Consider the following 56027-nt stretch of genomic DNA (forward strand, 5'->3'; position numbering starts at 1 on the left):
CCCCTAAAATAAAGGGTAATTTGGGTCGCATTTACTTGTGCTGCCACAATTTTCACATGAAGATTTCATTACTGTCAGCGGAGTGAATCAGGCTCCCGTCAGATATGGATCGCGAACGGAGCAATGGGCACGGCAACACTGTCACGACGGGGATTCTCCCCGACTGTGCAGGAATAAGGTTTCGGACTTTAAGAATGCGAAAACTACTGAAAAGCACTCTTTCCATTGCGGCGGCTCTTGTGGTCGGTCTTGGCGCGCTTGGTGGCGCCGCCTTGTTCCTCACCACGTCCATGCCGACCAGCAGCATTGCTGCGGAAAAGACTGTCAGTGGCAAGGTCATGTATCGTGAGCGCATCGCCCTGCCCCCCGAGGCCAAGCTGACCGTGCAGCTTGCGGATATCTCGCTTGCCGATGCGCCGTCCACAACCATTGCCGAAACCCGCATTGAATCCGCGCAAGGATCGCCGATCCCCTTCGCGATCAATTTCGACACCGATCAGATTCAATCCGGCCACACCTACGCCTTGCAGGCCCGCATCACGGCTGGCGATACGCTCTGGTTCGTCAATGACCAGAATTACACCATCGACCCAGCCAATCCCGGCGCTCCGGTAGAAATGCGCGTCGTCATGGTTCGCAAGAGCGCCGACGAAGCCGTGTCCATCGGTATTGAAGGCAAGGACTGGCTGGCAGAAGACATTCAGGGCGGCGGCGTGATCGACAATGCCCAGACCACACTGACCGTCACCTCCGATGGATCCGTCAGCGGTTCGGGCGGCTGCAATCGTTATTTCAGCAAAGCCACGGTGACGGGCGAGAATATTTCCTTTGCCGAGGTCGGATCGACCTACATGCAGTGTCCACCCGCACTCATGAACCAGGAACGCAAGTTCCTCGACACATTGACCAGAACGCGGTCCTACAAGATTGATACGGTAGGCAAGCTCGTCCTTCTCGATCAGGAAGGCAAAGAGATCGCGACACTGGCGCAAAATCTCTGATCTGATTTGAGAAAAGATACAAAAAAGCCGGGCGCGAGCCCGGCTTTTTTCATGCATGCGGATCGGATTAGCCGACGATTTCGGTGCCCGAGAACCAGTAAGCGATTTCTTCGGCAGCGGTTTCCGGAGCGTCGGAACCGTGAACCGAGTTTTCGCCGATCGACAGGGCGAATTCCTTGCGGATCGTGCCAGCGTCTGCGTTTGCAGGGTTGGTGGCGCCCATGACTTCGCGGTTCTTGGCGATTGCGTTTTCACCTTCGAGAACCTGAACGATCGTCGGGCCCGAAGACATGAATTCAGTCAGTTCGCCGAAGAAAGGACGATCCTTGTGAACAGCGTAGAAGCCCTGTGCTTCACGCAGGCTCATCCAGACGCGCTTCGAAGCGACAACACGCAGACCAGCTTCTTCAAGCTTGGCGGTGATTGCGCCGGTCAGGTTGCGGCGGGTCGCGTCGGGCTTGATCATGGAGAAGGTACGTTCGATTGCCATTATGACACCTTGTTTGCTGGGAAATTTTAGAAAAGTGAGGCTCTATACCGTTGATAGGCCTGATTGCCAAGAGCTAGCGAGCATCGCCACCCGTTTACCGGCTTGAGACGGCAGAAATTTGAAGGCATAGATAACGCCATTCTGATTCAGGCTGTCAGATAGCGGGGGATTGCATGGAACAGCATTTTCAAATGTTTGCGTGGTACAATCGCTGGGCGAACGAGCTGCTTTATGCCGCCGCTGCCGATCTGAGCGACGAGGAATACCGGCTCGATCTCGGCCTGTTCTTCGGCTCGGTCCATCGCACGCTCAACCATCTCCTGGTTACCGACCGCATCTGGATGAAGCGTTTTACCGGCGAAGGCGACCATCCAAAGCAACTCGACGCCATCATCACCGACAATTTCATCACGCTGCGCGATCTACGCCATGCCGAGGATGAGCGCATCTGCCGCTATACCGAAGGGTTAAACGCCGACAAGCTCGCAGGGCGCTTTACCTACACGACCGTTTCGGACATGCGCACGATGAGCCAGCGACTGGCGCCTTCGCTTGCACATCTGTTCAATCACCAGACCCACCATCGCGGCCAGATCCATGCGGCCCTGACGCGGCTCGGCACCAGCGCCCCATCGCTTGATCTCTCGCAATTCCAGCGCACGGAAGGCGGCCGCCGCTTCGCCTGAACAATGTTGATACTTGCGGAAACGCCCGGAGCCGTGCAAAAGCCTGTCCATGCTTATTCTCGATGACATTTCCGTCCGCATCGCCGGACGCCTTCTGATCGATCATGCCAGCGTGACGCTGCCTGCCGGGTCGAAGACCGGTTTCGTCGGTCGCAACGGCACCGGAAAGTCCACCCTGTTCCGGGTGATCACCGGTGATCTCGCGCCGGAAACCGGCAGCGTATCAGTGCCGAAGAACACCCGCATCGGTCAGGTGGCACAGGAAGCCCCCGGCACCGAGGAAGCGCTGATCGAAATCGTGATGAAGGCGGACAAGGAGCGCACCGCGCTTCTCGACGAAGCCGAAACGGCCACCGACCCGCATCGCATTGCGGAAATTCACACGCGGCTTGCTGATATCGACGCCCATTCAGCCGAAGCGCGCGCAGGCGCGATCCTGTCAGGTCTCGGCTTCAACGCGGAAGCGCAACGGCGCCCGGCGTCGGCCTTCTCCGGCGGCTGGCGCATGCGCGTGGCGCTGGCTGCGGTGCTGTTTGCCGAACCGGACCTGCTGCTGCTCGACGAACCGACCAACTATCTCGATCTTGAAGGCGTGCTGTGGCTGGTCGACTATGTGAAGCGTTATCCGCACACAGTCATCATCATCAGCCATGATCGCGATCTTTTGAATTCGGCCACGACCTCGATTATGCATCTCGACCAGAAGAAAATCAGCTTCTGGCGCGGCAATTACGATCAGTTCGAGCGGCAGCGGCATGAAATGCTGGAATTGCAGCAAAAGGCCCATGCCAAGCAGGAAGCGCACCGCAAGCACATGGAATCCTTTGTCGAGCGGTTCCGCGCCAAGGCAACCAAGGCCAAGCAGGCGCAGTCCCGCCTCAAGGCGTTGCAGAGGTTGAAACCGATCGACCTTTATGTCGAGAGCCATGTGCAGCCGTTCAGCTTTCCCGACGCGGAAAAGAAGGCCGCCTCGCCCATCATCGCGCTGGACCACGCCGATGTCGGCTATGTGCCGGGCAAGCCGGTGCTGCGCAATGTGACGCTGCGCATCGACAATGATGACCGCATCGCGCTGCTGGGATCAAACGGCAATGGTAAGTCCACACTGGCCAAGCTGATCGCGGGCCGGTTGAAGCCCGAAAACGGCACGCTGACCATTTCGCCCAATCTGAAGGTGGCCTTTTTCGCACAGCATCAGCTGGACGATCTGGTGCCGGAAGACAACGCCATCGAGCATGTGCGCAAGCTGATGCCGACCGAGCCCGAAGCAAAGGTTCGCTCTCGTGTGGCGCGAATGGGGCTTTCGACGGAAAAGATGCTGACACCCGCCAAGGATCTTTCCGGCGGCGAGAAGGCGCGTCTTCTGATGGGGCTTGCGACCTTCCACGGTCCAAACCTTTTGATCCTCGACGAACCGACCAACCATCTCGACATCGACAGTCGCGAAGAGCTGGTCCACGCACTCAACGCCTTCAACGGTGCTGTCATCCTGATCGCGCATGACCGCCATCTGATCGAAGCCACGATGGAACGGCTTTGGTTGGTGCGCGAGGGCGGCGTGAAAGCGTTTGAAGGCGACCTCGATGAATATCGCCAGATCGTTCTGGCCGACGCCAAGGGCGAACCGGCTTCCGAACGGGACGAAGGGCCGAAGGTCAACAAGGCGGAGCAGCGCAAGCTTGCCGCGCAAAAGCGTGAAGCCATGGCCCCCTTGCAGAAAAAGATCAAGGAAACCGAGAGCTTGATGCAGAAACTGCAGAAACAGATTCAAGCTTTCGCCGCTCAGCTGGAAGACCCGGCGCTCTACGAGAAAGAGCCACAAAAGGCCATTCGCATCAACAAGGATATGAGCGATGCGAAATCCGCGCTCGCGAGCGCGGAAGAAAAATGGCTGGAGCTTTCATCGGAATATGAAGAGGCGATGGCGGATTAATCCGCCCTTGCTCATGCAATGAATCCAAGAGCGAACACAAGCCCCAGCAGCACCCATCCGACGATGCGCGCCCAGACCGGCAACGGTCTTGGCCCGAAGCGGACTGCCAGAACCGCGAAAATGACGGTCAGGATCGGAAATCCGAAATAGACCGCGACGTATCCGCTCGATCCTTCAAAAGACGAGCCGAAAACGCCAAGCCGCTCAAGCGGAAACAAGGCGATAAATGCCACCACAGCCGACAAAAGAAGCAGAAGCAAGCGGTCTGAAACGGTGCGGACAAGCTGCATGGGATCAGCTCTGTCGGCGCAGACGGGTGCGCATCAGGCCATAGACGCCCAGCACGCCCAAAACCAGACCGATGGTGGTAAAGGTTTCGTCCGGTGTTTCCGCTCCACGGCGCAGAACCAGATCGGCCTTCGATATTTGCAGGCCGTCCGTATTACCCTGAACAAGACGAAACGCATATTGGCCGGGGATGACCGGATCAATATCGCCCGCACTCTGGCGCAGCGGCGTCCCGTCCTGCGGGCGGTCCGTATTGACGGAGCTGCTGTTCGAAACGAAATCAAGCCCCTGCGACAGAACCGGCTGGCCGTCGCGGCTGACGGCAAGCGTCAGCGCAGACCGACGTTCCGCCGGGACATAGCCCGGCAAAGGCGTGGCATCGATGAAGACGCGCACCGGCGCATCACCCGCTTCAAGGCGCACTTGCTGTACCTTGAAGCCGCTCTGCCGGTTTTCCAGCATCGTCCAGCGTCCGATCTCGCTGCCGGTGAAATGGCGCATATACCACGGGTAGCCGAAGCCAAGCCCGACGCCTGCCACGATCATCGCAACAAAAACCGGACGCATCAGGCTTTCCGCTCCCAGCGGCGATCCGGCGTCTGCTGCCAGTAAGTCAAATCGTGGTTCTCCGCCTTGAAGGCTTTCCATTGTGCGCGCGCAATATCGAGCTGGTCCTGATCGTGACCGTCAAACATCACCACAAGCCGTTCGTAATTGCCGACCTGCTCCAGCCCGGCGCCTTCCACCAGAAAGCGGACAGTTGCGCCATTGGCATTGTTTTCGGTCGTCGTCAGCAGGACAGGCTGCAGCTCCGGGTTCGGTTCCGCATCGGTGCCGTGGGCAACGAAGGACGTGTCGGAGAAGGTCCACAGCAGATTGTCCAGCGCATCCCGCCTTTCCTCGCTGACGGTCTGCACCGTCACGCGCCAGCCGCGCCCAAGCGATCGCTCGACGAGGCCCGGCAGAGCTTCGTCGAGGGTCGATTCTGTCAGATGGTAGAACAGGATTTCTGCCATGCATGTCCCAGAAATGTCTGCGAAGCGGGGCAGAGAAAATGATTCACATTCCCGCCCCATCTTCTTGTTTCCAAATGAGTTTAGCTTTCGAAATGATCGCGGACAAGGCGGTCGAGCAGACGCACGCCGTAGCCGGAAGCCCAGGTCTGGCTATATTCATTTGCCGGTGATCCCATTGCCGTGCCAGCCACGTCGAGATGCGCCCACGGCGTTTCACCGACAAAGCGCTTCAGGAACTGAGCAGCGGTGATCGAGCCGCCATAACGACCGGCGCTGTTCTTCATATCGGCGAATTTCGAATCGATCATCTTGTCATATTCGGCGCCGAGCGGCAGACGCCACAGCTTCTCGCCCGTCGCCTGACCGGCATCGTAAAGCTGGTCAGCGAGTTCATCGTCATTCGAGAACAGACCTGCATGATACTGACCGAGCGCCACCATGACCGCGCCGGTCAGCGTGGCCAGATTGATGATGAAACGCGGCTTGAAGCGATCATTGGTGTAGTGCAGCGCATCCGCCAGCACCAGACGGCCTTCCGCATCGGTGTTGATAACCTCGATGGTCTGGCCAGACATGGTGGTGACGATGTCACCTGGACGCTGCGCATTGCCGTCAGGCATGTTTTCCACAAGGCCGATCACACCAATCGCATTGACCTTGGCCTTGCGTCCGGCCAGCGCGCGCATCAGGCCCGTTACGGCTGCCGCGCCACCCATATCGCCCTTCATGTCTTCCATGCCGCCAGCGGGCTTGATCGAAATGCCGCCCGTGTCGAACACGACGCCCTTGCCGACAAAGGCGACCGGCTTTTCCTTGCCCTTCGCGCCCTGCCACTCCATGACGACGAGACGCGGCGGGCGCACCGATCCTTGCGCAACCCCGAGAAGCGCGCCCATGCCAAGCTTCTTCATTTCCTTTTCACCGAGAATCTCGATCTTCACACCGAGCTTCTCAAGCTTTTCCGCTTCTTCGGCAAACTCCACCGGGCCGAGTACATTGGCTGGCTCGTTGACGAGATTGCGCGCCTGGATGACGCCATCGGAAACGGCTTCAGCCACTTCAAAGGCCTTCTTCGCGCTGTGCGTATCGGCAACGTTGATGGTGATCTTCGCGGCGTGTTTCGGCTCGGCGTTTTCCTCGTTCTTGCGCGTCTTGTAACGGTCGAACTTATAGGACCGCAGAATCATGCCAAGCGCCACATCGGCAGCTTCGTCGCCCGCAATCGTCGTTTCCGGCAGAGCCAGCGTGACGGTCGCGCGTTCGGACTTGCCGATTCGCGAAAATGCCGCACCGCCGATCTTCAGCCAGTCATCATTGCCAAGCTTGCCCGGCTCGCCAACGCCGACGAGAATAATCTTGTCGATGCCGCCAGCCGTCGTTTCGATTGCTTCAGCAGTCTTGCCCAATGCGCCGGTGAAATCCGAGATTTCAAGGATGCGCGCAATCTTTTCCGCCCCACCGACAGCCTGCGCCGCCTCTTCAGCGAAGCCTCCGCCTTTAGCAACCAGAACGATGGCTGCGCCTTTTTCGGGTGCTTCAAACGCGCTGAAAGAAATCGAAGGACGTTTAGACATGATAACTCCAAACCGATGGCCGATGAACAAATGACACGATTGTGTCGCGACTTTTCATCACTCATGTGAGACGAATATGGCGAAACAGCAAGGGTGCAAGCCCTTCCTTATCAGTTTTGCGTTAACTTGGGTGAAGCGCCATCACATGCAATCGATATTCTGGTCACACCCTCGGCATTCCAACAGCTGTTGCGCAGAAACATGTTGCTTCGGACATTTCAATCCTTTTAACAGACAACAGCTAGCGCCAGCGCTTCGCTTTTAGTAATCTGTTAACTGCGTTTATTCGGGCAATCTTAGCCAAGCGGCATTAGATTAAGTTCATTATTGCGAGTGCCGTTCCAAAATGGTGAATGGGCTCCTTCAACGGAACCGGGATGTAAACTCCACCTATGCGATTGATAGAGTTGTACATCCTGCGCCGCGTGGCGATCATGTTCCTCGCGGTGCTGGGCGCGGCGGTGGGCATTACGTGGACGGTGCAGGTGCTTCAGCGCATCGACTTTCTGACGACCAGCGGACAGACTTTTCAGACGATCATTCAGTTCAGTTCGCTGCTGATCCCGTCCGCCATCCCGCTGGTGATGCCTTTTGCACTAATCATCGCCATCACGCAGACACTTTCGACGATGAACCAGGACTCCGAACTTGTCGTCATCAATGCATCGGGCGCGCCGCGCAGTGCTGTCATGCGCCCGATTCTGATGCTTGCGGCGGTGATTTCCATCGTTTCGTTTCTCGTCGCCAATTATGTCGATCCTTATGCGCGCATGAACATGCGCGCGATGATCGCCAATGCCAGCGCCGACCTCGTCAATCTGATCGTGCAGGAAGGCAGCTTCCGCAAGCTGGCTGACAATCTCTATATTCAGGTGGCCGAGCGCCGTTCCGATGGTAGCATTGGCGGATTGTTCATCGCGGATTCCCGCGATCCGTCGCTCGATCTCATCTATTACGCAGCCGACGGTGGCATCGCCACGACGGAGACCGGCGCCAACATGCTGCTCATGCAGAATGGCGAAGTGCAGCGCCGCAGTGTGTCCGATGGCACGGTTTCGATCATCAAATTCGATTCCTATGCTTTCGACCTCAGCCAGTTTGCCTCTGCCGGCGACGATTATGTGATTTATGCCAAGGACCGTCCGCTATCCTATCTGCTCAATCCGGACCCGAACGATCCGATCCTGCAAACGCGCCCGCTGCGTTATAAGGCGGAACTGCATCGCCGTTTGACGCAATGGCTCTATCCGGTGGTCTTTGCGATGATCGCACTGGCTTTCGCGGGCGATTCCCGCTCGCATCGGGAAGCACGGGTGTCCGCATCGTTTTCGGCCATCAGCACCGCCCTTCTCGTCTATTGGGCCGGATATTTCGCCTCGGATCGCGCCGACAAGGACGCGTCCTATATTGTCGTGATGTATTTCGTGCCGATTGCCGTCATGCTCTTCACCGGCTTTGCGCTGGCGACCGGGCGCAGCATCGGGCTGCCCAACAAGTGGAACGACAGGTTGCTCGACAGCTTCGACCGTCTCCGGAAGTTTGTTTCCGATCTTTATGATCGCGTGACGGGCCGCTTCCGCGGCAATGCGGGAGGTCAGGCATGATCGGTTGGACGCTCGGTCGATACTTCTTCACGCGCTACGTGCAGATCACCTTCTATTTTCTGCTCGGCATTTTCGCGCTTTCGATGCTTCTCGACTTCACCGAGAATGCCAGCAAACTCTCCAATCTGCCTGACTATACGGTGTGGGCGGCGCTTGGCCTTTCCGCCATGCGCGTGCCGTTCATCATGCAGCAGATGATTCCATTCGTGGCGCTGTTTTCCGCAATGGCGACGCTGATTTCGCTTAACCGCAAATATGAGCTGGTCGTCGCGCGTTCGGTTGGTGTCTCGGCCTGGCAATTTCTGCTGCCCGCCTGCTTCGGCGCGCTGCTATTCGGCGTCGCGACGATTCTGGTGCTCAATCCGCTGGCGGCCTATGGCTTCTCCAAGGCTGAGGAAATTGCGGCGACATGGAAAAACGGCAAAGTGACCGATGTTTCCGCGCTGCGCGATCCATGGCTTCGCCAGAAGACCGACGAAGGCGAAACCATCATCGGCGCGAAGAGCATTCTGGATCAGGGCGCGAGGCTGGCCGACGCGACGTTCATCCAGTTCGACAGCCAGAAGAACATCAGCGTGCGTTACGACGCCCGCGTGGCCCAGCTGATGGATGGTCATTGGCAGCTTACCGACGTGACGCGATTCGCGCGCGGCGAAGAGCCCAAGAAAATGGACAGTTTTGCGATCCCCACACAGCTGCGACCCGAATATGTCGAAGAGAAGCTCGCTTCTCCCGATACGATTCCCTTCACCCAACTACGACGCAAGATCGAAGTCGCGCGTTCATTCGGCTATTCAGCAAACGCATTTGACATGCAATACCAGTCACTTCTGGCCTTGCCTGCGCTTCTGATGGCGATGACGCTCATTGCTGCAACAGTGTCCCTGAAATTTGTGCGTTTCGGCCAGTCCGGCGCGATGATTCTGGGTGGCGTTGTCGCTGGCTTCATGCTTTATGTCGTTTCGGTACTGGTCAAAGCATTCGGCAATGCGGGATTCGTCCCGCCGTTTGTAGCTGCCTGGGTTCCTGTGATTATTGCGACATTCTTTGGTGTCTCCTTTTTGTTGCATAAGGAGGATGGTTAGTGGGTTTGAGTAACACCCGCATGGTATTGCCCCAGCTGCTCACGCGCTTCTCGCGCGGGACCGCCTTGGCGTGCGTCCTTGCTTTGCCTTTCATATCTGTCGCAGTCATGCCCTCGCCCGCTTCGGCGCAGGACGCATTGGGAGCCAATTATCAGAGCGATCCGAATGCACGGATGCTTCTGCAGGCGGATGAGCTTGTCTATGATCGCGATGTGAACACCGTCACCGCTCAGGGTCGGGTCAAGATCGAGTATGACGGCAACCGCCTTGTCGCCGATAAGGTGACCTATAACCAGCAGACCCGACGCATGACGGCGACCGGGAATGTGGAAGTTGTCGAACGCGACGGCAACAAGATCTATTCCGATCACATGGATGTCACCGACAGTTTCCGCGACGGCTTCGTCAATGGCCTGCGCGTCGAGACGACGGATAATACGCGTTTTGCCGCCGAAAGTGCTGAACGCAGCAACGGCGAAATCACGACATTCAATAACGGCGTCTACACGGCTTGCGAAGCGTGTAAGAAAGACCCCGACAGGCCTGTTCTGTGGCAAATCAAGGCCCGCAAGATCATCTGGAACAGCACCACGAAGACCGTGCGTTTCGAGCGCGGCAAGTTCGAGTTCCTCGGTATTCCGCTGGCCTGGTTCCCGGCGTTTGAAATGGCTGACCCAACGGTCAAGCGCAAGAGCGGCTTCCTGTTCCCGGGCTTTGCCTATAAGGACGATCTCGGTTTCGGCATCAAGAACTCCTATTTCTGGGCTCTTGCACCGAACTACGACGTGACGCTTTCGTCGACCTATTACACGAAGCAGGGCTTTCTCAACGAAGCCGAGTGGCGTCATCGCCTTGAAAACGGCACCTATAACCTGCGTATCGCAGGCATGCATCAGGCTAAGCCGGGCGAATTTGATGATTTGACCGTTGATCGCGATGTAGATAATCGCGGCATGGTGTCCTCTAAGGGCGATTTCGAGATTAATTCGCGCTGGCGTTACGGCTGGGACGTTATGGCCCAGAGCGACCGTAATTTCAGCCGCACCTATAATATCGAAGGATATAATGGCGGAACGCAGGTTTCGAAGATTTACCTGACCGGTATCAACAACCGTAATTACTTCGATCTCAATTTCTATCGTTTCAATGTGCAGGAATCACTTCTGCCGGGCGATCCAAGCGAAATGCATTCGAAGCAGCCTTGGGTTCTGCCAAGTCTGGACTATTCCTATACGCTGCCTGAGCCTGTTTATGGCGGCGAGTTGAACATCAACACGAATCTGCAAGCGCTTTATCGTGACAATGCAAATTTCGCGGTGCCTGAAGTTGGAAAGCGATTTTACCCTCGCGTTCCAGGTTTTAGTGGCACAAGCGCCCGCCTGACCAGTGAAGCGGAATGGAAGCGTACCTACATCACGCCTTCCGGTCTGGTGATCACGCCATTGCTTGCATTGCGTGCCGACGCAATCGGAGCCAACACCAATTTCGACACGACCCTGGCTGGATACACGGACGCCGTCGTACGCTCGGAAGCCCTGCGCGCGATGGCGACTGCGGGCCTCGAATTGCGCTGGCCTATCCTGTTCTCGACGACCAGTTCAACGCATATTCTTGAACCGATTGCGCAGATCTATGTGCGCAACAATGAGCGTTACGCCGGTGAATTGCCGAACGAAGATGCACAGAGCTTTGTCTTCGACGCGACGAACCTGTTCTCGCGCGACAAGTTCTCTGGTTATGACCGCGTTGAAGGCGGCACGCGCGCCAATCTCGGCTTCCGCTACTCCGGCAGCTTCAACAACAGCGATTGGGCGCTCTACGCCTTGGCGGGGCAGTCGTTCCAGCTGGGCGGCCTGAATTCCTATGCAACGAGCGACTTCGTGAATGTCGGTGCGGATTCGGGTCTCGACAGTGCGCGTTCGGACTATGTTGCGATGATCGGCACGTCCAATTCGACCGGTCTGGCGCTGGCTGCACGCGGTCGCTTCGATAAGGACAGCCTGTCGGTACGTCGCGGCGAACTTGAAGTGCAGCAGAGCTGGCAAAAGCTGACGCTGACGGCGCAATATGCTTATATCACGCCTCAGCCAGCCTATGGCTATAATGATTTGCGTCAGGAAGTGAGCGGCACCGCTTCGGCCAAGGTCAATGCGAACTGGCGTGTTTTCGGCTCGGGCACTTACGATCTCGTGTCGAATACCCTCGTCCGTGCATCGTCCGGCCTTGCCTATGATGACGAATGCTTCACTTACATGATGGCATATACGCAGACGCGTAATCCCGGCGAGGACAAGGCTTCGCACGGCATCGGCTTCAACATCTCATTGCGCACGCTCGGCGATATCGGCAGTGGCAACCAGACATTCTAAGATCTATGATCGGAAACATATTCTTATGTTTCCGATCATATCTGCTCAAAGCCGTTCCCAACAAAAAACGGCTTATGTGAAATTTGCGATTTCACTCAGTAAACAATCCCTAATCGTCTTGTAAAATGCGCGAGGGTCATTGTTTCGCCGCACTGGCTCCTCTATACAGACAGCAATATAGTTGGTTTCCGATACTCTTGCGGCTCGATGACAAGCATATCCGGAACCGAATGAGCACATCCGGTGAAGGGTTTCGTTCACCGACCGTAAGGAAATCGGGAAACAAGATGATGTTTGCAAGACCTCTTTTCGCCTCCCTGTTAAGCGCGGCTGTCTGTCTGACGGCGCTCGGCACGGTTGCGCTTCCCACCTCGGCTTTTGCCGCTGGGGAAGCTGAGGTCAAGGTTGTCGTTTCCGGCAATGCGATCACCAATGGCGATATTCAGCGCCGGGCAGCTTTTTTGAAGCTGCAGCGCAAGGGCGGCAATACCGCCCAGCTCGCCCGTCAGGAACTGACTGACGAAATGCTGAAGCGCATCGAGATGAAGAGCCGCGGCATCAACGTTTCCGATCAGGAAGTCGATCAGGCCTATGCGGGCTTTGCCACGCGCAACAAGATGACGCTTGCGCAGTTGAATCAAGTGCTCAATCAGGCAGGTGTTACGCCGGACCATTTCAAGAAATACATCATGGTCCAGATGGGCTGGGGACGCCTTGTCAGCGCTCGTTTTCGTGCCACAGGCATGGTTAGCGAACAGGATGCCGTTCAGCGCATGCTGAAGGACGGCGGCAAGAAGCCTGTTGCGACCGAATATCATCTGCAGCAGGTCATCTTCGTCGTACCGACCTCTAAGCGGTCGCCCGCCCTTCTCGCCAAGCGCCGTCAGGAAGCCAATGCGCTTCGTTCGCGCTTCCAGAGCTGCGACGCGACGCGCCAGCAGGCAAAAGGCATTATCGATGTGACTGTCCGCGATCTTGGGCGCATTATCGAACAGCAGCTGCCGGGTGAATGGTCGAAGGATGTGAAGGCCGCTGGCGTGGGCCGCACGACACCGCCGCATGACACGGAAAAGGGCGTCGAATTCCTCGCCGTCTGCGCCACGCGCCAGCTTTCCGACGACCGCGTCGCACAGCTCGTTTTCTCCATGGAGGGCGCGGACACGCCAGAAGGTCAGGAAAAGAAGGCGGACGCGCTTGCCACCAAATATCTGGATGAGCTGCGCAAGAAAGCCACCATCGTTAATCGCTAACATTCCGGCGACAGCACAGCTGTCGTTCAGGATAAGGCAATGATATGAGCTGGCACGGTATTTTCCGGTTGCCAGCTTTTATTTTTGGAATCAGAAGCATGTGCGCACAGTCTGTTCTTCCGCTCGCGGTTACTGTCGGCGACCCATCCGGTGTCGGCCCGGATATCGCGCTGGCCGTCTGGCTGAGACGAGATGAATTGTCCCTGCCCCCTTTTGTGCTGCTGGCCGATCCCGCACAGCTCGAAGCACGCGCGCGGCTTCTCAATCTCGACGTACAGATAGAGGCGGTCGCAGACGCTGCCGCATCACGCGAGGTTTTTGCACGCGCATTGCCCGTCTTGCCGCTCGTGAACGAACACAGTGAAAGCCCGGGCAAACCACTGACTGACAATGCCGCAGGCACTGTTGAAGCGATTGAGCGCGCAGTCGCGCTTACGCTCGCTGGCGAAACGTCCGCCGTCGTCACCTGCCCGATTGCCAAGAAACCGCTTTATGAGGCTGGGTTCCCGCATCCGGGACACACCGAATTTCTGGCAGAGCTTGCAAGCCGTCACGCTGGCGCAACTATCACCCCGGTGATGATGCTCGCCGGACCGCAATTGCGCGCAGTGCCCGTGACCATTCACATCCCGCTTGTGGAAGTGCCGCGCCAGCTCACGACCGAGAATATTCTCGAAGTGTCGCGCATCACGGCGCATGAACTGCGCGAGCGGTTCGGGATTGCCAAGCCGCGACTGGCGCTTTCCGGCCTCAACCCGCATGCGGGCGAAGGCGGTGCCATGGGCAAGGAAGACGAAACAATCATTCGCCCCGCAGTGGAACAGTTGCAGCTGGAGGGCATCGACGTGCGCGGTCCCCTGCCCGCCGATACGATGTTCCACCCCCAAGCGCGCGCGGCATATGATGCCGCCATCTGCATGTATCACGATCAGGCGCTTATACCGGCCAAGGCGCTCGCCTTTGACGAAACCGTCAATGTGACGCTCGGTCTGCCCTTCATCCGCACCTCGCCAGATCATGGCACAGCTTTCGATATTGCAGGTCAGGGCATTGCGCGACCAGACAGTCTGGTTGCAGCGATCCGGCTTGCGCATGAGCTGGCAGAAAATACAACAGGTTCCAAGGCATGAGCATCGACAATCTGCCACCCCTTCGCGAAGTCATCGAACGGCATGACCTGATGCCGAAGAAGTCGCTCGGGCAGAATTTTCTGTTCGATCTCAATCTGACGTCCAAGATTGCCCGTCAGGCGGGCGATCTGAAGGACCAGCCGGTTATCGAGGTTGGCCCCGGCCCCGGCGGATTGACCCGCGCCCTTCTGGCGCAGGGCGCCTATGTCACCGCGATCGAGCGCGACGAACGCTGCCTTGAGGCGCTGGCGGAAATAGAGGCCCATTACCCGGGCCGCTTGCGGATCATCTCCGGCGATGCGCTGGAGCAGGATTTCAAGACACTGTTTCCCGATGGTCCCAAGCCGCGCATCGCGGCCAATCTGCCCTATAATGTCGGCACGCAGCTGCTTTTGAACTGGCTTCTGGTCGAGCCGTGGCCGCCGTTCTATTCCTCCATGACACTGATGTTCCAGCGCGAAGTGGCAGAACGCATCGTGGCAACACCCGACAGCGATCATTATGGACGCCTCGGTGTGCTGGCAGGCTGGCGGACAAAATCCAGGATCGCGTTCGACGTGCCACCGCAGGCCTTTACACCGCCGCCCAAAGTCATGTCGTCCGTGGTGCACATCGTTCCGCTCGAAAATCCGCTGCCCTGTAATGCGGCGGCACTCGGTCAGGTGACGCAGGCCGCTTTCGGACAAAGGCGCAAGATGCTGCGCCAAAGCCTGAAACCCATTGGCGGTGCGGCCCTTCTGGAAAAGACCGGCATTGACGGCACCCGCCGCGCCGAAACGCTCAGCGTCGAAGAATTCGTCGCTCTCGCGAATGCCTATCGCCCATGACGTGATTTAATGGTGGCCGCCAGCCACCCGGCCCGCCTTTTGACCATTGGCCGGTCGGTCATGCGGTTCGGTCTTGTCCTTGGCGTCTGAGCCGTCTTTCAGAATCGGCAGCGTCATTTCATCGACGATCTGACCGACGTGATCGATTTCCTCGCGGAAACTCGACAACGACGAACCGGAGAGCTTTTCACCAGCATTGAGGCGCGCGGTCAGCGGGTCGACATATTGATCGCCGACTTTCAGCTCATAATAAAGATGCGGACCCGTGGAATAGCCGGTCGAGCCGACATAGGCGATGACTTCGCCCTGCTTGACATGCTGGCCGACGCGCAGTCCTTCCTTGGCCGATGAAAGATGCGCATAGGTGGTGCTGTAACCGCCCTGATGGCGGATACGCACATATTTGCCATAACCCTTCTGATATGAAATCAGTTCCACGACGCCGTCGCCCGCAGCCACGATCGGCGAACCGATCGGTGCGTCGTAATCGACACCGTTATGATGCTTGCGGACGTGCAGAACCGGGTGGATACGCCAGCCGAAACCATCGTTCAGTCGCCCGTTCGGCAAAGGTTTGTGCATCAGATATTTGGTCATCGAGGAGCCATCCTCGTTGAAGTAATCCGTGGCGCCGCCCTTGCCTTCGTGCCGGTAGAGGCGCTTGCTTTTACCGTTGGTGGTGAATTCCACGAACACCAGTTCCGGGTCGGTTTCTGCGCTTTTCCTGAAAAGAAGGTCGATCAGATCCGGCGCATTGACGCCCTTCTCCAGCACGACACCGTTCTGTTCCGCAAGCTTCTCGACTTCGCGCACGATTTCTCGTGGAGCGCCCGCCTGAACCAGCCTCGTTTCTATCGAACCATTGCTGTTTCCCGCCGGAGCCGGTGGATGAGAGGCGCTCAGCATGGCATCGCGGGACAAACGCGCAAAAAGCCGCTCATTACCGGTCGAATGAAAGACACCATCATCCGCCCGGCCATAGACGGCCTTGTTGGCATTGCCGTGGTTGAAGCGGGCCAGCGAAACATGGGCGGCGGCATCGCTGCCGTCTTTTTTGTCGACCAGCAGTTCCAGATTGTCGCCCGGAAGCAATTCGGTGCGGGCCAGCGCTTCTTCCAATCTCTGACTGTCTTCGGCGGCGATCCCCGCGGCCTGCAAAAGCGCCTCTATTCGTTCCCGCGATTGCGGCGCAACGATGATTTCATGCACATCCGCCTTCTCATGGGCGGCGGGCTTGGCAAGGCTGACATTGACAGGAACGCCACGCTCCAATTCGGACAGCGGTTGCGCCGGTTCGCAACACTTGGCCGCTATTGTTGTTCCATCCATCGTATCGTCAATGGCGGGCCGCCTGGCGTCGCGGCCTTTCACATCCAGCACCACATGCTGATAGGTATAAAGCCGCGCATCGCCATCCTCGACGCCTTCCGCAATATCGATGCGGCGCGACACGCGATGGCTTAAATCATTATTCACGGCGGGCACGAGCCGCGCATCTTTGGCTGCGGCGCGATGTCGGCGAACCAAGCTTGTCGGGCTGGCAAAAGCCGGCTGTGCGGCACGACCGTGGCGCACAAGCCCGCCGGTCGCGAGTATCATCGCGCCACCGGCAATGACCGTGACGGAGGCCAGCGCCAGACAGAAGCGCATATGCGTATGCAAGGAAAAGCGAACCCAGCGCACCGGCCCAAGGCTACGATGTGATAACGGTTCCGCCTTCATATTTGTGCCAGCAGGTGCAAAGACGGACCCCAATGGGTTCACCGTCGCAACTGCAAGCTTGCGATGGAAGTATCCTGCCCTCGGGGCCATACCGACAATACTCTAGGTTCTCTGCAAATATCGGCGGAACTGATGCTGATAGAGCGGCCAAATTAAGACCTCCGGTAGAGGTTATCCACCGGAGGTAAATCACAAATTATTTATGATTGCTGGTCAGTCCCGCGCGCGGTTGCGGCGGTGCTGGGACAGTGTCGACCAGGAGTAGAGCGCAAGCCCCGCCCAGATCAGCACGAAAGCGCCAAGCTGCACGGTCGAAAACGGCTCGTGGAAGATGAAAATCGCGAAGAAAAACAACATGGTGGGCGTCATATACTGCATCAGCCCAAGCGTGGTGTAGCGCAGAAGTTTTGCACCGCCCGCATAAAGAATAAGCGGGATGGCGGTGAACGGACCGGCGAGCAGGAGGAGACCGACATTCGAAACCGGACCGGCGAAGAAATGGTCCTGACCGGTCGAGCCGAGCCATGCCACATAGGCGAGCGCCGGAATACACAGGATCAGCACTTCAAGCGTGAAGCCCTGCAATGGCTGCATCGGCAGTGATTTCCGGAAGAAGCCATAGAGACCGAAGGACACCGGCAAAGCGAGCGACACCCAAGGCAAGCCGCCGGCATTGAACGTGAGCAGCAGGACAGCTGCCGCGGCAAGGCCGACAGCCACATATTGCACCTTGCTCAACCGTTCACCGAGAAACAGGCCGCCCAGCACCACATTGAACAGTGGATTAATGTAATAACCAAGTGCAGCGCCCATGACCTGGTCATGCGCGACCGCCCAAACATAAATGGTCCAGTTTGCGGTGATAAGCGCTGCGGTCAGCGCCGCCATTGCAAGCATACGCGGCTGGCGAACAGCGTTGAGAATATCCTTGAATTGCCCAAGCGCGACCAGCAGCAGCAAAGCAACCGGCACCGACCAGATGACGCGGTGAGACACCACTTCCATAGCCGGAATATGGGCTACCATTTTCAGATAAAACGGCAATGCGCCCCAAAGCGCATAGGCGCCGAACGCCATGAGAAAACCTCTGGCCCCATCCGAAAGACGGGTATCGGACAGGGTCTCATCGGTCATTGTCTCTCTCCACTCGAAAGCAAATCCGCTTTTGAATAAATCGCATAGCAGATGACTTGTTCAGCCACTGCTATGCGCTTCTCAATACATAAAATCCATTCAATTAAACTGATTGAAGCATCAATCCTGGTGAATGATGGCGGTTATTCCGCAGCCGCAAGCCCGGCCATGGCGCGGTTTTTCATAAGTTTAAAATTCACGGAATCCATCAGCGCCTGAAATGAGGCATCGATGATATTGTCCGAAACGCCAACCGTGCGCCAGCGGGCGCCTGTGGCGTCGCCCGACTCGATCAGGACGCGCGTGATCGCCGCCGTACCGCCATTCAGGATACGCACCTTGAAGTCCACGAGTTCGAGATCTTCGATTTCCGCCTGATAGCGACCGAGATCCTTGCGCAGTGCAATGTCGAGTGCATTGACCGGGCCGTGGCCTTCGGCGACAGACATGCGCACTTCGCCATCGACCTCCACCTTGACCACCGCTTCCGACACGGTCTTCAGCATGCCATTGGCATCGAAACGGCGCTCGACGAGACAACGGAACGACTCGACCTTGAAGAATTCCGGCTGCGGATTGAGCATATTGCGCGCCAGAAGTTCGAAACTTGCATCCGCGCCCTCATAGGCATAGCCTTCCGCCTCGCGCTCCTTGACCAGAGTGATCAGCGTGTCGAGGCGGACATCGTCTTTCGCAACGCGGATGCCGCGACGCTCCAGCTCGGCGATGAAATTCGACTTGCCGCCCTGATCCGAAACCATGACGCGACGGCTGTTGCCAACCGTTTCCGGGGGAACATGTTCGTAGGTCTGCGGTTCCTTGAGCAAGGCCGAAGCATGGATGCCCGCTTTCGTCGCGAAAGCTGATGTGCCGGTATAAGGCGCCTGCTCGGTCGGCGGACGGTTCAAAATATCGTCAAACGCACGCGAAATACGGGTGATCGCCTTCAGTGAAGCCGGTTTGATGCCGAGTTCAAACCGCTCCGACCAGTATGGCTTGAGCAGCAGCGTCGGGATCAGCGAAACCAGATTTGCATTGCCGCAGCGCTCGCCAATACCGTTCAGCGTGCCTTGCACATGCCGCACACCGGCATCGATGGCGGCAAGCGAAACGGCAACGGCCTGTTCCGTGTCGTTATGGGCGTGGATGCCGAGGCTTTCACCGGGCACCACGGCCTTCACCGCATTGACGATTTCGGCAATTTCATGCGGCTGCGTACCGCCATTGGTGTCGCAGAGCACAACCCAGCGTGCGCCCGCCGTATAAGCCGCCCTGGCGCATTCCAGCGCATAGTCCGGATTAGCCTTGTAGCCGTCAAAGAAGTGCTCGCAATCGACCAGCGCCTCACGGCCCGCCATACGCGCAGCCGTCACCGATGCCGTGATCGATTCCAGATTTTCCTCATTGGTGCAGCCAAGCGCCAGCCGCACATGATAGTCCCAGCTTTTGGCAACGAAACAAACAGCATCGGCGGAAGCCTGCAGTAGGCTCGACAGTCCCGGATCGTTCGACGCGGAAACACCAGCACGTTTGGTCATGCCGAAGGCGGTAAATTTCGACCGCGACGTCTGACGGCGCTTGAAAAAAGCCGTATCGGTCGGATTGGCGCCCGGATAGCCGCCCTCGACATAATCGACGCCCAGTTCCTCAAGCAGCGCGACAATCGACTTCTTGTCCTCGACAGAAAAATCAATGCCGGGGGTTTGCTGCCCGTCGCGCAAGGTCGTGTCGTAGATGTAGATGCGTTCGCGTGCCATAAATGCCTGCCTGTCGGTGGGTCTCTATTGGTTCAACGTTACCGTTGCGGCCAATTATCTGTGTCGTAGTCTGGATGCTGATAGGAAATCATCGTCCTGACAAATTCGATGCTCTCCGGATCGCGTTCGGTTGCATAGCCGGGAAGGTTTGCAAGTCCGCTCACATAAGGAAGCTGCTTTTCGATGCCCCATTGCACGGTCGGCTCCACTTCCTCCGGCGCATCGAACGCACCGATGGCGAGCGCGATGCCATCCGGCGCTTCATAGGTGAGCGGGGTTCCGCATTCCGGGCAGAACCCGCGTTGCACATGATTGGAAGAGCGAAAACGCTTCGGCTCGTTGCGTGTCCATTCCAGTTTTGCCTGCTCGACGGAAACCAGCGGCGCATAGAAATTGCCGAAAGCCTTCTGGCACATGCGGCAATGACAGATGGAGGCCGGACCCAAAGCGCCGTCGACGCGGAAACGCACCGCGCCGCATTGGCAGCCGCCGGTATAAATCGGCTTGTTATCGAGCGTCATGTTGTCCTCCCCAATCAAAAACGCTGTCAGCCTACCACATCCCACGTCGTCATGCGCTCGCCCGTGGCAGGATCCTTGCCATCCTTGAGCTGCACGCCTTCCGCGAGAAGCGCATCGCGGATGCGATCAGCTTCCGTGAAGTTCTTCTCCTTGATGAAGCGCAGGCGTTCCGCAATGCGCGCCTCAATGGCATCCGTATCGACGTTCGCCTTGGCGAACACCGGCACATCCTCCGCCGTCACGAAGTAAGGATCGAGCAGGCCCATCAGCGCCATGCCCTCGCCTAATGTCGCAATATCCTTGTTCTTGAACGCCTTGCGCAATGCGGTGATCGCGACCCAGCTGTTCAGATCGTCGGACAGGGCTTCCGTCACTTCACCGATTGCGGTGAGCTTCTCTGGCGCCGCAAACTTTACATCACGCAGCAGACCATACCAGCGGCGCAGTTCGTCGGCTGATTCAGCCAGACGCTGTGCCGTCCAGTTGATCGGTTCGCGATAATGGGTTTGCAGCATCGACAGGCGCGCAGCCAGACCCACCCAACGGTCCCGGATTGCGTTGTCGTCCCACGCACCCAGTTGCGGCAGGCCGCCATTCAGTACGTCACGAATGGTGATGAAATTGCCGAGCGATTTCGACATTTTCTGCCCTTCGACCTGCAGGAAGCCGTTATGCATCCAGATATTGGCCATCCGCTCGGTGCCGAATGCGCAGCAGGACTGCGCGATTTCGTTCTCGTGGTGCGGGAAGACCAGATCGATGCCGCCGCCATGAATATCAAAGCGGTTCTTGTCCGGATCGTCGCATTTCAGTCCCCCGCCGAACGGCTCCAGAAGTTTGGCCATCGACATGGCCGAGCATTCGATATGCCAGCCCGGACGGCCGAGCGTCTCGATACCTGCGGGCGATGGCCAGCCCGGTTCGCCTTCCTTTGAAGGCTTCCACAGCACGAAATCCATCTCGTCACGCTTGTAGGAGGCAACGTCCACACGCGCACCCGCCAGCATTTCGTCGAGCGAGCGGCGAGCCAGCGCGCCATAGCGTGGTCCGCCGAACGTCTTGACGCGCTCGTTCATGGCGGAGGGCGAAAACAGCACGTGATCTTCGGCCACATAAGCGACGCCGATGGCGACCAGACGGTCAATCATCGCGCGCATTTCGTCCATATGCTCGGTCGCGCGCGGCTGAACACTCGGCGCCAGATTGCCGAGCGCCGTCACATCGGCCTGAAACTGCGCATTGGTGCTTTCCGTCACACGCCGGATGGCCTCGTTGAAAGGCAGCTTCGGATAATCGCGTGCGGCGCGCGCATTGATCTTGTCGTCAACGTCGGTGATGTTGCGCGCATAGGTAACGTGTTCGGCACCGTAAACCTGACGTAAAAGCCGGAAAAGAATGTCGAAGACGATGACCGGGCGCGCATTGCCGATATGGGCAAAATCATAAACGGTGGGTCCGCAGACATACATGCGCACATTGTCGGCATCGATGGGGGAAAAATCCTCCTTCGTGCGGGTCAGCGTATTGTAAAGACGCAATTGCGGCGCATCAGCCATGGAACCATTCCCCAAAAAAACCAGCAAATCCAAGTGAATTCAATGCACAACGGATCGCAGCCATCTGGCCGGGGCGTTATCATCCTGTTTTATGGAAGGGAGACGAAAACGGCCGGGCCAGCAGGCTGCTAGCCAATAATGATCGCACAAATACAAATGTTCGTGGTCGGCGTTTTCATGGCAGCACTTATCCCTGTCCGGCGAACGACAGTCAAGCGCTTTTGCTGGGGGGTGATTATTTTGCCAGGAATTGAGAGCGCCAAAATGTTGCATTTCTGCAACCTCGATAATCCTTGACGGACGTTAACCGGATTACCGCAAAACCGGCCCCAAACAGCCTTCATTCGGTCTCAATCCATCACAAAATAGTGAGTGTAAATTACTTAGGCGTAACCGGAGATCGGTTGGTTTTAGAAGCATTCGGGACCGAACGCTTCGGGGAAAGGAAGTAAAAATGTCTAAGAGTGAACTGCAACCGCGTCAGGACCGTCTGGTCGACAAGTATCGTGAAATTGGCCCCGCCGCGCTCGTCGCCGCCTTGATGACGGCAGCAAAGCGCAGCAGTGCAGGCCGCAACGACAATCGTCGTCATTCTATACTGGCCACAAAAAAATTCGCCAAGTAAGCGGTAACGACCACTATTAAGTCGCGCAAAGCGGTCAGAACATCGAAAGCTGACCGCCGGAACTGTCTTCGGGTTCCGCTTTGGCCTTGCGCTTTTGCGGTGTTTTCTGCGCTTCCATCGTTTCTTCGATACGCATCTGCAGATCCGGCGTGGCGTTGCTCACCTTGTTGACCTTGTCCGAGACGGGTATCACCTCGAAAAAATCCTCCTGCACCGGGCGCATGATGTCCGCCACTTCCCGCGGCAAATAATGCTTGCAGTCGACCCAGCGTGCAAAATCTTCGGGCTGCACCACCACCGGCATGCGTTCATGGATAGGACGCAGGAGTGCATTGGCGCTTGTCGTCAAAATGCCGCCCGTATCGATCTGCGACCCGTCGGCACCGCTCCAAGTTTCGATCAGTGCACCGAAGGCGACCATGCCGCCATTGCGTGGGCGTACCCAATAGGCTTGCGCCTTGTTCTTCCCCTCGCGACGCCATTCATAAAAGCCGGAAGCCGGAACAAGCGCGCGACGGTGATTCAGCGCGGCGCGAAACGAGTTCTTTTCGGCAGCTGTTTCCGAGCGGATATTGAATACCAACGACCAGTCATTCGGGTCTTTCACCCATGATGGCACAAAACCCCAGCGCACCAGCGTGCCCACCCGATCCGGGCGGTTACTGCCTACCGGAGGCATGTTGCCGACAAAACTGGAAAGAGACGGCGTTTCGCCCGCCACTATGGTCAGGATCGGCTGGGTCGGGGCGATATTATAGCGAGGAGGAAATTCCTCTGAGATCATGGCAGCCAGAAAGATCTCGAGTTCTTCCCGACTTGCCGTCAATGAAAAGCGTCCGCACATGGTGGCCATGTTCAGGTTTTTGTGCTGGTGGTCAAGACCGGTTTGCGATTGCCAAAACGCCGCAAGCCGATCATAGCTATTCCATGCCCACGATCCCCGTCATTCCCGTTCCGCTTCATATTCATGGCGTTTCGCTGATCTGTCGTCGCGACGGCCGCTTTCTGCTGGTCGAACGCGGCAAGGAGCCATGGAAAGGCTGGCTGGCTTTTCCAGGAGGAAGCATCGAAGCGGGCGAGACGCCGGAACAGGCCGCCATTCGCGAGTTGAAGGAAGAAACTGCGCTCGATGTCAGCGCGCTTTCCCACGTCATCACCGTCGATCTGGCGCAGGAAGGCAAGGCCTATGAGAAAAGCTATTTCCTGTCGGTCTTTCGTGCGCTGGATATTTCAGGGCGCGAACAGGCCGGCGATGACGCTGCCGCGATCCATTGGCTAACGTTGGAAGAAATGGCCCATGCCCGCGTGACTGACAGCACGCTCGACGTCGCCCGCTCCGTTGCGGAAAGCGAAGATGGCTTGGGATATTGATCGGCCTCGTTTCATCCTGTTTGACAATCTGCCTTGAAGCAGCCCCTATTTCACGCAACAAGTGCATTTCATGTGAGAGGGTTTCCGATTGAAAGGCATGAAACTGTTCCGGTTCGCATTGTTGATGTGGGCAGGCGCAGCCGGTCCGGCTTTTGCGCAGGATGCGCCCTATGAGGGCAAGATGTTGCGGCTTGCCGAGGTTCTGGGCTCGCTGCACTATCTGCGTAACGTGTGCGGAGAAGCAGGCAGCGAATGGCGCGACCGCATGGACGCGATCATCGCCGCCGAGAAGCCGTCGGAGGGCGAAAGGGTGAGGATCGTTTCGAGCTTCAACCACGGATATCGCGTCTTCAGCGACAATTATACCAGCTGCACCCCTTCCGCGCTTGCGGCGATAGACCGCTATATGAAGGAAGGCGAAGGCTTGTCGAACGAGATCATCTCGCGCTATGGAAATTAACCAATCATACACTCTTATGCGGATTGCGGAGAATAGTCTCGTTCAAATCCGGTATAATCTGTTAACACTGTCTTAAGAAGGCAGGCAGGCCGCAAATGGATTGCGCTCCCGGAACACGGTGAGACATCCGCAAAACGGCAGAAAGGCGAAAGCCAGGATGAAGTCTATGGAACATGCACCGACCGATCTGGACGAGATGATCGCACGCGAGAAGAAACTCGTGGCAATCGAATATCAGAACGAAGCCTGGGCGGACGGTATTTCCGAAGGCATTGAGCCTGAAATCCTTGCAGAAGCTGCATTTACAACCGCGCTGACGGAACTGATCCGTGAGGCTGGCGACGATTGTGCGCTCGAACTGATCGAAAAGATGCGCGAACAGATCGAAGCTGGCGCTTTCCTGCCAGCACGCATCCTGCAATAGCTAAGCCATAACGTCGCCGGTCGAGGGGCAAGAACCGGCCGTTCCCACCAGTCGTCCTCCGACAACGCCGATGCATCCTGCAATCTGGAATTCCGTCCGACCGCTCGCGCTCATCGCGGGCATGATGCTCGTCTCACTGCCCGCCTTAGCGGCAGCGGATCAATTGGCGTTTGTGGATCGTTCTGAATTCCTGACACTGCCAGCCTATCGCACCGCACCGGACGAACATCCGGCTTCGTCGCCGATACCGCTTCCCAATGCGCTGCCGCATCGGGTGCCCTCTGCAACACCGCAGAACGTGCCCGCCAGCCCTGCCCAACCGGTTGCCAAACCGATGCCGGAAGTGTTGCGCGATTTCGACAAACTGCCGCAGCCTGTCCGGCAAATGCGCGAGAAAATGCTCGCCGCCGCACAATCCGGCGATATCGAGCTGTTGCGCCCGCTGTTGGGCGAAGCCCACAACAGCACACAGTTTTCGCTGGAAGACCACGAAGAAGACGTCATCGAATTTCTGAAATCGCTGGCTGGAGATGCGGAAGGCCGCGAAATCCTCGCCATCATCGCCGACCTGCTTGGCACAGGTTATGTGCATGTGAATGCCGGAACGGATGATGAGGTTTATGTCTGGCCCTATTTCTACGCCATGCCGCTTGACAGGCTGACACCGTCGCAGACCGTCGAGCTTTTCCAGATCGTCACCGCCAGCGATTTCGAAGACATGAAAAAGGCAGGCGGCTATATTTTCTACAGCATCGGCATTGCGCCCGATGGAAGCTGGCGCTTTTTCACCGCCGGGGAATAATCACCCCACTGCCCCACGCGCGCGGCTTGGCGACTGGTCATAGATGCGCTGCCAGGCACGGCGAAACTGCCGCGCCGAGGCGAAGCCAGATTTTTCAGCCACATTCTCGATATCGAGACCTGAATTAAGCAGCATTTCGCGGGCCAGACCAACTTTCAGCCGGTTGACGTAATCCGTCACGCTCATGCCAGCATGTTCATTGAACAGCCGCGAGAGATTGCGCGGGCTCGCGCCACTCACATCGGCAAGCTTTTCGACGGGCCATGCTCCGGTGGGGTCCGCTGCGATGGCGTCCTGCGCACGGTGCACGACGGGGTTCATGTGGTTACGCCCTTCAAGCCAGGGCGAAAGCTGCGGATCGCCGCCGCTGCGCCGGAGGTAAACAACCAGATAGCGCGCCACCGACAAGGCGACTGCGTGGCTGGTCAAATCGGCCACGATTTGCAGCATCAGGTCGATCCCGGCGGTAATACCAGCACTGGTCAGCCGTTCGCCATCTTCCACGAAAAGCCGGTTTTGCAGCACTTTTGCGGTGGGTGCTGACTTTTCCAGTTCTGTAATGGCCAGATGGTGCGTCGTGCAGACATAGCCATCGAGCAGGCCTGCCCGCGCCGCCAGCAAGGCGCCGGAGCAGATCGTGACCAGCCGGACACCGGGGCAGACGACACGCTTCAGCCAGCCGATAATTTCATTCTCAAAGACGGCGTCTTCATCGCGGCTGGCGACGGGCCCGCCAAGCGGCATATCCGTGGAACCGGACACGATCACCAGCGAACCCTGCGGCACGCTATCCGGCAACGGTTCGACGCCAGTTACTGCCAGACCGATGGAACTGTGAACAATGCCGAGCGGCCCGACATAATGCACGGCAAATTCGACCTTGTCCTGATCGAGATTCGCCTTGCGCAATACTTCGAGCGGTCCTGCCACGTCCAGCAAAAGCAGACGTGGCGGAACGATGACATAGACGGGAATGATTTGCCTGCCGTCTGTCGGTTGCGTCATGCGGCCTTCCGTTCCTGCTGGCCAGCCAGCGCTTCTTCCACCGTGGCGATACGGGCGAAGCGATTGGCCAGTACGAGTTCAGTGCGCGCACGAATCTCGGCAGCGCTCCATTCACGGCCCGTTGCGTCAGTCATCGGGAAGGTCAGCGTCGCCTCGCCGACGAAATCGACCGTATAGCCCAGATCGGACGCCTGACGTGTGGTGGTTTCGCAGCACTGTTCCGTGCGAATGCCGGAAACGATCACCCGGCGAATACCGTTTGCTACCAGCCATACATCGAGACCGGTGCCGACCAGCGCACTGTGACGACGCTTACGGAACACCGCATCCGGCGTGAAGGAGAGCGGCGCGAGCGTGCGGACATGGCCCGATGCTTCGGCAAAATTGCCGCTCTCTTCCGTGTGGAAAATCTGCACAACCGGAATACCCGCCTGCTTTGCGCCATCAATCAGCTTTTGCTGGCGCTCGACATAGGCGGCCACATCGGCCTCACGATAATAAGGCTGGTGCCGGAAGGATTCCTGCGCATCGACGACAAGCAGAACGGTATCTTGAGCGGACATTTTTGTTCTCCTACAGTGTGAATATAGGAGAGAATTTACGCCGTATAGACTGGAGCGAAAGATAGATACCGGACAAAGATGGGACAAATCACGCCATTCGTTCGAACGGCGTGAAAACCCATTATCCGCGCGGCAGAGCCTCGATGAATTCAACCGGCTCGCCCTGATGCGGGTTCACGATTTCTGCGTCCCACATCACCTTGATGCCGCGAACGATTGTCCCGACCGGCCAGCCGGTGACGGTCTTGCCGTGGTAAGGCGTCCAGCCAGCTTTTGAGCCTGCTTGTTCATGCGTGATGGTTTCGCGGCGCTTCATGTCCACAATGGTCAGATCGGCATCATAGCCGACAGCGATGCGGCCCTTGCGCGACATGCCGAAAATACGGTTCGGGCCGTGGCTCGACAGATCAACGAAGCGCTCCAGCGACAGTTTGCCCGCATTCACATGGTCGAGCATTATTGGCACCAGCGTCTGCACGCCGGTCATGCCGGATGGCGAGGCCGGGTAAGGTTTCTGTTTTTCTTCCAGCGTATGCGGGGCATGGTCGGAGCCCAGCACATCGACGATACCCTGATCGATACCCTTCCAGATGCCGTCGCGGTGGCGCTTGTCACGCACTGGCGGGTTCATCTGGATGAGATTGCCCAGCGTCTTATAGTCGTCGGCGGAAAGCGTCAGGTGATGCGGGGTTGCTTCGCAGGTCGCAACATCCTTATGCGCTTGCAGAAAATCGATTTCTTCAGCCGTGGAAATATGCAGCACATGAATGCGCGCGCCGGTTTCATGCGCAATGCGCACAAGACGTTCCGTGCATTGCAGCGCAGCAATTTCATCGCGCCAAACCGGATGGCTGGATGGATCACCCTGCACGCGCAGACCTTCGCGCTGCTTGAGGCGGAATTCGTCTTCCGAATGGAAGGCAGCGCGGCGGCGTGTATTTTTCAGGATGGAGCGAACACCGTCATCGTCTTCAACCAGCAGATCGCCGGTCGAGGAACCCATGAATACCTTGATACCAGCGGCGCCCGGAAGGCGCTCCAGTTCGGCAACGTCCTTCGCATTGTCGCGTGTGCCGCCGACCCAAAAGGCGAAATCGCAATGCATGCGGTGGCGTCCGCGACGAATTTTGTCTTCCAGCGTTTCGACGGTCGTGGTCAGCGGCTTGGTGTTCGGCATTTCAAAGACAGCCGTAACCCCGCCCAGCACGGCGGCGCGGGAACCGGTTTCCAGATCCTCCTTATGCTCCAGCCCCGGCTCGCGGAAATGAACCTGGCTGTCCACGACGCCCGGCAGGATATGCAGGCCGGTGCAGTCGATCACTTCGCCTGCCGACGCCTGCCCCAGAGAGCCTATAGCGGCAATACGCCCGTTGCGAATACCGATATCGCGCTGCCCGGTGCCGTCATGATTGACGAGGGTTGCGCCTTTCAGAATCGTGTCGAACGTCTCGGCCATTGTGCTCTCCTACGCTGCTGATGGGACTTGCGAGCCTTTCCAATGGGGATTACGTAACGAAGGCGCGAAACGCAAGGAAGAAGCGATGACAACGGCAGCCGAAACGATCAATCTTTCCAACAGAGCACTGGTCCACATCACCGGCGAAGACGCGGAAAAGTTTTTGCAGGCCGTGATCACGACCAATCTGGACAAGCTCGGCCCAGACGAAGCCAAGCCGGGTGCGCTGCTAACACCGCAGGGGAAAATCCTGTTCGATTTCCTTGTCTCGCGTATTGAAAACGGCCTGCGCTTCGACATGCCCGCAAGCATTGCAGCTGATTTCTGCAAGCGCATGACATTCTATCGCCTGCGCGCCAAAGCGGAAATTACACAATTGCCGGAATCACTTGTCAGCGTTTCCTGGCAAACTGATTCCGCTCCTTCACAAGATGATTCAACAAAACGCGATTCCCGCTTTCCGGCTGAGTTGAACGTGCTTCGCACCTATGGTCAGGCCGGTGAAAATGCCGACGCATCGGCTTGGACGAAGCTGCGCGCCGAATATGGCATCGCAGAAGGCGAAGCCGATTTTGCCTATAGCGATGTATTTCCGCATGACGTCAATTTCGACCAGATCGGCGGCGTCACCTTCCCGAAGGGATGCTTCATCGGACAGGAAGTCGTCTCGCGTATGCAGCATCGCGGCACGCCGCGACGCCGGGTTCTGGTCGCCAAGTCGGAAGGCAATCTGCCGCCCCTCGGCACACCTATTACGGCAGACGGACGTGAAGTCGGCAATCTCGGCAGTTCTGCAAATGGCGTCGGCATCGCGCTGGTGCGCATCGACCGCGTCAAGGATGCGATGGATTCTGGCACGCCCCTTCTCGCTGGCGAAACACCGCTTGAACTGAGCCTCCCACCCCATGTTCGGTTCGGCTTCCCGGAAGCCGAAGCAGGCAACGCCTGATGGCGGCTGCGGATCAATCATCCGGCAAGGCTCGTGCCTGGCAACGCATGTTGTCGGGCCGCAGGCTGGACCTGCTCGACCCCTCGCCGCTCGATGTGGAAATCGAAGACATCGCGCATGGCCTCGCCCGCGTGGCGCGCTGGAACGGGCAGACTGTCGGCGAACATGCGTTTTCCGTCGCCCAGCACTCCCTGCTGGTGGAAAAGATATTCAATCGCCTCGTGCCCGATGCAAGCGTCGAATGGCAAATCCTGACGCTGCTGCATGATGCGCCGGAATATGTCATCGGCGACATGATCTCGCCGTTCAAGGCGGTGATGGGCGGCAATTACAAGCTGATTGAAACACGGCTGCAAACCGCCATTCACCACCGCTTTTCCCTGCCTGCAACATTGTCCGCAAAGCTAAAACCGCTGGTAAAACGCGCCGATCAGATTGCCGCGTTTTTCGAAGCCACGCGACTGGCCGGTTTCAGCGAAGGGGAAGCCATCAAATATTTCGGTCGCCCGCGCGGCTTCGATCCAGCCAATCTGGACCTGACCCCACGCCCGACGCAAAGCGTGCAGAGCGATTTTCTGGCGCGCTTCGCCTTGCTGGAAGAAAAGCGCAAGAGCGGCTCATGACGCTGATCGCCGTCAGCCCCCTCTCCCAACTGGCTCAACAGCTTGAGCATCACCGGCCAAGCCATGTCGTAACGCTGACCAGCGGGGATGTTCCGGCATTGCCGGAAAGCGATGCTATGCGGCGTCTGGTGCTGACATTCAACGACATTACCGAACCGCGTGAAGGCATGGTCGCGCCAGACACGAGCCACGTGCAAGCCTTGCTCGGCTTTGTGCGCGCATGGCCCAAAAACGCGCCGCTGCTCATCCATTGCTATGCGGGCATTTCCCGTTCAACCGCAGCCGCCTATATCGCGGCCCTAGCGCTCAATCCGCAAAGCGACGAAGCAGGGCTGGCAAACGAATTGCGGAAGCGGTCGCCTTCCGCCACGCCGAATATCCGCCTGATCGAGATTGCAGATGAGATTCTGGGACGTAATGGTCGGATGGCTGCTGCGATCCAATCGATCGGTCGCGGTGCGGAAGCCTTTGAAGGTCAAGTTTTCAGCCTGCCTGTCCGCGTTTGAGCGCATTTAAAAAGCCGCCGCGGGAATCGGGCGGCGTCTGCGCACGCGGTTCCCAGACATGGCGCAGGAAGAAATAACCCGTCATCTTGAAGGCCTGGTCGATGTCGTCAAACGACGATGCACGCACTGCCGTGTCATTGACGAAAGCAGGCAGGGCCAAAAGCTTGTCGGCCCAAGGCGCGCCAGCCTCGCGACAAACGGCACGGCCGGATTTCGGCGAGACATAGATCAGCTCTTCACGGCGGCCCGTGGCGGCGCATTCCTTGAGATCTAGGCCGAAGCCCAGCTCTTCCAGCATCATGACTTCGAACCGCAGCAGCAATTCGCCGGACGCGAGCGGATCGTCAAAATGCTCGATGATCAGCCGCAGCGTTTCATAAAGGCCGCGATGGGCGTCGCGTTCCGGCAAGAGCCGCAAATGCGAGGCCGCAAGCTGGATGCCATAAAGCGCGACAGGCGTTTCAATGAGCCGGGCTGCGGCAAAGCCCAGCGGCTCAATAGTGAAACTGCCCATATGCTCGTCCAGCCGCGCCCACCATCCGATATCGACATGGTTGCCGGGCTGGAGCAGCGGCTGCATGCGGCGAGATCGCCCGCCGCGCACCATGCCGAGATGTCGGCCATGTTCACGGGTCATCACTTCGACAATGGCGCTGGTTTCACCATGACGACGTGTGCCGAGAATTATGCCTTCATCATGCCATTCCATAGAGGTCAGTTTTAATTGTCAGGTTGGGAAATCAAGTCCCATTTCGCGATAGCGCTCGGGATCATTGCCCCAGTTTTCGCGCACTTTCACAAACAGGAACAGGTGAACCGTCTGTTCGAGAATTTCCGAGATTTCCTTGCGCGCCGACTGGCCAATCGCCTTCACCGTCTCGCCCTTGTGACCAAGCACGATCTTCTTCTGGCTTTCGCGCTCGACATAGATGACCTGCTCGATACGAACCGAGCCATCCTTGCGCTCTTCCCAGCGTTCCGTTTCCACGGTCGATGCATAGGGGAGTTCTTCATGCAGGCGTAGGTAAAGCTTCTCGCGGGTGATTTCGGCTGCGAGCTGGCGCATCGGCATGTCGGAAATCTGGTCTTCCGGATAATACCACGGGCCGTTCGGCACGTTTTCAGCCAGATATTTCGCCAGATCCTTGCAGCCAGAGCCATTCAGTGCCGAGATCATGAATGTCTGGTCGAAGGTCACGAGTTCATTGGCCTTCTGTGCCAGCGTCAGCAGAACCGGGGGATCGACGCGGTCCACCTTGTTCAGCACCAGCACCTTCTTCTGGCGCACATTCTTCAGGCTTTCCAAAAGCGCTTCGGCATTCTCATTGAGACCGCCCTGCGCGTCCAGCAGAACCAGGATGATATCCGCATCCTTCGCACCGCCCCAGGCGGTGGTAACCATGGCGCGGTCGAGCCTGCGCTTCGGGCGGAATATGCCGGGGGTGTCGACCAAAACGATCTGAGCCGGACCCTCGATGAAGATGCCGCGCACCAGTGCGCGTGTTGTCTGCACCTTGTGCGTGACAATCGATACTTTCGTGCCCACAAGCTGGTTGACCAGTGTGGATTTCCCCGCATTTGGCGCCCCGATCAGCGCAACAAAGCCCGAGCGGGTCTGCCCGGTTTCCGTTTCGCTTTCTGTCGGTGTCGTCCGATTATTCATTGTCCATCCTTCCAGACGATATTTTTATAGAGCGTGATCCCCTTGGCACGCCCGCCTCCCGTGCGACCTGTCGTCATTACAACGAAATTTGTCGCAATCGATCGATTATAACCGATCTCGATTGAAAAAACGTGAGTTCTTGCGTCATATAGTTTCGTCGCGCTTCCACACGCCTTGGCGGTAGAGCATGGCCTCTGCAGCACTCTGTTCGGCGATGCGCTTGGAGCGCCCCTCACCGTTTTCCGGCGCAAAGCCTTTCACCTGAACTTCGACCACGAAAAGCGGGTCATGGTCCGGGCCGCTGCGGCTCAGGACCGAATAGGACGGGTGCACATTGCCCTGCTGATGCGCCCATTCCTGCAATTCCGTCTTGGCATCGCGGCGCCCTGCGCCGGTCTCCAGCGACCGTTTCTTCCAATAACGCTTAATGAAGGAGCGCGCGGCTTCAAGGCCGCCGTCGAGATAGATCGTCGCGATCAGCGCTTCCACGACATCGGCGCGCACATTCATGAGGCGCTTGTCGTTCAGCGATTTGATATCGGAGCCGGTGTGAATGAAATTGGCGAGACCGATTTCGTCGGCAATCGCCGCACAGGTTTCGGCATTGACGAGCGCGTTGAGGCGCACCGACAATTCGCCTTCGGAAGCCTCGGGAAATGCCTCGAACAGCATTTCTGCGACAGCGAGCCCCAGCACACGGTCGCCGAGAAATTCCAGCCGCTCATAATTCGCCCGCGATGGGGCCTGTACACTTGAATGCGTGAGCGCACGTTCCAGCCGTTTCAAATTAAGAAAACGGTGTCCTGTGCGCTCTTCCAGAATGGATGCTGCCTGCCCTGCGGAAACCATCTCAGTTTCCGGTGACGGCCGTGTGGGGCGCAGCATTCACAGAACTGAACAGACGGCTGAAACGCACATCGGTCGGCCATTTCCAGATTTCCAGCGGGCTGGCTTTGTCCGCGATGGAGAAGAAAATAATATTGGCGCGACCGACGAGGTTCTCGAACGGCACATAGCCGACGCCGAAACGGCTATCGAGCGAGTTGTCGCGATTGTCGCCCATCATGAAGTAATGACCGGCTGGCACTTCGAAGACGCGGGTATCGTCGCCGATGGAATTGGGTGCAAGATCAAGCGTGTCGTAGGTCACGCCATCCGGTAACGTCTCACGATAGACCTCGACCGGACGGTTTTCTTCCGTCACATCGGGATTGTCGATGGTGCCGATGCGGTCGCGCTTGACCGGCTGGTCGTTGATATAAAGCACACCACCGCGCATCTGCACGCGGTCACCCGGCAGGCCGATCACACGCTTGATGTAATCAACGGACGTGTCGCTCGGCAGCTTGAAAACCACCACGTCGCCGCGCTTCGGTTCCGCGCTCCAGATACGTCCCGAAAAAAGGTCGAGACCAAAAGGCAGCGAAAAGCGCGAATAGCCATAGGCATATTTCGACACGAACAGATAATCGCCTTCCAGAAGCGTCGGGCGCATCGAGCCCGATGGAATGCTGAATGGCTGGAAAAGAATGGTGCGGATCACCAGCGCCAGCAGCAGCGCCTGCACGATAACGCTGATGGTTTCGCCGAGGCCGCCGGACTTCTTGGTTTCACTCTTGCTGGACACGCTCATTGTCTCTCCGCTTGCGATAACGCGATCTAATAACCGCTAAGATTGCGTGAGGCAATCCGCGCACTGCTTTCTCGCACGATTATGAGCAGGAGTTTACCTGTCACAATCCCAACAAGTTTCGTGTGGGCTACCAAAACCGCTCAAGCCGGTTCCGGCAACGCCTCGATGATCACGAAAGCCTGCGCGAGAGGAAAATCATCGGTAATTGTCAGATGTATGGCAGCGCGTGTTCCCGGCGGCAGGAGTTTCTGCAACTGGGTGGCAGCTCCGCCCGTCAGATGCATGGTGGGCTTGCCGGAGGGCAGGTTCACCACCCCCATGTCGCGCCAGAACACACCGCGCGCAATGCCGGTGCCGAGCGCCTTGGCGCAAGCTTCCTTGGCGGCGAAGCGCTTGGCATAGGATGCAGCCCGCTGCTGGCGTCCATCCGATTTCTTCTGTTCGATTTCGGTATAAACCCGATTGCGGAAGCGGTCGCCGTGCCGCTCAAGCGCTTTTTCGATACGCCGGATATCGATAAGGTCACTGCCTATTCCGACGATCATGTTTGCTGCAGCCCCCGTTCGCCGTGCAGCCTGTGCTTTTCAGCCAGTCGCTCCACACGACGACGGCGAAAGCCCGAGACAGCATAGCGTGTCACAAAATAGACAAGCACGGCGCAGGCTGCGCCCAGAATTGTCGAACCGAACAGCATCGGCTTCAGAAGCGGCGTCCAGATTTCATCGAAATGCATCGTTTCGAGAGCACGGCCAAAATGCACAGGCGGCGCTGCATCTACACTGCCATTCATGATGAAGCGGCCCAGTTCGAACGTGCTGCCCCAGATGAAGGGTAAAGTCAGCGGATTGGCCAGCGTGGTGCCGATGGCGGCAGCTGCAATATTTCCTGCCAGAAAATAGGCAAGCACAATCGCAATGATCAGATGAAAGCCGAAGAACGGGGTGAATGCCGAGAAGACACCCACAGCCAATCCTGCCGCCACCGCATGCGGCGACGCGGTGATGCGCAGAATCCTCTTGCCCCCGTACTTGAAAGAACGGGAAAAGGAGCGACGCGGCCAGAGCATAAGTCTCAGGCGCTCGCGTCGGGTCAGCGGATTTCGGCGTTGGAACAACATGGGCTCTTAATACTGCTCTCCTCGAGCGGAAACAATTGCTTTTATTAGATCATCCTATCGATCATGCATCGCGGTATTCTGTCGGCGCCAGCTCTGGTTTCGGCTGGTAATGACGAGGGGATACGCCCAGCATGCGGCGAAACATTGTCGTAAAGGCCGAAACACTGTCATAGCCGAGATCGAGCGCCACGCTGGTTACGGCTTCTCCTTCCGAAAGCCGGGGAACGGCGGCGAAGAGACAGGCCTGCTGACGCCACACCGAAAGGCTCACCCCTGTCTCGCGCTGGAAATGCCGGGTAAAGGAGCGCCTGCTCATGGCAAGCCTGTCCGCCCAGTCATCGATTGTGACGCGCGAAGATGGGTTCTTGACAAAGTCGCGACAGAGCTTTTGCAAGCGCGGGTCGTTCGGAATGGGCAGTCCAAGCGACCTTTGCGGCAGCGTATGCAGATCACGCAGGATCAGTTCGATAACCAGCGCGTCGCGGCTGCCCGCTTCCGGTATGCTGTCGATCATGGTCGCATCGATGATGAGACAGCGCATCAGATCGGTCAGCCCCACGACATGCAGATAGTCGGGCACGCCGGATACGGCATCGGTGCTGATATAGATCGAGCGCATATAGACATCGCCGACGATCTCGACCGAATGCTCGATGCCAGCCGGTATCCACATGGCATGATCGCCGGGGATCATCCAGCGACCGGCATTGGTTGTAACCAGAACGACGCCCTGCGAAGCACACAACAGCTGCGCACGCGAATGGCTGTGGAGCGGTACGAAATAGCCGTCGGGATATTTCGTCGGAAGCGCCACTACCGGCCCGGTCATGGTCTCCAGCATCGCCACGCGGTCTTCGTGGAATCTTTGCAGTTCCTCGCTCTCGGGTAAGAAAAGACGTGATGGCGATGGCGGCTTCATCTCAAATTCGTTCTTAAACAGCTTAGCTTGGCCCACTCTGACAAGTAATGGACCAAATCACGAAAGCGGGCGGCGAGCAATATGCTTATGAAGAGAGAACTGGAGAGTACGCTTGACGAAATCTCCTTTCGGAATGGCATCCAAACGCTCCTTTTCTTTCCAATATGCGGGAAGGTTGGAACGAAAGACGGATACTTCTTATAAAATGCGTTTGATCTGATTGAATTGGGTCGGCGCTCTGCACGTTTATTTTAACGCACATCTTATCCGAAAACCGCTGATGCTTTTCGGGATGTGTTCGAGGAGTCGCATTATGAGCATGAGTGCTGCGCAGCAGCCGTCCAACAGCGGTGCGGACAATACGGTCCTCACCATCATATTGGCCACAAGCATGGGCCACTTTCTGAACGACATGATGCAGTCGCTCCTTCCGGCCATCTATCCGATGCTGAAGGACAATTACAGCCTGTCCTTCTGGCAGATTGGTCTTCTCACCTTCACTTTCCAGATGACGGCATCCATTTTGCAGCCGCTCGTCGGCATCTATACCGACCGCAAGCCGATGCCTTATTCGCTGTCTTTCGGCATGGGTTGCACACTTGTCGGCCTCGTGCTGCTGGCGACCGCGCATCATTATTCGGTACTGCTGATGGGCGCTGCCTGCGTCGGCTTCGGCTCGTCCGTTTTCCATCCGGAAGCATCGCGGGTTGCACGACTGGCCTCGGGCGGCAAGCACGGTTTCGCACAATCGCTGTTTCAGGTGGGCGGTAACTTCGGTTCGTCAATCGGCCCGCTGCTTGCGGCATTCGTCGTGCTGCCCTTCGGCCAGATCAGCGTTTCGTGGTTCTCGATCGCAGCTTTGGCGGGCATGTTGCTGCTCTGGTATGTCGGCAACTGGTACAATCGCTATCGTTTGGCCAATGCCCGCAGGGCTCAGCCTGACAAGACGCTGCCGCTGCCGCGTAACCGCGTAATCGCCACGGTGGCCGTGCTCGCGCTGCTGATCTTCACCAAATATATCTACATGGCGAGCCTGACGAGCTACTACACCTTCTACACGATCCACCATTTCGGCGTGTCGGTGCAGACCTCGCAGATCCTGCTGTTCCTCTTCCTCGGCGCTGTGGCCGCGGGAACGATATTTGGTGGCCCGATCGGTGATCGCATCGGAACGCGCAAAGTGATCTGGGTGTCGATCCTCGGCGTTTTGCCCTTCACTCTGGCTTTGCCTTACGCAAATCTTGAGATGACGGCTGTGCTGACCGTGATCATCGGCTTCATCCTGGCCTCGGCCTTCCCTGCCATCGTGGTCTTTGCGCAGGAACTGCTTCCGGGACGTGTAGGCATGGTGTCCGGTCTGTTCTTCGGCTTTGCCTTCGGCATGGCTGGCATCGCAGCCGCAGTTCTTGGCATCGTCGCCGACCGCAAGGGCATCGAGTTCGTCTATACGATCTGCTCGTACCTGCCATTGCTCGGCCTTCTGACTGTCTTCCTGCCAAAGCTGGAAAAGAACCGCAAAGCGAAAGCCTGAGCCCGAACTTGAAAAGCGCTCCCCCGAAGAGGGGGAGCGCCGCACGTCCCCCAACGGCGGCGCTCCCATGCCACTGACCTTTTGACGGCCCGGTACAGCGGCATCTCCAGAACGGTTCCTCGGAACCGCTCGATCAAATGCAGATCACACGGCGAAGCTGAAGCCTTGCACCGTTTCCCTGCGAAATTCGTCAAAGGCCGCCGCGACGAGGCGGATCAGCGGCTTGCCGTCTTCAGTAGCGCGGATGAGGCTACCCTTCACTTCGACCAGACCATCGGCGACCAGCGGGCGCAGCAAGGCGAGTTCATCAGAGAACTCCATACCCGGCGCCACATCATCGAGATCGACCTCAAAATTGCACATCAGCGCGGTGATAATTGCCGAACGCAGCCGGTCGCTTTCGCGCATGGTATAGCCGCGCACCGTGGCAAGTTCGCCCGCATCGACGGTCTTGCGATACTGCCCGATATCGGGAATGTTCTGCGCATAGCCGCCCGGAAATTGCGAGATGGAGGACGGCCCAAAACCGATCAGGGTCTGGCTTCGATCCGTGGTATAGCCCTGGAAATTGCGATGCAGCAGCCCCTTGCGGGAAGCAACGGCCAGCGCATCGTTCGGCAAGGCATAGTGATCTATACCCACCGGCTCGTAGCCGAGAGCGGAAAAACAGTCAGCCACCACTCGCGACTGCGCAAAGCGCGCTTCAGCGTCGGGCAGTTGGCTCGCATCGATCAGTCGCTGGTTGGCGCGGCGCTGCGGCAGATGTGCATAACCATAGCAGGCAACGCGGTCCGGACGTAGCGCGGCAACCGTCTCGCAGGTGCGGCGCAGACTGTCCACCGTCTGCATCGGTAGACCATAGATGAGATCGAAATTGATTTTCTCGATGCCCTCACCGCGCAAAAGCCATGTGGCTTCCGACACGGTTTCCATCATCTGCACCCGGCCAATGGCCTTTTGCACACGAATATCGATATCCTGGACGCCAAGGCTGGCGCGGTTGACGCCCATGAAAGCCAGCGTCCTGACGAGGTCCGGCGTGACAGAGCGCGGATCAAGCTCAATGGCATGCTCCATCGTCGGCGCAAATTCGAACACAGAGCGCAGCGCTGTGATAATTTCCAGAAACTGGGAAGAATTCAGGATCGAAGGCGTTCCGCCGCCCCAGTGCAGATGGGTGACGCGCGGACGGCCGGTCAGCACATGGCCCACCGTTTCGATTTCGTTCAATAGCGAATGATAGAAACTCTCGACGACATCGTCGCGTATGGCGACCTTGGCGTGGCAGCCACAATAATAGCAGAGCTGCTTGCAATAAGGCACATGGATGTAGAGTGAGGTGCCCTCGCCCGGGCCAATCTGGCGAAGCCAGCGATGCGCAGTCTCGGATGCGAAGGGAACGAAATCGGCAGCCGTCGGAAAGGACGTATAGCGCGGAACAGCAAGTGCAGCGTAACGCTTTATCGCTTCTTCATGCATGGCGCACCCACCTCGCGCGGCGCGCGGACTGGCGAAGTTCGGCCAGTGCGAATGGAGACGCCGATGCCTGAACCGGAATTGCAACCTGCAGGACTGGACGGCATGATGCGGCACGGTATACCGCATGAATGACAGCCAATGTTGCAGTGACCAGCCACAAGAGCACCCGTCTTTCTCCCCATTTACCGCGCGGCCGTCCCTTTTGTAGCCGCATCAATCTTTATGGTAAGAATTACAGGGCAAAGCGGCACCCCGCATTGATTTGAATCAACGGGTGACGATGAATGAGCAGAGTATTGGGAGCTGGAGAATTTTCAGCAGAAGTGCTGCACGCCTATACGGTGAAATCAGCGCACCGGACTGATCTCAGGCCCAGCTTCGATCAGGCAGAATATACGCTAAAACAAAGAATTAGAGCGATTACAACAGATCGACTTTAGACAGTTTTAAAGTGCGTCGAAATCCATGCCCGCAACAGCTGCAAGCGAACGGCGCGACAGAATTTCGACCGTATTGGCGTCGATGAGCTGGATCAGGCCCTGGCTCTTCAGCTTGGTGAAGCTTCGGCTCACCGTTTCGATGGTAAGCCCCAGATAATCCGCGATATCCGTACGGTTCATCGACAGATGCACCGGATTGGAGCGTTCACCGCGCTTTTCGGCGCGGGAGGACAGAACCAGCAGGAAGCTCGCAAGTTTTTCCACCGGCGCAAGACGACCGAGCACGAGCTGGTTGTCGCGCGCGGTGCGCAGTGCAGCCCGCGTCATCTGGTGCAGCCTTTCCTTGAGCTTTGGAAAGCGCTCCATCAGATTTTCCATTTCCTTCGTGGAGAAGGCACACAGGACCGAAGGCACCACTGCTTCCGCCGACTGCGAATAGACATCATCGTCGGCAAGACCGAGATAATCGCCGGGAAACAGGAAGCCCGCAATCTGGCGGCGCCCATCCGGTAGAGAGGTATAGATGCGCAACATACCGGACGTCAGGCTGAAGACCCGCCCCTTCAGCTCACCCTCCTCGACCAGCATCTCGTTCGCATCCAGCCTTTTGGACGTCATGATCGCTTCCAGCGCACCAAGATCGCCGTCGTCGAGCGCAGCACAAACCGCCATACGGCGCACATCGCAGTCGACACAGATGCCGCACGGCGCGCGAAAAGGCGATTTCGGATCGAAAACTAAAGGTGCTACAGCCACGATGGATTCCTGTCGGCGAGAACTGATCGGACTCTTCTATCAACCATCTAGATTACGTAAATAAAAGGCCCCACGTAAAGGGGAATCTCACCGCAGAGCTTTAATAGCGCTGCGGCATCAACACTTATATTATATCTAGCCAGAAAGTCTTTTAATATACAACGTTTCTAAAGAACTTCCCGGCAAGAAATAACCATCAAATATTGCGGCTGCCCGGCTTGATGGCCGGGATCGCCGCCAGTTCTGGCGGCAGATTATCGGCGGGGTAAGCTGGCACTTCATATTCCGCAAGCGCGATCAGCTTGGTGCCAACATCAGCCTTGCCCGCCGACCGGTCAACGATGCAGGCCGCAGCAACAACCTCGATGCCCAGCTCCTTCATGCAGTCGATGGTTTCGCGGATCGACAGGCCGGTCGTCACGATATCTTCCACGATCACGACGCGCGCGCCCTTGGGCACATCGAAGCGGCGCAGGCGGAAAACGCCGTTTTCGCGCTCGACCCAGACCGACGGCACCCCCAGATGACGCGAGGTTTCATAAGACGGGATAAGGCCACCAATGGCCGGGCCGACCACATAGTCGATGGGACCGAGATTGGCCGCCTTGATCTTTTCTGCCAGCGCCTTGCACAGTTTTTCCGTCTTGTCGGCATGCATGAACACACGCGCCTTCTGAAGGAAAATAGGGCTGCGAAGGCCGGAAGTGAGAATGAAATGGCCTTCGAGGATCGCTCCCGCTTCGCGGAAGACGGCAAGCACGCCTTCGGTGTTCATTTTGGTCCTATCCGTTCACGCGCTTGGCGCCGCTGACGCTCGCGCTTTCTTTCAATTGGGAAATGATGCGGTTGAGGTGCTTCAAATCCCACACCTCGACGTCGATGATCATTTCGGTAAAGTCCGGTGCGGTGCGCACCATGGAGAGATTGTGAATATTGGCGTCGTTGGCCGCAACAATCTGGGCGATTTCCGCCAATGAGCCCGGCGAATTGATCGCCGAGACGCTGACGCGGGCCGGAAAGCGCTCATGCATCGTCTCATCGATATCCCAACGCACATCGATCCAGCGTTCCGGCTGATCGTCATAGGCGGTCAGCGCCGGTGACTGGATCGGATAGATCGTGATACCGGCGCCAGGCTGGAGAATGCCGACAATACGGTCACCCGGCACCGCACCTTCCGGCGCAAAGCGCACCGGCAGATCGGAATTGGTGCCACGGATTGGCAGAGCACGCTTGCCCGGCTTCGGCGCGCTTTCCTGATCCTTGCCCTTATCGGCCTCGGAGCCTTCGCTGCCTTCGGGAACCTTGAAGATCATCCCGGCGGCGTTTTGAATGTTGAACCAGCCTTTTTCGCCGGTCTTGGCGGGATTGTTCTGCGTTGTGACACGCGTATCCTGATAGTCTGGATAAACGGCCTTCACCACATCGGTGGACGGCAACTCTCCGCGTCCGACGGCGGCCAGCACGTCTTCCACATCCTTGCGCGCCAGACGCGGCAGGCCCGGCTTCAGGATATCCTTGCTGAATGGTTTTCCGGCGCGCTCGAAAGCGCGTTCCAGAATACGCATACCGAGGCCGGAATATTGCTTGCGCACGGCGGAGCGGGTCGCGCGGCGGATCGCAGCGCGCGCCTTGCCGGTCGCCACAAGCGATTCCCAGGCCGCAGGCGGAACCTGCGCCTTGGAGCGAATGATATCCACTTCGTCGCCATTCTTCAGCTCGGTCATCAGCGGCATGATGCGGCCATTGACCTTGGCACCGACGCAGCTGTCACCAATATCGGTGTGCACGGCATAGGCGAAATCGATCGGCGTCGCACCGCGTGGCAGTGCAATCAGGCGGCCCTTCGGCGTGAAACAAAAAACCTGATCCTGAAACAGTTCCAGCTTGGTATGTTCCAGAAACTCTTCAGGATTGTCGCCTTCGGAAAGCTGCTCGATGGTCTGGCGCAGCCAGGCATAAGCGTTGGTTTCCGTCGAGATCGCGTGCGGATTGTTGGCACTGCCGCGATCCTTATAGATCGAATGCGCCGCCACGCCGAACTCGGCGATTTCATCCATCGCACGGGTGCGGATTTGCAGTTCGATACGCTGGCGTGACGGACCGATAATGGTGGTGTGCAGCGAACGATAGTCGTTCTGCTTCGGCGTTGAGATATAATCCTTGAACCGCCCCGGCACCATCGACCACGTCGTATGGATCAGCCCCAGCGCCCGATAGCAATCCTGTACCGTATCGACCATGACACGGAAGCCGAAAATGTCGGAAAGCTGCTCGAAGGACAGACCCTTGGTTTCCATCTTGCGGAACACCGACCACGCCTTTTTCTGGCGGCTCTTGACGCTGGCCTTGATGCCGTTCTTCTCGAAAATCTCGGACAGGTCCTTTTCGATCTTCTGCAGAAGACCGCGGTTCTTTTCCAGAAGTTCAGCCAGACGGTCCGTAACCGCGCGCCATGCATCGGGATTGATATAGCGGAAAGCCAGCTCTTCCAGCTCTTCGCGCATGTCCTGCATACCCATGCGGCCAGCGAGTGGCGCATAGATATCCATGGTTTCTTCGGCAATGCGCAGGCGCTTGTCCTCGCGCATGACGCCGAGCGTGCGCATATTGTGCAGACGGTCGGCAAGCTTGACCAGAAGCACGCGCACATCTTCGGCAATGGCCAGAAGCAGCTTGCGCAGGTTTTCCGCCTGCACGGCCTTCTTGGAAACCAGATCGAGCTTCTTGAGCTTGGTCAGTCCTTCGACGAGCTTGCCGATTTCCGGTCCGAACAGCTGGTCGATTTCCTGACGGGTCGCGGTGGTGTCTTCGATGGTGTCGTGCAGAAGCGCGATGGCGATCGTCGCCTCATCAAGATGCATGTCCGTGAGGATGGCCGCGACTTCGAGAGGATGGGAGAAATAAGGGTCGCCGGAAGCACGTTTCTGACTGCCATGTTTCTGCATGGCATAGACATATGCCTTGTTGAGAAGCGCCTCGTTTACATCCGGCTTGTATCGCTGCACACGCTCCACAAGCTCATACTGGCGCATCATCTACGACAACTCCCTCAAACCAACGCCGGGCGGTTCGCGGCCACGCCGCAAAACAATGACACCCAACCGAGCACAACTTCGCAAATTATCGAGTGTTTTGCGAGCTTTAGCACCGACTTTCTGCCAACAGGATTAATTTCAGACAGAAATCAATTTCCTGCAAGCCGCCGCGGCGATCATTTTATGTTCACGCGCGTAAAAATACGCGCCGCGGCCTGATGAGCCGCAGCGCGTGTATAAAAAGGCAACCCGATAGCGGATTAGAAGTCGTCGTTCTTTTCCGGAGCGACCAGACCTTCGATACCGGCCAGAAGCTCTTCTTCCGACATGCGGTCGAAAGACACGATGTCTTCCTCGGCAGCATCGGCAATGCCTTCAGCCAGTTCGTCGGACGACGAGGTGATCTGGGCAGGAGCAGCAGCTTCCGGCTCATCCACTTCCACATGCTTCTGCAGCGAGTGGATCAGGTCTTCCTTCAGATCGTCCGGCGAAAGCGTTTCGTCGGCGATTTCGCGCAACGCAACGACGGGGTTCTTATCATTGTCGCGGTCGACAGTGATCGAAGCGCCCTGGGAAATCTGGCGGGCGCGATGACCGGCGAGCAGAACCAGCTCGAATCGGTTCTCGACTTTGTCTACGCAGTCCTCAACAGTGACGCGGGCCATACACGGTCCCTTTCATTTTCGAACTTTAAACGGATTTTTTCAGCACATAACGCCTGTCGGGCGAAATTACAAGCCAAAGCGGGATTACAGGCGTTAAATAGCCTCAATCCGTTCATATACCCTCGATTTTTAACGATATACCGCATAATATCTCATCGCATTTCAAAATGGAACAATATTAAGCAGACCAAAATTCGTTCCCATATCGAAATTGCTACATTAGGTAAATTAGCTCACTAAAATAACAACCTATGGTTGCTTGTTTTTCTATAATATGTCCTTAGAAACGCTATAAACGCTATTGGTAGAAATATTTCGCCAGCCGACGTTTGTGAAACAAATCTGAATACGCGGTCGACGGTCCACACTCCCGTTAGGCTGTAGAGTGGATATATTGCACGATGTTCGATTCTCGTGAAAAAATTGCGCTTTTTATTGACGGCGCCAATTTATACGCAGCATCCAAGACCCTGGGCTTTGACATCGATTACCGCAAACTTCTGAAGGCGTTTCAGAAGCGCGGTTATTTGCTGCGCGCTTATTATTATACGGCGCTTGTTGAAGATCAGGAATATTCCTCGATCCGCCCACTGATCGACTGGCTGGATTATAACGGTTACAAGGTCGTCACCAAGGCCGCCAAGGAATTCACCGATTCGACCGGTCGCCGCAAGGTCAAGGGCAATATGGACATCGAACTCACCGTCGATGCCATGCAGCTGACCGACACGGTTGATCATTTCGTCATCTTCTCCGGCGACGGCGATTTCCGTTCGCTCGCAGAAGCCCTGCAGCGCAAGGGCCGCAAGGTTTCCGTCGTTTCGACGCTGACGACCCAGCCCGCGATGATCTCCGATGAACTGCGCCGTCAGGCCGATCATTTCATCGATCTTGTTTCACTGAAAGCTGAAATCGGTCGCGATCCTTCGGAGCGCGCGCCACGCCGCCAGGACGACGATCTCGAAGAGAATTATTGATATCGGTCAGGGTTCGATCCATGCACCAGCATGAATTTTGAGTCCTCCCGACGAATAATCCACTTTTCTACCTGAATCAAAAAGAGCGCCTGACGGCGCTCTTTTTCTTTGGAATGCGATCAGCCCCGGTCGCGGAGCAAGCGGGCCTTTTCGCGGCCCCAGTCGCGCTTCTTTTCCGTCTCGCGCTTGTCATGATTCTTTTTACCGCGCGCCACGGCCAGTTCCAGCTTCGCGCGTCCGCGATCGTTGAAATAGAGCTTCAACGGAACGACCGTCATACCGTCACGCGATACGGAGTTGAACAGGCGCGATGCTTCGCGGCTGCTCACCAGAAGTTTCCGCAAACGGCGCGGCTCGTGGTTGAAGCGATTGCCCTGCGTATATTCCGGAATATAAGAGTTGATCAGCCAGAACTCGCCATTCTCGAAGCTGGCATAGCTTTCAGCGATATTCGATTGATTGGCGCGCAGGGACTTCACCTCGGTGCCGGTCAAAACCAGACCAGCCTCGAGCGTGTCCAAAATCTCGAAATTGAAGCGCGCCTTGCGGTTTTCCGCGATGATCTTGCGTGCAGGGGAATTCTTCGGCTTGTTCATAACTGCACTATATAATGTGTTGCATTTAAAATGAAAACGCTCCCGCGACGGCGGGAGCGTAAAAATCAGCAGCTTGCAATTCTTTTAACGAGCAGCCACGCTAATGCCTGCTCAGTTGATGAGACCTGCATGCTTCATGGCGTGATCGATCTTCTCCGCCGTCGAAGCTTCGACCTGCACCATCGGCGAGCGCAGGCTGTTTTCGACGCGTCCAAGACGCGACAACGCATATTTCGGGCCAGACGGGTTCGGCTCGATGAACAGCGCCTTGTGCAGCGGCATCAGACGGTCCTGCAGTTCCAGCGCCTTGGCGAAATCGCCAGCCTGGCAGGCATCCTGAAACTCGGCGCATAGACGCGGCGCGATGTTCGACGTCACCGAAATGCACCCTACCCCGCCATGGGCGTTGAAGCCGAGCGCGGTCGCATCCTCGCCCGAAAGCTGGATGAAATCCTTGCCGCAGGTGCCACGCTGTTCTGAAACGCGCTCGATCTTGCCGGTCGCGTCCTTCACACCGATGATGTTCTTGTGATCGCGCACCAGAGCGCCCATCGTTTCCGGCGTCATGTCGATGACCGAACGGCCCGGAATATTGTAGATGATGAGCGGAATGGAGATCGAACGCGCAACCTGCGAGAAGTGTTCGTAAAGTCCACGCTGGGTCGGCTTATTGTAATAAGGGGTCACCACCAGCACGGCGTCGGCGCCAGCCTTTTCGGCATGCTGCGCGAGTTCAATCGCCTCCACAGTATTGTTCGAACCGGCACCTGCAATAACCGGCACGCGACCGGCGGCCACTTCGATGCAGACCTCGATGACGCGCTTGTGCTCGTCATGGGAAAGCGTCGGCGTTTCGCCGGTGGTGCCAACGGGAACGAGACCTTTGGTGCCCTCTTTTATCTGCCAGTCAACGAATGCACGAAAAGCTTTTTCATCGAACGCTCCTTCACGATCGAATGGCGTGACAAGCGCGGTAATTGAGCCCTTCAGCATCAGTAACTCCTGAAAAAGATAGACAGAACCTCAAACCGCAGGGGCGCTCGACCTCATATGCGGTTTGCGGAGGCGTTGAACAATAGTCTTGCAGCACGAATGGAGCAAGCACATTGCAAGCGGAAAACAGGGGTATTACGGCAGATTTGCGACGAAAATTCCGGCTTTATTCCAATGTTATCTTCGCTCATCCCGACAGCCCGTAAAGCCCGGTATTCCGCATGGCCGTTTCGCCGCCGTTTGCACTATCTTATAAAGCTTTTATTAATCATAGTTTCATTCCTTGGGGCCTATCCTTGACGACAAAATATGCGGGCGAAATGAAAGGCTAACAAAAGCCGAATTTTGCTAACATATTTTGCAGCAACCAAGTCCCGGCTGGCCGGATTTTTGTTTCAGAGTGCGGATGTCCAAAGAAGTCGTAGCGATCAGTATCAGACGAAAAGCCCTGCTTGCAGGATGCCTTATTGCGGTTGCCGTGCAGCCGTCGGCGTCGTTTGCGCAGTCGTCACTGCCGACCCAAGTGCCGACCCCGCTCGTGCGCCCGTTTGCGCCTGCCGCAGCACCGTCTCCGGCGTCGCCGATGAATCTCGTGACGCCAACGCCGCGTCCCACACCGCCCGATCCGGTTATCACCTCGTCATTCAGCCGCGTGGAAAACCCGGCGGCCATTGGCGGCACGCTGAAAAGCGGGCTTGATGCGCTTTATTCGAAAGATGTTGCAAGTGCGGTTGCCTTTCGCAACGGCATGCCACGCGGTTCGCTCGACCGGCAGATTCTGACCTGGGCCATTGCGACCTCGGGCGTCGAAGGCGTCACCAGCAGCGAAATCGCCGCTGCGACTGCCGAACTGCCCGGCTGGCCCGGCATTTCCACGCTTCAGCGCAATTCTGAACGCGCTCTATTCAAGGAAAACCCGCCTGCGGGAACCGTCATGGCGGCATTTGGCAGCCGTCGCCCGGTGACTACCGACGGCATGATCGTGCTCGCTCGCGCCTATGTCGGTATCGGCAATCCCGGCAAAGCCCGCGAACTCCTGTCTCCCTGGTGGGCAACGCAGCGCCTCTCGTCTGAAGACGAGCAGAAAGTGCTGAAGGAATTCAACGGCATCCTGACACGGGAAGACCATCAGCGGCGTTTTCTGCGCGCGATCTATAATGACCGTATGGCATCGGCAAAACTGCTTGCCGGTCCCGCGCAGGCCCAGTCGCTGTATAATGCTTTTGCAGCCGTCTCGCAGAAATCGCCCACCGCAGCGGCGACGATTGCCGCCGTGGACCGTTCATGGCAGGCGAATGCGGCCTATCAGTTTTTGAAGATTCGCTATCTGCGTCGCACTGAGCGCTATGATGACGCGACCGAGTTGATGCTGAAAGCGCCGCGTCAGGCAGCCATGCTGGTCGATCCGGACGCATGGTGGACCGAACGACGTATTCTGTCGCGCGAGTTGCTCGATCTCGGCAAGCCGCAACTGGCCTATAAGGTAGTCGCGGCCCATGCAGCCGAATCGCCAGCGGTTGCCGCCGAAGCGGAATTTCATGCTGGCTGGTATGCGCTCCGCGCGCTCAAGCAACCCAAGACTGCCGCACCGCATTTCGCCAGAATTGCCGAAATCTCCGCCCGTCCAATTTCCGCGTCCCGCGCCTATTATTGGCTCGGACGCGCTGCGGATGCGGGAAGCGGCGGCAATGCCCGTGATTTTTATCGTCGCTCGGCCCATTTCGGCACGACATTCTATGGCCAGCTTTCCGCAGCCAAGCTGGATGAAAAGGCGCCGGAACTGATCTATCCGAAGCCGACCGAGACGGATCGCGCGCGCTTTGCCAACCGCCATGCGGTGCAAGCCATCAAACGTCTCGAACAAATCGGTTATGCCACCAAGGCGACATCCATCTATACGCAGCTTTCGCAGGAACTCGACAGTGTCGGCGAACTGGCTTTGCTGGCCGTCATGGCAGAGCGCAACGAGAACCATTATCTGGCACTGCGTGTCGGCAAAACCGCAGCCCTGCGCGGGCTGGATGTGGGTGCGCTTTCGCATCCGCTCGGCGCCATTCCGGCCAGCGCCAATATCAGCGGCTCGGGCAAGGCGCTTGCCTATGCCATCGCGCGTCAGGAAAGCGAGTTCAATGTCGGCGCAGTTTCGAAGGCCGGTGCACGCGGACTGTTGCAGCTGATGCCTGCGACCGCCAAGAGCGTCGCAACACGCAACGGCATGGCCTTCTCCGCACCGCGCCTCACGAGCGACGCAGGCTATAACGCCACGCTCGGCGCACATTTCCTGGGTGAACAGCTCGACCGTTTCAACGGTTCCTATGTGCTGACTTTCGCCGGATATAATGCCGGACCGCGCCGCGCATCGGAATGGGTCGAGAAATATGGCGATCCGCGCGGCCAGTCGATTGAAGAGGTCGTGGACTGGATCGAGCGCATTCCCTATTCGGAAACGCGCAATTATGTGCAGCGCGTGATGGAAAATTACGAGGTCTATAAAGCGCGCCTGACCGGTTCCGCCGATATTGAAACCGATCTGGTTTACGGGCGCCGCTAGAGCGGTTCCGATTATGCGTCGGATTTTTTCGTAGGCTTTGCTTTCGGCTTGGCTGGAGCCTTCCTGGCTCTGGCTGGCCGTTTGGCCGCTGGCTTGATCGTGGTCTCCACAAGCCTTTCTGCCTGGCCGATCCAGTTTTCGCGCACGATTCGGCGCGGGAAACCGATGTGACGTTCGACCCATGCAGCTTCCCCATCCGACCAGTTTGCGATCTGGTCATAATGATAGACGCCAAGCCCATTCAGCATCGATTGAATAGCCTTGCCTATTCCGCTGATCGCGGTCAGTTCGTCTGCTTTGCCTTCGCGCGGCGCATCCAGCAGTTCCGGGCGGCCCGGATCTTCCGGCTCACTCTGTTCTTCCGGTTGGACCGGCTGCACCGGCAGCGGCCCGCCAACGACTTCGGCATCCGGCACAGGCGCTTTCTTCGGCGCGCTCGCCTTTACGGGCTTCTTGTCTTTCGTGAGCGGCGCGGTCACCGCCTCTTTCACAGGCGCGGGCTGAACCGGCTCCGGCTTCTCATCCACGGCTGGAGCCGAAAGCGCAGCCGCGACGATTGTGCGTTCCTCGTCGGTCATGGCCTTGTTCTTGCGTCGGAACAATCTGCCCAGAACGCATCCGACGATAAACGCCACTGCAACAAGGATCGCCAGTTGAATGATCAGCAACGGCATATCGGTTTCCCTCGTATTCTGTACTACGCGCCCTAACCTCTCGATTCGGCGCATTTTATTCTCCAGGCTCGCTTTGAAGCCCGCACAGCTCGCAATGGCGGCTCTATTTACGACCGCTCAGCCATCCGACAACGATCCCGATCAATACCGCCGCGAGAAGAACGGGCCAGAATGTTTCAGCAAGATAAAGCATCAAAACCTGCACTGGGTTTCATAGGTCAATTCCAATCCGTCAGTCATAATAAGAAAGCAAAAATTGAAACAGCGAAACTGTCATTTTCGAACAGGAAAGTCGCTGGATTAACCTACCGCAACGGAAGCTTTAATCCGCAGAATCACGGCTCAACCAAATCTGATGCCGCCAGTTTCAAATCGAATGGCAGCGGCTTGGACAAAATATCCGCCATCGACCGATATTGCTCAGCACTGGCCGCCTTCCCTTTTATCGAAAGCGATCCGTCCGTGATCGTTATCTCGCCACCGGCAAGTCCTTTGGTCAGAGAGAGCGCAAACAGGATGCCATCCGCAAATTGCGGCCAGCTGCCGCGCGCCAGCGCCATTTCATCGTCGAGCGTCAGGCCCGGTGCAGCCGCTTCCGCAGCCTCCATGATGCGGTCGCGCAAGGCGTTTTCAGGGATAGAGCCGGTGAAAACCAAACCGTCATTGCTCTTCTCTATCTTAAAAACATAAGGCGACGCGGCCGGCAGAACCGATGTGAGGTCGGTGATGTCGTTTACTCCCCACACAGCGCTCAATGCAGCACGTGCAGCATCTTGCGCTGCCGGGTCGGGCGCGATGCCCTTCAGGGTGACATCGCGGCCTTCAATATCAAAACCCGTCCAGACATAGGGCGCCAGCGCTTCGGAGGTGCGGCTGGAAATATCGGTCTGAACACGATCCACGCCGAACCACAGCGCCAGCGCCGTCAGTGTTGCGGTCCACGTTAGCCCCGGCCAGAACCAGCTTTTCATGTCGCCTCACCTTCCGTGTCTGTGATCCGCTTCGTCCGAGCGGCGCATTTCAATAGCTCGTTCGTACAAAGACAGGACATTCCACAAATGCAAGAGCCGTTCGAATCAGAGAACAACAAAAAACCCGGCAGCTGAGCTGCCGGGTTTCCTGTAACCAATCCGTAAAGGATTAGAACGAACGCTGGAAGCGGATGGTGCCGCCGATTGCGTCCTTTTCGGTGATGCCACCGTCATAGGCGCGCCAGTCGTTGCTGAAGCGGGTGTAGTTGATTTCTGGCGTAATGGTGAAGCCAGGAACCAGCTCGTAAGCAACGTTAGCAGCAATTGCGGTCTTGCCCCAATCGTCATGCGCGCCCTGAAGGTTGAAGACAGCCTTGTCGGTTGCCTTGAACTTCAGACCACCCCAGACAGCCCAATCGCCGCCCCACTGGCCGTACATCTGGTCCGGAGATTCTTCCGAAGCGTATGCACCCTGCAACCAGAGCGAGAAACGGTCGGTGATGTTGACGTCGCCGCGAACCTTGGCAGCCCACTCTTCGATGACCGAGTCGTAAGCTACGACGCCAGCGATCGAACCCCAGCCGCCAGCATACTTCAGGCCGCCAACAACGTGTGGCATGTAGCCGTCGATCGAATAGTCGTGGAAGCCATTCGAGAAACCGCCATCATCGTCGCCACCCTGTTCGAGAGCGATCACAGCCGAGAAGCCGTTGCCACCAGTGAAGGTGTACGAGATCTTGCCCGTGCGGTATGCGCCAGCCGAGACCACGTCATCATTGATGATGTCGCCGAGGTAGCCGGTGAAGGTGTGGAATTCCGACTCATCGATACCGACCTTCAGGCCGCCGAGTTCGATATAAGCGAACTGCAGCGTTACGTCAGAGCTGGTGCCGCCGAAAGCTTCCTCGCCGATTGGTGCCGTACCGCCGTAGTAACCGTCACGACGCGAGTTGCTCGACGAGTAGTTGAAACGGGTTTCGGTGAACGTCTTCAGGGTGCCGAGTTCGGTTTCCGAAGCGGTCGAGGTGCGGAGCGCGAAACGAGCCGACTTATCCCAACCTTCACGGTCCTGACCGGAATAAACGTTGTCGCCGCCCTTTACGTCGTAACGGACGTAACCATGGATGCGCAGGCAGGTTTCGGTGCCCGGGATGTAGAAGTAGCCAGCGCCGTATGCGTCGCAAACGCGAACATATTCAACGGCTTCGGGCTCTGGCGCGACGATTGCGTCGGCAGCCTGAGCGCCGGAAGCTGCAACCAGAGCTGCAGCGGAGCCGAGAAGAAGGCTCTTGATGTTCATTTCTGACCTCCAGTCAAAGTTAAAAACGGGTCTGGGCATTTTGATTTGGCTGAAGGACAACCTGTCCCCATCCCCTTGTGAAAAAGTCGCCCCGAAGCGCTCCTTCTTCTGGATGTGAAGATACTCGCCCGTTCCCTCGTTTCAACTGCGAATACGGCTTACCCGCCCCAGCAAGCCCTCTATGCAGAATGGTTGTTGCAGAAAAGACACGAAATTGTCAGCTTTGGTGGCCCTTCTTTAGAGTTTATTAACATTCCTAACCACGAATTAACCGATCTTAACGATTGAAAACGTACATTTTTTTAAGTTAAGCGCCAAAACAGCGTCGAGATTCTACCATTTGCCACCTGGGAACAGAAAGTGTCCTGCGGATGTCCGTAACTTGGTGATTCCTCTTGTGAGAGGCCGAATCTCTAATGTTCTGAATGGCATGATTGTGCGACGGACCAATGAAGAGCGCAAAGCCGAAACGCCGCAAATCAAGCCTGCACCATGGTTGCCTTATATATAATGCGTGTAATTCGCAGGAAATTTTACCAGCTGTTGCGTAAATCGCTTGAAATGCCTCGGCGTACCGGCTATCTCGCCCTTACCGGAGAGGTGGCCGAGTGGTCGAAGGCGCTCCCCTGCTAAGGGAGTAGACCTCATAAGGGTCTCGTGGGTTCGAATCCCATCCTCTCCGCCACTAGCTGCAGTCAGCTTTCCAACTCCTTCCCCAAAATCATCGATAGTATCGGCTCTTTGAGCCGTTTCTCGACGCATGTTCAGGCCGTGCGATGCGAGCGTTTTTTGACACCTTGAATCTCGAAAATACGTAACATACTGATTTATAGGTATTTTCTGGTTTCCCTCCGATTCTTGACTGGAGGTCAGAAATGAACATCAAGAGCCTTCTTCTCGGCTCCGCTGCAGCTCTGGTTGCAGCTTCCGGCGCTCAGGCTGCCGACGCAATCGTCGCGCCAGAGCCCGAAGCCGTTGAATATGTTCGCGTTTGCGACGCATACGGCGCTGGCTACTTCTACATCCCAGGCACCGAAACCTGCCTGCGCATCCATGGTTACGTCCGTTACGACGTAAAGGGCGGCGACAACGTCTACACCGGCGAAGACCGCAAGGGCTGGGACAAGGGCGCTCGTTTCGCGCTCCGCACCTCGACCGCTTCGGAAACCGAATACGGCACGCTGAAGACCTACACCGAAACCCGCTTCAACTACGGTGCAGCCAATTCCCGTCATGACGGTTATTACGGCGGCTACCAGTTTGACGAAGACACCGTCTGGGGTGGCGTTGGTTCCGACGTTGCTCTGCAGTTCGCTTACATCGAACTCGGCGGCCTGAAGGTCGGTATTGATGAGTCTGAATTCCAGACCTTCACCGGCTACCTCGGCGATGTCATCAACGATGACGTAGTCGCAGTTGGCGGCTATCGCACGGGCAAGATCTCGTACACCTTCACCGGCGGCAACGGCTTCTCGGCTGTGATCGCTCTTGAACAAGGTGACGACGGCTTCACCATCGACGGCTACATGCCGCACGTTGTTGGCGGCCTGAAGTATGCTGGCGGCTGGGGTTCGATCGCTGGCGTCGTAGCTTACGACTCGGTCATCGAAGAGTGGGCTGCCAAGGTTCGCGGCGACGTCAACATCACCGACCGTTTCTCGGTTTGGTTGCAGGGCGCGTACTCGTCGGAAGAATCTCCGCTGCAGATGTACGGCATGTGGGGCGGCGATTGGGCTGTCTGGGGTGGCCTGAAGTTCAAGGCAACCGACAAGGCTGTCATCAACATTCAGGGCGCGCATGACGACTGGGGCAAGACCGCAGTTACGGCCAACGTTGCTTACGAACTGGTTCCTGGCTTCACCATCACGCCAGAAGTTTCCTACACCAAGTTCGGCGGCGAATACCGTAATGTCGTTGACGAAGACAACGCTTTCGGCGGCATGGTCCGTTTCCAGCGTTCGTTCTAATCAGATCGAGCTTGAAACCAAAGGCGCCAGCGGGAAACCGCTGGCGTCTGCAATCGTAGAATCGTTGTTCACAGAGTTGTGAAACCACCCGCCTCGAAATGGGGATTTCGGCCGGTGGCGATGAGGGGAATTACCGAGAAACAGAAAGATGGGGACAAACGGGGGGCCTTAAACAAGGATCGCACCATGTCTCTGCATAAAATTAGCCTACTTATCTTGTGCTTCTTAAATTATTCCATTAGTTGTGCAGCCCGGAGAATGCCGGGGGGCGCAAAATGATAACTATTGGGGAAACCAAAGTCGGTTCTGGTGACAAGTACGCGCCAATCATCGACTACAATCTGAACTACGCATCCGACAGAAGCCAAAACCATCGCCTCGTGGAGAAATTCTCCATCGCTGAGTTGACGGGAAAATATATAAACATTCTGTGGGATGACGGCTCGCACAAGTATAATGTAAGGTCGTTTCTCGGCGAGATTGACGAAATTCTGAAGGGCGAACGCTTTTCAGGTTTCGATCAGGAAATGCTTGATTCCCTTATTGGCACGCTCCGTGAGCGCGGCAACAGCAATGCAACCATCAACAGAAAGATGGCTGCGCTGAGCAAGCTGCTGCGAAAGGCGCATAAAATGGGGGATATCTATAGTCTGCCGGAGTTCGTCCGACAGAAAGAACGGGTCGGACGCATCCGTTTCCTCGAATATGAGGAAGAAAAGCGCCTGTTCGCCGCGATTAAATCGCGCTGCGAAGACAGTTTCCGTCTTGCTGTATTTCTGGTTGATTCGGGCTGCCGTCTTGGCGAAGCCATCGGTTTGACCTGGAACGATTTGCAGGACCATCGCGTCACCTTCTGGCTCACCAAATCCAACAGAAGCCGTACTGTTCCCCTCACCCGCCGTGCTGCAAAGGCAACGAAGATCGCACATGAGCGCCTCAAAGGCCCATTCTCGATGCTCAATCAGGTTCGGTTCCGCCAGATCTGGAACGAAGCCAAGATGGAAGTCGGCCTGGGCACTGACGATCAGGTCGTACCGCATATTCTGCGCCATACCTGTGCTTCGCGCCTCGTTCGCGGCGGGATTGATATTCGCCGTGTGCAGATGTGGCTGGGCCATCAGACGCTGCAAATGACAATGCGATATGCGCATCTGGCTACGCATGATCTCGATTCCTGTGTGAAAGTGCTGGAGATTCACTAGAGCTTTCCGACCAACGCCGGAGCGCCGACAGGGACAAATCGGGACACACCTGATTTCGATTACGCCAAGAGGCGCGATTCGTTGGTAAAGAAAAAGCGATCGAATTATTGCCACACCCACGCGGTCCTTCGTAGACTTGTAATATAACGTTCTAAAGCATGCTGTTCGTCTTCTCGCGACAGCACTGGACACGGAACTTTCCGCATCGGCCTCCATTTTCATCCGCCATTGTTGTTCGGAAGCGGAACGCACCAACTTAATCGAGCGATGCGAATTTCTTCAGTCCTTACGGCCACGCATTCTTCTGTGGTTTCCGCTTTGCGTCGGGCACGCCTTAGCCGGCCAGTGTTTGAAAACACACTCCGAAAAAGCGGCCCTCGCCTTTCCTACTATGGCACCTCGAACCTTTATCGATCGCCTTCGTCAAAACGACACGACGGAACACGCCGCACAGCTGATCGCAATGAACCTCGCATCAACAGTACCCGATTGAAAATCCGGGATCGTCAACGCTTTCTCAGCTAAATGAAAGTGATGCGTTGACCACATCACGAATGCCGCCAACCCTGATCACCTATTTTCATAACCAGCAAATGGACCGCTAAACACGCCTTTCTCACCATTCTGGTGGAACCGACGGGCAGGTCTTGCTATGCCTGATTATCGGGAGGACGAACGGCCATGCGGCAGCAGCTGCGGACCATCTCGCCCGACCGAGCCGCGTTCATTGCCTGACGGAAAGCTGACTGGATATCGCCATGGGATCACCCCGCCTCACGCCTCTTGTGGAAAAGCTGCCTTCAACCGTGCCGTTTGTCGGCCCCGAAA

54 protein-coding genes and 1 tRNA gene (1 of these 55 cut by a window edge) are annotated in these 56027 nt (G+C 57.2%); 24 read left to right on the top strand and 31 right to left on the bottom strand.

All coding sequences use genetic code 11. From position 1 onward, the window contains the following. Positions 1-194 precede the first annotated feature (194 nt). Positions 195-1001, top strand: a complete 807-nt coding sequence (locus FIC94_RS10450) for a YbaY family lipoprotein (protein ID WP_121535619.1) — start codon at positions 195-197, stop codon at positions 999-1001. A 67-nt stretch (positions 1002-1068) separates the two neighbouring features. On the opposite strand, the gene ndk is transcribed toward FIC94_RS10450, so the two are convergent. Continuing rightward, complete coding sequence (ndk, locus tag FIC94_RS10455; protein WP_109368676.1) at positions 1069-1491, bottom strand: nucleoside-diphosphate kinase; 423 nt, start codon at positions 1489-1491, stop codon at positions 1069-1071. A 173-nt stretch (positions 1492-1664) separates the two neighbouring features. Between ndk and FIC94_RS10460 the strand changes: the two genes are divergently transcribed. Both FIC94_RS10460 and abc-f read left to right on the top strand, forming a co-directional pair. Beyond that, positions 1665-2177: a DinB family protein gene (locus FIC94_RS10460; protein ID WP_109368675.1), complete on the top strand. Its 513-nt coding sequence runs from the start codon at positions 1665-1667 to the stop codon at positions 2175-2177. 49 nt (positions 2178-2226) lie between these two features. Next, complete coding sequence (abc-f, locus tag FIC94_RS10465; RefSeq protein ID WP_140024826.1) at positions 2227-4110, top strand: ribosomal protection-like ABC-F family protein; 1884 nt, start codon at positions 2227-2229, stop codon at positions 4108-4110. Between the two features lie 11 nt (positions 4111-4121). Here abc-f and FIC94_RS10470 read toward each other — a convergent pair whose 3' ends face one another. The 4 genes from FIC94_RS10470 to FIC94_RS10485 all read right to left on the bottom strand — a co-directional run bounded on the left by FIC94_RS10470 (position 4122) and on the right by FIC94_RS10485 (position 6988). Then, positions 4122-4400 carry a hypothetical protein gene (locus tag FIC94_RS10470; RefSeq protein ID WP_140024827.1) on the bottom strand — a complete coding sequence of 93 codons (279 nt, stop codon included), beginning with the start codon at positions 4398-4400 and terminating at the stop codon, positions 4122-4124. A 4-nt stretch (positions 4401-4404) separates the two neighbouring features. Next, positions 4405-4965: a type IV secretion system effector BspB gene (gene bspB, locus FIC94_RS10475; protein ID WP_140024828.1), complete on the bottom strand. Its 561-nt coding sequence runs from the start codon at positions 4963-4965 to the stop codon at positions 4405-4407. Then, on the bottom strand, positions 4965-5414 hold the full coding sequence (locus FIC94_RS10480; RefSeq protein ID WP_140024829.1) for a DNA polymerase III subunit chi: 450 nt from the start codon (positions 5412-5414) through the stop codon (positions 4965-4967). Before FIC94_RS10480 ends, bspB begins: the two co-directional genes overlap by 1 nt. Before the next feature lie 80 nt (positions 5415-5494). Beyond that, positions 5495-6988, bottom strand: coding sequence for a leucyl aminopeptidase (locus FIC94_RS10485; protein ID WP_121535610.1), 1494 nt, complete (start codon positions 6986-6988; stop codon positions 5495-5497). Positions 6989-7380: 392 nt separating this feature from the next. Between FIC94_RS10485 and lptF the strand changes: the two genes are divergently transcribed. The 6 genes from lptF to rsmA all read left to right on the top strand — a co-directional run bounded on the left by lptF (position 7381) and on the right by rsmA (position 15253). Further along, on the top strand, positions 7381-8592 hold the full coding sequence (gene lptF, locus FIC94_RS10490; protein ID WP_121535607.1) for an LPS export ABC transporter permease LptF: 1212 nt from the start codon (positions 7381-7383) through the stop codon (positions 8590-8592). Then, positions 8589-9677: an LPS export ABC transporter permease LptG gene (gene lptG / locus FIC94_RS10495; protein WP_124915599.1), complete on the top strand. Its 1089-nt coding sequence runs from the start codon at positions 8589-8591 to the stop codon at positions 9675-9677. Before lptF ends, lptG begins: the two co-directional genes overlap by 4 nt. Before the next feature lie 20 nt (positions 9678-9697). Further along, positions 9698-12046 (top strand): LPS-assembly protein LptD, encoded by a 2349-nt coding sequence (locus FIC94_RS10500; protein ID WP_140024917.1) that lies wholly within the window; start codon positions 9698-9700, stop codon positions 12044-12046. A 287-nt stretch (positions 12047-12333) separates the two neighbouring features. Continuing rightward, positions 12334-13296: a SurA N-terminal domain-containing protein gene (locus tag FIC94_RS10505; RefSeq protein ID WP_140024830.1), complete on the top strand. Its 963-nt coding sequence runs from the start codon at positions 12334-12336 to the stop codon at positions 13294-13296. A 98-nt stretch (positions 13297-13394) separates the two neighbouring features. Then, positions 13395-14426 carry a 4-hydroxythreonine-4-phosphate dehydrogenase PdxA gene (gene pdxA, locus FIC94_RS10510; protein WP_140024831.1) on the top strand — a complete coding sequence of 344 codons (1032 nt, stop codon included), beginning with the start codon at positions 13395-13397 and terminating at the stop codon, positions 14424-14426. After that, positions 14423-15253 (top strand): 16S rRNA (adenine(1518)-N(6)/adenine(1519)-N(6))-dimethyltransferase RsmA, encoded by an 831-nt coding sequence (gene rsmA, locus FIC94_RS10515; RefSeq protein WP_140024832.1) that lies wholly within the window; start codon positions 14423-14425, stop codon positions 15251-15253. The genes pdxA and rsmA overlap by 4 nt, the downstream gene beginning before the upstream one ends. Before the next feature lie 6 nt (positions 15254-15259). Here rsmA and FIC94_RS10520 read toward each other — a convergent pair whose 3' ends face one another. The 5 genes from FIC94_RS10520 to cysS all read right to left on the bottom strand — a co-directional run bounded on the left by FIC94_RS10520 (position 15260) and on the right by cysS (position 21943). Beyond that, positions 15260-17065: a M23 family metallopeptidase gene (locus FIC94_RS10520; RefSeq protein WP_328592134.1), complete on the bottom strand. Its 1806-nt coding sequence runs from the start codon at positions 17063-17065 to the stop codon at positions 15260-15262. Between the two features lie 123 nt (positions 17066-17188). Beyond that, complete coding sequence (gene rarD / locus FIC94_RS10525) at positions 17189-18109, bottom strand: EamA family transporter RarD (RefSeq protein ID WP_109368664.1); 921 nt, start codon at positions 18107-18109, stop codon at positions 17189-17191. A gap of 143 nt (positions 18110-18252) precedes the next feature. Continuing rightward, entirely contained in the window at positions 18253-19866 is a 1614-nt protein-coding gene (cimA, locus tag FIC94_RS10530; RefSeq protein WP_109368663.1) for a citramalate synthase, read from the bottom strand. Between the two features lie 38 nt (positions 19867-19904). Next, complete coding sequence (locus FIC94_RS10535; protein ID WP_140024833.1) at positions 19905-20387, bottom strand: GFA family protein; 483 nt, start codon at positions 20385-20387, stop codon at positions 19905-19907. Between the two features lie 26 nt (positions 20388-20413). Continuing rightward, a complete protein-coding gene (cysS, locus tag FIC94_RS10540; protein ID WP_140024834.1) occupies positions 20414-21943 on the bottom strand; it encodes a cysteine--tRNA ligase in 1530 nt (509 codons plus the stop codon). A 454-nt stretch (positions 21944-22397) separates the two neighbouring features. On the opposite strand from cysS, the gene FIC94_RS10550 reads away from it, so the two are divergent. Beyond that, positions 22398-22568, top strand: a complete 171-nt coding sequence (locus FIC94_RS10550) for a hydrolase (RefSeq protein WP_109370198.1) — start codon at positions 22398-22400, stop codon at positions 22566-22568. 34 nt (positions 22569-22602) lie between these two features. On the opposite strand, the gene FIC94_RS10555 is transcribed toward FIC94_RS10550, so the two are convergent. Further along, a complete protein-coding gene (locus tag FIC94_RS10555; protein WP_140024919.1) occupies positions 22603-23412 on the bottom strand; it encodes an SOS response-associated peptidase in 810 nt (269 codons plus the stop codon). Positions 23413-23495: 83 nt separating this feature from the next. Between FIC94_RS10555 and FIC94_RS10560 the strand changes: the two genes are divergently transcribed. From FIC94_RS10560 to FIC94_RS10575, 4 genes are all read left to right on the top strand, one after another. Next, positions 23496-23939, top strand: coding sequence for an NUDIX hydrolase (locus tag FIC94_RS10560; RefSeq protein ID WP_140024835.1), 444 nt, complete (start codon positions 23496-23498; stop codon positions 23937-23939). Between the two features lie 97 nt (positions 23940-24036). Continuing rightward, positions 24037-24399, top strand: coding sequence for a TIGR02301 family protein (locus tag FIC94_RS10565; RefSeq protein ID WP_140024836.1), 363 nt, complete (start codon positions 24037-24039; stop codon positions 24397-24399). Positions 24400-24565: 166 nt separating this feature from the next. After that, entirely contained in the window at positions 24566-24823 is a 258-nt protein-coding gene (locus FIC94_RS10570; protein WP_171318934.1) for a hypothetical protein, read from the top strand. A 7-nt stretch (positions 24824-24830) separates the two neighbouring features. After that, complete coding sequence (locus FIC94_RS10575) at positions 24831-25625, top strand: hypothetical protein (RefSeq protein WP_371830905.1); 795 nt, start codon at positions 24831-24833, stop codon at positions 25623-25625. Here FIC94_RS10575 and FIC94_RS10580 read toward each other — a convergent pair whose 3' ends face one another. The 3 genes from FIC94_RS10580 to FIC94_RS10590 all read right to left on the bottom strand — a co-directional run bounded on the left by FIC94_RS10580 (position 25626) and on the right by FIC94_RS10590 (position 28649). After that, positions 25626-26630, bottom strand: coding sequence for a GlxA family transcriptional regulator (locus tag FIC94_RS10580; protein ID WP_140024838.1), 1005 nt, complete (start codon positions 26628-26630; stop codon positions 25626-25628). After that, on the bottom strand, positions 26627-27193 hold the full coding sequence (locus tag FIC94_RS10585; RefSeq protein WP_140024839.1) for an isochorismatase family protein: 567 nt from the start codon (positions 27191-27193) through the stop codon (positions 26627-26629). Before FIC94_RS10585 ends, FIC94_RS10580 begins: the two co-directional genes overlap by 4 nt. Before the next feature lie 121 nt (positions 27194-27314). After that, positions 27315-28649, bottom strand: coding sequence for a dihydroorotase (locus FIC94_RS10590; protein ID WP_140024840.1), 1335 nt, complete (start codon positions 28647-28649; stop codon positions 27315-27317). 85 nt (positions 28650-28734) lie between these two features. Here FIC94_RS10590 and ygfZ point away from each other — a divergent pair, with 85 nt between their 5' ends. From ygfZ to FIC94_RS10605, 3 genes are read left to right on the top strand one after another with little or no spacing between them, the layout of a single operon-like run. Continuing rightward, positions 28735-29598 (top strand): CAF17-like 4Fe-4S cluster assembly/insertion protein YgfZ, encoded by an 864-nt coding sequence (ygfZ, locus tag FIC94_RS10595; RefSeq protein ID WP_235891989.1) that lies wholly within the window; start codon positions 28735-28737, stop codon positions 29596-29598. Next, positions 29598-30221, top strand: coding sequence for a YfbR-like 5'-deoxynucleotidase (locus tag FIC94_RS10600; RefSeq protein ID WP_140024841.1), 624 nt, complete (start codon positions 29598-29600; stop codon positions 30219-30221). Before ygfZ ends, FIC94_RS10600 begins: the two co-directional genes overlap by 1 nt. Then, the gene (locus FIC94_RS10605) at positions 30218-30727 is read left to right on the top strand and encodes a tyrosine phosphatase family protein (RefSeq protein WP_140024842.1); all 510 of its coding nucleotides are present in this window, start codon (positions 30218-30220) and stop codon (positions 30725-30727) included. The genes FIC94_RS10600 and FIC94_RS10605 overlap by 4 nt, the downstream gene beginning before the upstream one ends. On the opposite strand, the gene recO is transcribed toward FIC94_RS10605, so the two are convergent. The 7 genes from recO to FIC94_RS10640 all read right to left on the bottom strand — a co-directional run bounded on the left by recO (position 30705) and on the right by FIC94_RS10640 (position 36059). Then, complete coding sequence (gene recO, locus FIC94_RS10610) at positions 30705-31436, bottom strand: DNA repair protein RecO (RefSeq protein WP_140024843.1); 732 nt, start codon at positions 31434-31436, stop codon at positions 30705-30707. The two genes, FIC94_RS10605 and recO, sit on opposite strands and share 23 nt — an antisense overlap. 18 nt (positions 31437-31454) lie before the next feature. Then, the gene (gene era / locus FIC94_RS10615; protein ID WP_140024844.1) at positions 31455-32390 is read right to left on the bottom strand and encodes a GTPase Era; all 936 of its coding nucleotides are present in this window, start codon (positions 32388-32390) and stop codon (positions 31455-31457) included. 144 nt (positions 32391-32534) lie between these two features. Continuing rightward, the gene (rnc, locus tag FIC94_RS10620; protein ID WP_121535583.1) at positions 32535-33239 is read right to left on the bottom strand and encodes a ribonuclease III; all 705 of its coding nucleotides are present in this window, start codon (positions 33237-33239) and stop codon (positions 32535-32537) included. 1 nt (position 33240) lies between these two features. Then, positions 33241-34023, bottom strand: a complete 783-nt coding sequence (lepB, locus tag FIC94_RS10625; protein ID WP_121535580.1) for a signal peptidase I — start codon at positions 34021-34023, stop codon at positions 33241-33243. Positions 34024-34163: 140 nt separating this feature from the next. Then, on the bottom strand, positions 34164-34568 hold the full coding sequence (gene acpS, locus FIC94_RS10630; RefSeq protein ID WP_140024845.1) for a holo-ACP synthase: 405 nt from the start codon (positions 34566-34568) through the stop codon (positions 34164-34166). Further along, positions 34565-35140, bottom strand: a complete 576-nt coding sequence (gene bspA / locus FIC94_RS10635) for a type IV secretion system effector BspA (RefSeq protein WP_109368648.1) — start codon at positions 35138-35140, stop codon at positions 34565-34567. The genes acpS and bspA overlap by 4 nt, the downstream gene beginning before the upstream one ends. Before the next feature lie 61 nt (positions 35141-35201). Beyond that, positions 35202-36059 (bottom strand): AraC family transcriptional regulator, encoded by an 858-nt coding sequence (locus FIC94_RS10640; RefSeq protein WP_121535574.1) that lies wholly within the window; start codon positions 36057-36059, stop codon positions 35202-35204. Between the two features lie 313 nt (positions 36060-36372). Here FIC94_RS10640 and FIC94_RS10645 point away from each other — a divergent pair, with 313 nt between their 5' ends. Continuing rightward, entirely contained in the window at positions 36373-37590 is a 1218-nt protein-coding gene (locus FIC94_RS10645; protein WP_121535571.1) for an MFS transporter, read from the top strand. Positions 37591-37734: 144 nt separating this feature from the next. Here the strand turns inward: FIC94_RS10645 and hemN are convergent, their stop codons facing one another. The 5 genes from hemN to rpoZ form a co-directional block, all read right to left on the bottom strand. Further along, positions 37735-39069 carry an oxygen-independent coproporphyrinogen III oxidase gene (gene hemN, locus FIC94_RS10650; RefSeq protein WP_140024846.1) on the bottom strand — a complete coding sequence of 445 codons (1335 nt, stop codon included), beginning with the start codon at positions 39067-39069 and terminating at the stop codon, positions 37735-37737. Positions 39070-39515: 446 nt separating this feature from the next. Beyond that, positions 39516-40181 (bottom strand): helix-turn-helix domain-containing protein, encoded by a 666-nt coding sequence (locus FIC94_RS10655; protein WP_210261576.1) that lies wholly within the window; start codon positions 40179-40181, stop codon positions 39516-39518. A gap of 280 nt (positions 40182-40461) precedes the next feature. Next, a complete protein-coding gene (pyrE, locus tag FIC94_RS10660) occupies positions 40462-41040 on the bottom strand; it encodes an orotate phosphoribosyltransferase (protein WP_140024847.1) in 579 nt (192 codons plus the stop codon). 7 nt (positions 41041-41047) lie between these two features. Beyond that, positions 41048-43303 carry a RelA/SpoT family protein gene (locus FIC94_RS10665; RefSeq protein ID WP_140024848.1) on the bottom strand — a complete coding sequence of 752 codons (2256 nt, stop codon included), beginning with the start codon at positions 43301-43303 and terminating at the stop codon, positions 41048-41050. Positions 43304-43563: 260 nt separating this feature from the next. Beyond that, a complete protein-coding gene (rpoZ, locus tag FIC94_RS10670; protein WP_109368641.1) occupies positions 43564-43968 on the bottom strand; it encodes a DNA-directed RNA polymerase subunit omega in 405 nt (134 codons plus the stop codon). A 401-nt stretch (positions 43969-44369) separates the two neighbouring features. Here rpoZ and FIC94_RS10675 point away from each other — a divergent pair, with 401 nt between their 5' ends. Then, the gene (locus tag FIC94_RS10675) at positions 44370-44945 is read left to right on the top strand and encodes a LabA-like NYN domain-containing protein (RefSeq protein ID WP_109368640.1); all 576 of its coding nucleotides are present in this window, start codon (positions 44370-44372) and stop codon (positions 44943-44945) included. 119 nt (positions 44946-45064) lie between these two features. On the opposite strand, the gene smpB is transcribed toward FIC94_RS10675, so the two are convergent. Together smpB and dapA are read right to left on the bottom strand one after the other, a co-directional pair. Beyond that, positions 45065-45541 (bottom strand): SsrA-binding protein SmpB, encoded by a 477-nt coding sequence (gene smpB / locus FIC94_RS10680; RefSeq protein WP_109368639.1) that lies wholly within the window; start codon positions 45539-45541, stop codon positions 45065-45067. Positions 45542-45652: 111 nt separating this feature from the next. Then, positions 45653-46534, bottom strand: a complete 882-nt coding sequence (gene dapA, locus FIC94_RS10685; protein WP_109368638.1) for a 4-hydroxy-tetrahydrodipicolinate synthase — start codon at positions 46532-46534, stop codon at positions 45653-45655. 406 nt (positions 46535-46940) lie between these two features. On the opposite strand from dapA, the gene FIC94_RS10690 reads away from it, so the two are divergent. Next, positions 46941-49085 (top strand): lytic transglycosylase domain-containing protein, encoded by a 2145-nt coding sequence (locus tag FIC94_RS10690; RefSeq protein WP_140024849.1) that lies wholly within the window; start codon positions 46941-46943, stop codon positions 49083-49085. Positions 49086-49096: 11 nt separating this feature from the next. On the opposite strand, the gene FIC94_RS10695 is transcribed toward FIC94_RS10690, so the two are convergent. The 3 genes from FIC94_RS10695 to FIC94_RS10705 all read right to left on the bottom strand — a co-directional run bounded on the left by FIC94_RS10695 (position 49097) and on the right by FIC94_RS10705 (position 52030). Then, positions 49097-49759 (bottom strand): helix-hairpin-helix domain-containing protein, encoded by a 663-nt coding sequence (locus FIC94_RS10695; protein ID WP_140024850.1) that lies wholly within the window; start codon positions 49757-49759, stop codon positions 49097-49099. Between the two features lie 335 nt (positions 49760-50094). Next, on the bottom strand, positions 50095-50730 hold the full coding sequence (locus tag FIC94_RS10700) for a BON domain-containing protein (RefSeq protein ID WP_140024851.1): 636 nt from the start codon (positions 50728-50730) through the stop codon (positions 50095-50097). Positions 50731-50899: 169 nt separating this feature from the next. Continuing rightward, the gene (locus FIC94_RS10705) at positions 50900-52030 is read right to left on the bottom strand and encodes a porin (protein WP_140024852.1); all 1131 of its coding nucleotides are present in this window, start codon (positions 52028-52030) and stop codon (positions 50900-50902) included. Between the two features lie 594 nt (positions 52031-52624). Here FIC94_RS10705 and FIC94_RS10710 point away from each other — a divergent pair. The 4 genes from FIC94_RS10710 to FIC94_RS10725 form a co-directional block, all read left to right on the top strand. Continuing rightward, a tRNA-Ser gene (locus FIC94_RS10710) sits at positions 52625-52715 on the top strand. Between the two features lie 190 nt (positions 52716-52905). After that, positions 52906-53997 carry a porin gene (locus tag FIC94_RS10715; RefSeq protein WP_140024853.1) on the top strand — a complete coding sequence of 364 codons (1092 nt, stop codon included), beginning with the start codon at positions 52906-52908 and terminating at the stop codon, positions 53995-53997. Positions 53998-54272: 275 nt separating this feature from the next. Next, positions 54273-55199, top strand: a complete 927-nt coding sequence (locus FIC94_RS10720; protein ID WP_109368632.1) for a tyrosine-type recombinase/integrase — start codon at positions 54273-54275, stop codon at positions 55197-55199. A 758-nt stretch (positions 55200-55957) separates the two neighbouring features. Next, on the top strand, positions 55958-56027 hold the 5' portion of the coding sequence (locus FIC94_RS10725) for a pyridoxal phosphate-dependent aminotransferase (protein ID WP_140024854.1). It continues 1061 nt past the right edge of the window; the window shows 70 of its 1131 coding nt (coding positions 1-70); it begins with the start codon at positions 55958-55960; its stop codon lies beyond the right edge, outside the window.

It is taken from the genome of Ochrobactrum teleogrylli, from assembly GCF_006376685.1.
Lineage (GTDB): Bacteria > Pseudomonadota > Alphaproteobacteria > Rhizobiales > Rhizobiaceae > Brucella > Brucella teleogrylli.

Excerpts from the sequence above, each read along its gene's own strand:
- FIC94_RS10450 (WP_121535619.1), top strand. The coding sequence starts at position 195 with ATGCGAAAACTACTGAAAAGCACTCTTTCCATTGCGGCGGCTCTTGTG.
- ndk (WP_109368676.1), bottom strand. The coding sequence starts at position 1,491 with ATGGCAATCGAACGTACCTTCTCCATGATCAAGCCCGACGCGACCCGC.
- FIC94_RS10460 (WP_109368675.1), top strand. The coding sequence starts at position 1,665 with ATGGAACAGCATTTTCAAATGTTTGCGTGGTACAATCGCTGGGCGAAC.
- abc-f (WP_140024826.1), top strand. The coding sequence starts at position 2,227 with ATGCTTATTCTCGATGACATTTCCGTCCGCATCGCCGGACGCCTTCTG.
- FIC94_RS10470 (WP_140024827.1), bottom strand. The coding sequence starts at position 4,400 with ATGCAGCTTGTCCGCACCGTTTCAGACCGCTTGCTTCTGCTTCTTTTG.
- bspB (WP_140024828.1), bottom strand. The coding sequence starts at position 4,965 with ATGCGTCCGGTTTTTGTTGCGATGATCGTGGCAGGCGTCGGGCTTGGC.
- FIC94_RS10480 (WP_140024829.1), bottom strand. The coding sequence starts at position 5,414 with ATGGCAGAAATCCTGTTCTACCATCTGACAGAATCGACCCTCGACGAA.
- FIC94_RS10485 (WP_121535610.1), bottom strand. The coding sequence starts at position 6,988 with ATGTCTAAACGTCCTTCGATTTCTTTCAGCGCGTTTGAAGCACCCGAA.
- lptF (WP_121535607.1), top strand. The coding sequence starts at position 7,381 with ATGCGATTGATAGAGTTGTACATCCTGCGCCGCGTGGCGATCATGTTC.
- lptG (WP_124915599.1), top strand. The coding sequence starts at position 8,589 with ATGATCGGTTGGACGCTCGGTCGATACTTCTTCACGCGCTACGTGCAG.
- FIC94_RS10500 (WP_140024917.1), top strand. The coding sequence starts at position 9,698 with ATGGTATTGCCCCAGCTGCTCACGCGCTTCTCGCGCGGGACCGCCTTG.
- FIC94_RS10505 (WP_140024830.1), top strand. The coding sequence starts at position 12,334 with ATGATGTTTGCAAGACCTCTTTTCGCCTCCCTGTTAAGCGCGGCTGTC.
- pdxA (WP_140024831.1), top strand. The coding sequence starts at position 13,395 with ATGTGCGCACAGTCTGTTCTTCCGCTCGCGGTTACTGTCGGCGACCCA.
- rsmA (WP_140024832.1), top strand. The coding sequence starts at position 14,423 with ATGAGCATCGACAATCTGCCACCCCTTCGCGAAGTCATCGAACGGCAT.
- FIC94_RS10520 (WP_328592134.1), bottom strand. The coding sequence starts at position 17,065 with ATGGCCCCGAGGGCAGGATACTTCCATCGCAAGCTTGCAGTTGCGACG.
- rarD (WP_109368664.1), bottom strand. The coding sequence starts at position 18,109 with ATGACCGATGAGACCCTGTCCGATACCCGTCTTTCGGATGGGGCCAGA.
- cimA (WP_109368663.1), bottom strand. The coding sequence starts at position 19,866 with ATGGCACGCGAACGCATCTACATCTACGACACGACCTTGCGCGACGGG.
- FIC94_RS10535 (WP_140024833.1), bottom strand. The coding sequence starts at position 20,387 with ATGACGCTCGATAACAAGCCGATTTATACCGGCGGCTGCCAATGCGGC.
- cysS (WP_140024834.1), bottom strand. The coding sequence starts at position 21,943 with ATGGCTGATGCGCCGCAATTGCGTCTTTACAATACGCTGACCCGCACG.
- FIC94_RS10550 (WP_109370198.1), top strand. The coding sequence starts at position 22,398 with ATGTCTAAGAGTGAACTGCAACCGCGTCAGGACCGTCTGGTCGACAAG.
- FIC94_RS10555 (WP_140024919.1), bottom strand. The coding sequence starts at position 23,412 with ATGTGCGGACGCTTTTCATTGACGGCAAGTCGGGAAGAACTCGAGATC.
- FIC94_RS10560 (WP_140024835.1), top strand. The coding sequence starts at position 23,496 with ATGCCCACGATCCCCGTCATTCCCGTTCCGCTTCATATTCATGGCGTT.
- FIC94_RS10565 (WP_140024836.1), top strand. The coding sequence starts at position 24,037 with ATGAAACTGTTCCGGTTCGCATTGTTGATGTGGGCAGGCGCAGCCGGT.
- FIC94_RS10570 (WP_171318934.1), top strand. The coding sequence starts at position 24,566 with ATGGAACATGCACCGACCGATCTGGACGAGATGATCGCACGCGAGAAG.
- FIC94_RS10580 (WP_140024838.1), bottom strand. The coding sequence starts at position 26,630 with ATGACGCAACCGACAGACGGCAGGCAAATCATTCCCGTCTATGTCATC.
- FIC94_RS10585 (WP_140024839.1), bottom strand. The coding sequence starts at position 27,193 with ATGTCCGCTCAAGATACCGTTCTGCTTGTCGTCGATGCGCAGGAATCC.
- FIC94_RS10590 (WP_140024840.1), bottom strand. The coding sequence starts at position 28,649 with ATGGCCGAGACGTTCGACACGATTCTGAAAGGCGCAACCCTCGTCAAT.
- ygfZ (WP_235891989.1), top strand. The coding sequence starts at position 28,735 with ATGACAACGGCAGCCGAAACGATCAATCTTTCCAACAGAGCACTGGTC.
- FIC94_RS10600 (WP_140024841.1), top strand. The coding sequence starts at position 29,598 with ATGGCGGCTGCGGATCAATCATCCGGCAAGGCTCGTGCCTGGCAACGC.
- FIC94_RS10605 (WP_140024842.1), top strand. The coding sequence starts at position 30,218 with ATGACGCTGATCGCCGTCAGCCCCCTCTCCCAACTGGCTCAACAGCTT.
- recO (WP_140024843.1), bottom strand. The coding sequence starts at position 31,436 with ATGGAATGGCATGATGAAGGCATAATTCTCGGCACACGTCGTCATGGT.
- era (WP_140024844.1), bottom strand. The coding sequence starts at position 32,390 with ATGAATAATCGGACGACACCGACAGAAAGCGAAACGGAAACCGGGCAG.
- rnc (WP_121535583.1), bottom strand. The coding sequence starts at position 33,239 with ATGGTTTCCGCAGGGCAGGCAGCATCCATTCTGGAAGAGCGCACAGGA.
- lepB (WP_121535580.1), bottom strand. The coding sequence starts at position 34,023 with ATGAGCGTGTCCAGCAAGAGTGAAACCAAGAAGTCCGGCGGCCTCGGC.
- acpS (WP_140024845.1), bottom strand. The coding sequence starts at position 34,568 with ATGATCGTCGGAATAGGCAGTGACCTTATCGATATCCGGCGTATCGAA.
- bspA (WP_109368648.1), bottom strand. The coding sequence starts at position 35,140 with ATGTTGTTCCAACGCCGAAATCCGCTGACCCGACGCGAGCGCCTGAGA.
- FIC94_RS10640 (WP_121535574.1), bottom strand. The coding sequence starts at position 36,059 with ATGAAGCCGCCATCGCCATCACGTCTTTTCTTACCCGAGAGCGAGGAA.
- FIC94_RS10645 (WP_121535571.1), top strand. The coding sequence starts at position 36,373 with ATGAGCATGAGTGCTGCGCAGCAGCCGTCCAACAGCGGTGCGGACAAT.
- hemN (WP_140024846.1), bottom strand. The coding sequence starts at position 39,069 with ATGCATGAAGAAGCGATAAAGCGTTACGCTGCACTTGCTGTTCCGCGC.
- FIC94_RS10655 (WP_210261576.1), bottom strand. The coding sequence starts at position 40,181 with ATGGCGGTTTGTGCTGCGCTCGACGACGGCGATCTTGGTGCGCTGGAA.
- pyrE (WP_140024847.1), bottom strand. The coding sequence starts at position 41,040 with ATGAACACCGAAGGCGTGCTTGCCGTCTTCCGCGAAGCGGGAGCGATC.
- FIC94_RS10665 (WP_140024848.1), bottom strand. The coding sequence starts at position 43,303 with ATGATGCGCCAGTATGAGCTTGTGGAGCGTGTGCAGCGATACAAGCCG.
- rpoZ (WP_109368641.1), bottom strand. The coding sequence starts at position 43,968 with ATGGCCCGCGTCACTGTTGAGGACTGCGTAGACAAAGTCGAGAACCGA.
- FIC94_RS10675 (WP_109368640.1), top strand. The coding sequence starts at position 44,370 with ATGTTCGATTCTCGTGAAAAAATTGCGCTTTTTATTGACGGCGCCAAT.
- smpB (WP_109368639.1), bottom strand. The coding sequence starts at position 45,541 with ATGAACAAGCCGAAGAATTCCCCTGCACGCAAGATCATCGCGGAAAAC.
- dapA (WP_109368638.1), bottom strand. The coding sequence starts at position 46,534 with ATGCTGAAGGGCTCAATTACCGCGCTTGTCACGCCATTCGATCGTGAA.
- FIC94_RS10690 (WP_140024849.1), top strand. The coding sequence starts at position 46,941 with ATGTCCAAAGAAGTCGTAGCGATCAGTATCAGACGAAAAGCCCTGCTT.
- FIC94_RS10695 (WP_140024850.1), bottom strand. The coding sequence starts at position 49,759 with ATGCCGTTGCTGATCATTCAACTGGCGATCCTTGTTGCAGTGGCGTTT.
- FIC94_RS10700 (WP_140024851.1), bottom strand. The coding sequence starts at position 50,730 with ATGAAAAGCTGGTTCTGGCCGGGGCTAACGTGGACCGCAACACTGACG.
- FIC94_RS10705 (WP_140024852.1), bottom strand. The coding sequence starts at position 52,030 with ATGAACATCAAGAGCCTTCTTCTCGGCTCCGCTGCAGCTCTGGTTGCA.
- FIC94_RS10715 (WP_140024853.1), top strand. The coding sequence starts at position 52,906 with ATGAACATCAAGAGCCTTCTTCTCGGCTCCGCTGCAGCTCTGGTTGCA.
- FIC94_RS10720 (WP_109368632.1), top strand. The coding sequence starts at position 54,273 with ATGATAACTATTGGGGAAACCAAAGTCGGTTCTGGTGACAAGTACGCG.